We start from the raw sequence: 56,469 nt of genomic DNA on the forward strand, positions 1-56,469 counted from the left end.
AAAGCCGTTCGCGAGCTGACAGGCCTGGGCCTGAAAGAAGCGAAGGAAATGGTTGACGGCGCTCCTTCTACAATTAAGGAAGGCGCTAGCAAAGCCGAAGCCGAAGAAGCCAAGAAAAAGCTTGAGGATGCAGGCGCCTCTGTTGAGCTTAAGTAGTAGTCGGTTTCTGATCGGCGCCATGCATTAGCATGGTTAGGCTGGTGGCTTGTGAGCCACCGGCCTTTTTCTGTTGTATATGCTATAGAGTCTGAAAGTGGTTTTTGGTCGATTTTGAGCCATTCGGCCGTAATCAGGCTCACGTTCAAGACGGCGCGATATGCCGAGCAAATTCGGCCCCGAAGCAGAACAATGGTTGCTTCTTGATATCAGGTATCAGATTTAACGCTGGGGAATGCAGATGAGTTACTCCTACACTGAAAAAAAGCGGATCCGCAAAGACTTTAGTAAGTTGCCGTCCGTGATGGAAGTCCCCTATTTGCTGTCTATTCAGCTGGACTCGTTCCGAGACTTCCTTCAAAGCGAATCTGCTGCTGAAGATCGTCGGGAAACCGGTCTTCATGCGGCCTTCAAATCCGTATTCCCGATTGCCAGTTACTCTGGTAATGCCGCGCTTGAATACGTGAGTTACCGTATAGGTGAGCCGGTTTTTGACGTCAAAGAATGTCAGCTTCGGGGCGTCACCTATGCTGCGCCTTTGCGCGTAAAAGTTCGCCTGATTATTTATGACCGTGAATCGTCCAACAAGGCGATCAAGGACATCAAGGAACAGGAAGTCTACATGGGCGAAATGCCCCTGATGACTGAAAACGGTACCTTCGTTATCAATGGTACCGAGCGTGTTATCGTTTCCCAGTTGCATCGTTCACCTGGTGTATTCTTTGATCACGATAAGGGTAAGACCCACTCCTCCGGCAAGCTGTTGTATTCAGCCCGGGTGATTCCTTATCGTGGCTCCTGGTTGGACTTTGAGTTTGACCCGAAAGATGCCGTATTTGTGCGCATCGATCGTCGCCGCAAATTGCCGGCGACCATCCTGCTGCGCTCGTTGGGTTACACCTCCGAGCAAATGCTGGCAATGTTCTTCGAAACTTCGAAGTTCCACATTGGCGCAGAAACGTGCAAGCTCGAACTGGTTCCAAGCCGTCTTCGTGGCGATATCGCAACTTTCGATATCAAGGATAATGACGGTAATGTGATTGCTGAAGAAGGCCGCCGTATTACCGCGCGCCATATTAAGCAGCTTGAAAAAGCCAATATCTCTGTGCTGGAAGTGCCGACCGAATATCTGTATGGCCGAGTTTTGGCCAAAGACATGATCGACACCAAAACCGGGGAAATGCTGGTTGAGTGTAATTCGGAGCTGACCGCAGAGCTGATCACCACCATTCTGGACGCCGGCGTTACGGATATTGAAACGCTGTACACCAACGATCTGGATTGTGGTCCGTTCATGTCGGACACTTTGCGCAACGATCCTAGCCGCACACCGCTGGAAGCATTGGTAGAGATTTACCGGATGATGCGCCCCGGAGAGCCGCCCACGAAAGAGTCGGCGGAAAATCTGTTCAATAATTTGTTCTTCTCTGAAGAGCGTTACGACCTGTCTGCAGTCGGTCGTATGAAGTTGAACCGTCGTTTGCGCCGCGATGAAAGCACCGGTGAGAGCATTCTGACCCACGCCGATATTATCGACGTGCTGAAGACGCTGATTGACATCCGTAACGGTCAAGGCCAAGTAGACGACATCGATAACCTAGGCAACCGCCGTGTGCGTTGTGTCGGCGAGATGGCCGAAAATCAGTTCCGCGTTGGTTTGGTACGTGTAGAGCGCGCCGTGCGTGAGCGTCTGAGCCTGGCAGAAAGTGAAGGCCTGATGCCTCAGGATCTGATAAATGCCAAGCCAGTAGCGGCGGCGGTGAAGGAGTTCTTTGGCTCCAGCCAGCTGTCCCAGTTTATGGATCAGAACAACCCGCTGTCAGAAGTGACTCACAAGCGCCGCATTTCTGCGCTTGGGCCAGGCGGTCTGACCCGTGAGCGCGCAGGCTTTGAGGTTCGCGACGTACACCCGACCCATTACGGCCGCGTGTGTCCGATCGAGACACCGGAAGGCCCAAACATCGGCCTGATCAATTCTTTGGCGACTTTTGCCCGTGCCAACTCGTACGGCTTTTTAGAAAGCCCGTACCGGAAAGTATCCGATGGCTTGGTCACCGACGAACTGGTGTATCTGTCTGCTATTGAAGAAAGCAACTACGTTATCGCCCAGGCTAGTGCAGAGATGGACGACGGCAATCGTCTGGTTGAGGAGTTGGTGACCGTTCGTCACCAAAACGAAACCACGGTTATGCCACCGGAAGCGGTTAACTTTATGGACGTGTCACCGCGTCAGGTTGTTTCCGTAGCCGCGTCGCTGATTCCGTTCCTCGAACACGATGATGCTAACCGCGCTCTGATGGGTGCGAACATGCAGCGCCAAGCCGTACCTACGTTACGTGCACAGGTGCCTTTAGTGGGCACCGGTGTTGAACGTATCGTGGCTCAGGATTCTGGCGTGTGCGTAACTGCTCGTCGTGGCGGCGAAATTGAAAGCGTAGACGCCGCACGAATCGTAGTGCGGGTAAACAACGAAGAGACCGAAGCTGGTGACGCTGGTGTGGATATCTATAACCTCACCAAATACACCCGCTCGAACCAGAACACCTGTATTAACCAGCGCTCGATTGTGCGCCAGGGCGATGTCATTGCTCGTGGTGACATACTTGCCGACGGTCCATCGGTAGATCTTGGTGAGTTGGCGTTGGGTCAGAACATGCGTATCGCGTTCATGCCCTGGAACGGTTACAACTTTGAGGATTCCATCCTTATCTCTGAAAAAGTGGTGCAGGAAGATCGCCTGACCACGATCCATATTCAGGAACTGACCTGTGTGGCAAGGGATACCAAGTTGGGTAGCGAAGAAATTACGGCTGACATCCCGAACGTGGGTGAGAGCGCGCTGTCCAAGCTGGATGAGTCCGGTATTGTCTATATTGGCGCGGAAGTTAGCGCCGGAGATATTCTGGTCGGTAAGGTAACACCGAAAGGTGAAACCCAGTTGACGCCGGAGGAAAAGCTCCTAAGAGCTATCTTCGGTGAGAAGGCGTCCGATGTAAAAGACACCTCCTCCCGCGTGCCGACAGGCACCCGTGGTACGATTATCGATGTTCAGGTATTCACCCGTGACGGCATCGAAAAGGACCAGCGAGCGCAAGTGATTGAAAAGCAGCAGCTGGACAAGTACCGCAAAGATTTGAAGGACGAGTATCGCATTGTTGAAGGTGCCACCTACGAGCGCTTACTGAACGCCCTTGAGGGCCAGGAAGTGATCAGCAGCCCAGGCCTGAAAAAAGGTAGCAAGCTGGAAGCAGATTATCTGTTGAATCTGCCGCGTCCGGAATGGTTCAAATTACGCATGAAAGGCGACGATTTGAATGAGTTGCTGGAGAAATCCGAGCAGGGCCTGGAAGAGCGCAAGAAAGATCACGAAGCGCGTTTTGACGACAAGAAAGGTAAGTTGCAGCAGGGCGATGATCTGGCGCCAGGCGTTCAGAAAATCGTCAAGGTGTACCTGGCTATCAAGCGCAGCATCCAGCCAGGTGACAAGATGGCGGGTCGTCACGGTAACAAGGGTGTAATTTCGGCGGTCAAGCCGATTGAAGATATGCCGTACGACGAGTTCGGCAACACTGTTGATATCGTTCTGAACCCTCTGGGTGTGCCTTCGCGTATGAACGTAGGGCAGGTTCTGGAAACCCACTTGGGTGCCGCAGCCAAAGGTCTAGGCGAGCGTATCAGTCGTATGCTGGACGAGCAGCGCAAGGTTGCTGAGCTTCGTAAACTGCTGGATGAGATTTACAACCATTCAGCCGAAGTAACACAGGTAGATCTGGATTCCTTGAACGATCGGGAAATCCTCGACTTGTGTAACAACCTTCGCGGTGGTGTGCCAATGGCTACGCCGGTGTTTGACGGCGCTCAAGAAGCTGAAGTCAAACACATGCTTGAGCTGGCCGGCCTTAGCACAACCGGTCAGACCCGCTTGTTCGATGGTCGTACCGGTGATGCCTTCGATCGTCCGATCACAGTAGGGTATATGTATATCCTCAAGTTGAACCACTTGATCGATGATAAAATGCACGCTCGTTCCACTGGTTCGTACAGTCTGGTTACCCAGCAGCCGCTGGGTGGTAAGGCACAGTTCGGTGGTCAGCGCTTTGGCGAGATGGAAGTGTGGGCTCTGGAAGCCTACGGTGCAGCGTATACACTGCAGGAAATGCTTACCGTCAAGTCTGATGATGTAAACGGTCGGACCAGAATGTACAAGAACATTGTTGATGGCGATCATCGTATGGAACCGGGCATGCCCGAATCCTTCAACGTTCTTGTCAAAGAAATTCGCTCGTTGGGTATCGACATCGAGCTGGAATCCGATTGAGCCGAATTGTTTTTGGCAGCGTGAGCGGGCACCAGCGGTGCCCGCCCGAGATTAACGCCATCCGGAGCTTTTACTGATGAAAGATTTATTGAATCTTCTGAAGAGCCAGAATCAGAGCAAGGAATTTGATGCCATCCGTATTGGTCTGGCATCACCTGACATGATCCGTTCCTGGTCCTTTGGTGAAGTGAAAAAGCCTGAAACGATCAACTACCGTACGTTCAAGCCAGAGCGTGACGGTTTGTTCTGTGCCAAGATTTTTGGCCCGATCAAAGACTATGAGTGCCTGTGCGGAAAGTACAAGCGCTTGAAGCACCGCGGTGTTATTTGCGAAAAGTGTGGCGTGGAAGTGGCTCTGGCCAGTGTCCGCCGCGATCGCATGGGTCACATTGAGCTGGCCAGCCCGGTAGCTCACATCTGGTTTCTTAAGTCGCTGCCGTCACGCATTGGTTTGATGCTGGACATGACTTTGCGCGATATAGAGCGGGTGTTGTATTTCGAATCCTTCATTGTGATCGAGCCAGGCATGACCACGCTGGAGCGCGGTCAGTTACTGAACGACGAGCAGTATTTCGAAGCTCTGGAAGAGTTTGGTGATGAATTCGACGCTCGCATGGGCGCCGAGGCGATCAAAGAACTTCTGCAAGCCATTGACTTGCAAGAAGAAGTTGATCGTCTGCGTGAAGAAATTCCGCAGACCAACTCGGAAACCAAGATCAAGAAATTCAGCAAGCGTCTGAAAATTCTTGAGGCGTTTCTGTTCTCCGGCAACAAGCCGGGCGACATGGTGATGACCGTTCTGCCGGTTCTTCCGCCAGATCTGCGCCCCTTGGTACCGTTGGATGGTGGTCGCTTTGCGACCTCTGACCTGAACGATCTGTACCGTCGGGTGATCAACCGTAACAATCGTCTGAAACGCCTGTTGGAGCTGAACGCTCCCGACATTATTGTGCGTAACGAAAAACGCATGTTGCAGGAAGCGGTTGACGCGTTGCTGGACAACGGACGCCGTGGTCGGGCCATTACTGGCACTAACAAGCGTCCACTGAAATCTCTTGCCGATATGATCAAAGGCAAGCAAGGTCGTTTCCGTCAGAACTTGCTGGGTAAGCGAGTCGACTACTCGGGCCGTTCGGTCATCGTAGTCGGCCCGTACCTGCGCCTGCACCAGTGCGGTTTGCCGAAGAAGATGGCGCTGGAGTTGTTTAAGCCGTTTATCTTTTCCAAACTTGAGCATCGCGGCCTGGCCACCACCATCAAAGCGGCCAAGAAAATGGTCGAGCGCGAAGAGGGTGTGGTTTGGGATATTCTGGACGAAGTCATCCGGGAACACCCGATCATGCTGAACCGTGCGCCTACGCTGCACCGTTTAGGTATTCAGGCGTTCGAACCGGTACTGATTGAAGGTAAGGCTATCCAGCTGCATCCGCTGGTGTGTGCTGCCTACAACGCCGACTTCGACGGGGACCAGATGGCGGTACACGTACCGTTGACTATCGAGGCCCAGCTGGAAGCGCGGGCGTTGATGATGTCCACCAATAACGTGCTGTCACCGGCAAACGGCGAGCCTATCATTGTGCCGTCGCAAGACGTGGTACTGGGTTTGTACTACATGACCCGCGAGCGCAAAAATGCGCTGGGACAGGGCATGGTGTTTGCCGATGTTAAAGAAGTACACCGCGCTTACGGTGCTGGCAAAGTACACTTGCAAGCCACAGTTAAAGTCCGGGTAAGGGAAGTGGCGATCGCCGAAGACGGCAGCCGTAGCGAGAGTTATAACATCGTGGAAACCACGGTGGGTCGCGCGCTGTTGTTTGACATTGTGCCTGACGGCCTGTCTTACAGCTTGATCAACAAGCCGATGGTCAAAAAAGCAATCTCTAACCTGATCAACATCTGCTACCGCGATGCGGGTCTGAAAGAAACGGTTATTTTTGCTGACCAGCTGATGTACACCGGTTATCAGTACGCCACCGTATCTGGCATTTCGATTGGCTTTAATGACTTCGAAATTCCGCCAGAGAAGTACCAACTGGTCGATGCTGCGACACAGGAAGTAAAAGATATTGAAAACCAGTACGCGTCCGGTCTGCTGACTCAGGGCGAAAAGTACAACAAGGTTATCGACATCTGGTCACGCGCCAACGACAAGGTCTCTAAGGCCATGATGGAGCGCTTGGCCAAAGAAGCGGTTATGGGGCCTGATGGCAATCCGTTGATGGATGAGAACGGTGAGCCGGTTATGCAGGAGTCTTTCAACTCCGTGTACATGATGGCCGATTCCGGCGCCCGGGGTTCCGCGGCGCAGATTCGTCAGCTTGCAGGCATGCGTGGTTTGATGGCCAAGCCAGATGGCTCGATCATCGAAACGCCGATAACCGCTAACTTCCGTGAAGGTCTTAACGTACTGCAGTACTTTATTTCCACCCACGGTGCTCGTAAGGGCTTGGCAGATACCGCTCTGAAGACCGCAAACTCCGGTTATCTGACCCGTCGCCTGGTGGATGTGTCTCAGGATCTGGTGGTTACCGAAGTAGATTGTGGAACCACCGAAGGTCTGTTGATGATACCGCACATCGAAGGCGGTGACGTTGTTGTGCCTTTGGGTGCGCGGGTACTGGGCCGGGTAACGGCACGTGATGCGTTTACTCCGACCGACAAAGACAACGCCATTATCATGGCCGGTACTTTGTTGGACGAAAAAGCCATCGAGGCGATTGAAGGCGCTGGTGTCGACGAAGTATGGGTGCGCTCTGCGATTACCTGTAATACCCGACACGGTATCTGCTCCAAGTGCTACGGACGTGATCTGGCTCGTGGCCATCAGGTTAACGTGGGTGAAGCTGTTGGCGTTATTGCAGCCCAGTCTATTGGTGAGCCGGGTACCCAGCTGACCATGCGTACGTTCCACATTGGTGGTGCGGCAAGCCGGGCTTCTGCGGTAGACAATATTCAGGTCAAGCACGGTGGTACTGTTCGCCTGCACAACTTGAAGTCGTTGGAAAAGAGCAACGGTTCGCTGGTGGTTATCTCTCGCTCCTCGGCGTTGGCGATTGCCGACGAACAGGGCCGTGAGCGCGAGTGGTACAAACTGCCTTACGGTGCCGTGCTGTCGGTGAAAACCGGCGACGTGATTGAAGCTGGCGTAGTCGTGGCGAAATGGGATCCACACACTCACCCGATCATCGCCGAGGCCGAAGGTACGGCCAAGTTCGTCAACATGGACCAGGGTATTACCGTGCGCACCCAGACTGACGATCTTACCGGCCTGTCGACGATGGAAGTTATCGACCCGAAAGAGCGCCCGGCCGCTGGTAAGGACATTCGTCCCGCTATCCAGATGTTGGATGAGGCCGGCAACGATGTTGATCTGCCGACCGGAGGCGCGGCGATTTTCTTCCTGCCTGCCAATGCGTTGGTGACGATGGCGAACAGTGCGCGCATCGAGCTGGGTGACGTGGTTGCACGTATTCCTCAGGAAAGCTCGAAGACCCGTGACATCACCGGTGGTCTGCCGCGGGTTGCCGATCTGTTTGAGGCTCGTCGCCCGAAAGAGTCGTCGATTCTTGCGGAAGTCAGCGGTACCGTGTCTTTTGGCAAAGAAACCAAAGGCAAGAAGCGCCTGGTAATCACTCCGCGTGACGCCGATGTTTATGAAGTGCTGATTCCTAAGCATCGTCAGATGAACGTGTTTGAAGGCGAAACGGTCGAAAAAGGCGAGGTAATCTCGGACGGTCCGTCGAACCCGCACGATATTCTGCGTTTGTTGGGTGTGGTTGAGTTGGCAAGGTACATTACCAACGAAATCCAAGACGTTTACCGTCTGCAGGGCGTGGTCATCAACGACAAGCACATTGAAGTTATTGTGCGTCAGATGCTGCGCAAAGTTGAAATCACCGATCCGGGCGACACCCAGATGATTTCCGGCGATTCTGTCGAAATCAACCGGGTACTGGAAGCCAACGAAGCGGCGAATGTCGCTGACAAAGAGCCGGCACGGTTCGAACGTCTGTTGTTGGGTATTACCAAAGCGTCGCTGGCAACCGAATCGTTTATTTCTGCGGCTTCGTTCCAGGAAACCACACGGGTGCTCACTGAAGGTGCGGTCACTGGCAAGCGTGACTACCTGCGTGGCCTGAAAGAAAACGTGGTGGTTGGTCGACTGATACCTGCGGGTACCGGTCTGGCGTATCACGCGGCACGTCGTCGCAAGCGCGAACTGGAACAGCAGGGCGTGACTGCGGCCGATGTTGAAGAAGCACTGAGCGCCGAACTCAACCGCGAAGGATGAGTCAAACGGCGGCCACCTAGGGGTAGTTACTCACACCTGGGTGGTTAAAAAGAGAACAGTCATCTTGACTGTCCGGGGGCGCGGGCTTAAACTTGCGTCCCCTAATTTTACCCCCTTCATTGGGGGTAGGTTTCATTTATACGGTTTTTGGAGTTTGCTTACATGGCAACGATTAATCAGTTGGTGCGTAGGCCTCGTAAACGCAAGGCGGCCAAGAGCGATGTTCCTGCTCTTCAGGCATGTCCTCAGCGCCGTGGTGTGTGCACTCGTGTATACACCACAACGCCAAAGAAGCCGAACTCAGCACTGCGTAAAGTGTGTCGTGTTCGTCTTACTAATGGCTTCGAGGTTTCCTCTTACATTGGTGGTGAAGGTCACAACCTTCAGGAGCACAGTGTTGTGCTAATCCGGGGTGGTCGAGTAAAAGATCTTCCAGGTGTGCGTTATCACACTGTTCGCGGAACACTGGACACCCAGGGTGTACAGAACCGTAAGCAGGGTCGCTCCAAGTACGGTACAAAACGACCCAAATCCTGATCTTAGATCGGGTGTCTTTTATCGTTGCTTGTTAGAACGATGAGAGTAAGGCTGAGTAGCTGATGCTATCTCAGGGGTTCCTGAAGACCTTTTGACATTAAGGGCTTATCGATGCCTAGAAGAAGAATTGCAGCAAAGCGGGATATCATCCCAGATCCCAAGTTCGGCAGTGCACGTCTTGCCAAATTCATCAACCACGTGATGGAAAGCGGTAAAAAAGGCGTAGCAGAGCGTATTGTTTATGGCGCGCTTACGATTGTTGCCGAAAAATCCAAAGAAGAGCCGATCGACATGTTCGAAAAGGCCCTGGAGAACATTCAGCCGATGGTAGAGGTTAAGTCCCGTCGTGTGGGTGGTGCTACCTACCAGGTGCCGGTTGAAGTACGGCCTTCCCGTCAGCACGCGCTGGCTATGCGTTGGCTCGTTGACTTTTCACGAAAGCGCGGTGAGAAATCCATGGCGCAGCGCCTGGCCGGGGAAATCCTCGACGCTGTAGAAAGTAAGGGTGCCGCCGTCAAGAAGCGGGAAGATGTTCATCGCATGGCAGAAGCCAACAAGGCGTTTTCTCACTTCCGTTTCTAAACAGCCGAGGTTTATACAGTGGCACGTAAGACTCCGATTAAGCGATATCGAAACATTGGTATTGTTGCGCACGTTGATGCGGGCAAAACCACAACTACCGAGCGGGTTCTGTTCTACACAGGTGTCTCGCACAAAATCGGTGAAGTCCATGACGGTGCGGCGACCATGGATTGGATGGAGCAGGAGCAGGAGCGTGGTATTACTATCACGTCTGCTGCAACAACCTGTTTCTGGCAGGGTATGGACAAGCAGTATCCTGAGCATCGCATCAATATTATCGACACCCCGGGACACGTTGACTTTACCATCGAGGTAGAGCGTTCATTGCGTGTACTTGACGGCGCTGTTGTTGTGTTCTGTGGTTCTTCCGGTGTTGAGCCGCAGTCCGAGACTGTGTGGCGTCAGGCCAATAAGTATGAAGTGCCGCGCATGGTGTTCGTCAACAAGATGGATCGGGCTGGTGCTAACTTCCTGCGCGTCGTTGGTCAGATCGAAAAGCGTCTGGGTGCAAAATGTATTCCGGTTCAGTTGCCAATTGGCGCGGAAGAAGATTTTGCAGGTGTAATCGACCTGATTCGTAATAAGGCGATCTACTGGAATCCGGACGATGCTGGCGTAACGTACGAGCAGCGCGATGTTCCTGCCGAGATGGCGGACGAAGTGGCCCAGTATCGCGAAAAAATGATGGAAGCGGCTGCAGAAGCGGACGACGAGCTAACCATGCGCTACCTCGACGAAGGCGAGCTCAACGTCGAAGATATTAAGAAAGGTCTTCGGATGCGCACCTTGGCAAACGAGATCGTGGTTGCGACCTGTGGTTCTGCGTTCAAAAACAAGGGCGTTCAAGCAGTGTTGGATGCTGTTGTTGAATTCTTGCCGGCGCCGAATGAAGTTAAGGCGATTCGTGGTGAAGTCGACGAAAACGGGGCCGAAGAGACCCGTAAAGCTGATGACGCTGCACCGTTTGCCGCTCTGGCATTCAAGATTGCAACAGATCCCTTTGTTGGCACTTTGACGTTCTTCCGGGTTTACTCTGGCACGCTTCAGTCTGGCAACGCCGTTTACAACTCTGTGAAGGGCAAAAGAGAGCGTGTCGGTCGTATGGTTCAGATGCATGCGAAGGATCGCCAAGAAATCAAGGAAGTTCTTGCAGGCGATATTGCTGCTGCAATTGGTCTGAAGAACGTTACCACTGGCGATACGTTGTGCGACGAAAACCACAAGATTATTCTTGAGCGTATGGAGTTTCCGGATCCGGTTATTTCGGTAGCGGTTGAACCAAAGACGAAAGCCGATCAGGAGAAGATGGGCGTTGCACTTGGTAAGCTAGCCCAAGAAGATCCGTCCTTCCAGGTCCGTACCGACGAAGAGTCTGGTCAGACGATCATTTCTGGTATGGGTGAGCTTCACCTGGATATCATCGTTGATCGCATGCGTCGCGAGTTCAGTGTTGAGGCAAACATCGGTAAGCCCCAGGTGGCCTATCGCGAGTGCATCCGTAAGTCGGTGGATGTAGAAGGCAAGTTTGTGCGCCAGTCAGGCGGTCGCGGTCAGTACGGTCACGTTAAAGTCAAGATTGAGCCGCTGCCCCTGGACATAGAAGACGCCGAAAACTTCATTTTCGTCAACGAAATCGTTGGTGGTACTGTACCCAAGGAATACATCCCGGCGGTTCAGCAGGGTATCATTGAGCAGATGAAGAACGGCTGTCTGGCCGGTTACCCGCTGCTGGGTATCAAGGCAACCTTGTACGACGGTTCCTTCCACGATGTGGACTCCAACGAAATGGCGTTCAAAATCGCGGGTTCCATGGCGATGAAGAAAGGCGCACTGGAGGCGAGTCCGGCTTTGCTGGAGCCGTTGATGAAGGTTGAGGTGGTAACACCTGAAGATTACATGGGTGATGTGGTAGGTGACCTGAACCGTCGTCGTGGCCTGATTCAGGGCATGGAAGACGGTGTGAGTGGCAAGATTGTGCGTTGCGAAGTTCCGTTGTCGGAAATGTTCGGTTATGCCACAGATCTGCGCTCCGCTACTCAGGGTCGTGCGTCCTATGCGATGGAATTTTCGCGGTACGCTGAAGCGCCAAATAACATTGCTGAAGCAATTATCAAAAAGGGTTGATACCCAAGACTTGAGTAACAGGAAGAGGTGTAACTGTGTCTAAATCTAAATTCGAACGTAAGAAGCCACACTTGAACGTGGGCACCATTGGTCACGTTGACCATGGTAAGACCACCCTGACAGCTGCCCTGACTCGTGTATGCCACGATGTATGGGGAACGGGCACCGCAAGTGCCTTTGACCAGATCGACAATGCTCCTGAAGAGCGTGCGCGTGGTATTACCATTGCGACGTCTCACGTTGAGTACGATTCCCCGAACCGTCACTACGCACACGTAGATTGCCCGGGCCACGCTGACTATGTGAAAAACATGATCACCGGTGCGGCGCAGATGGACGGTGCTATCCTGGTTTGTTCCGCTGCTGACGGCCCTATGCCGCAGACCCGCGAGCACATCCTGCTGTCACGTCAGGTAGGCGTTCCTTACATCGTCGTGTTCCTGAACAAAGCGGACATGGTTGACGATGAAGAGCTGCTTGAGCTGGTAGAAATGGAAGTTCGAGATCTGCTGGAAATGTACGACTTCCCGGCTGACGACACTCCGATCATCACCGGTTCTGCGTTGATGGCTCTGGAAGGTCGTGATGACAACGAAATGGGCACTACCGCTGTTCGTAAGCTGGTAGAAGCGCTGGATTCGTACATCCCTGAGCCTGAGCGTGCGATTAATCTGCCGTTCCTGATGCCTATTGAAGACGTATTCTCTATCTCTGGCCGTGGTACAGTTGTAACCGGTCGTATAGAGCGCGGTATTGTCAAGATTGGTGAAGAAGTAGAAATCGTTGGTCTCAAAGACACGGTCAAAACGGTTTGCACCGGCGTTGAAATGTTCCGTAAGCTGCTGGACGAAGGTCGTGCAGGCGAGAACGTTGGTGTACTGTTGCGCGGCACCAAGCGTGATGACGTTGAGCGTGGTCAGGTTCTGTGTAAGCCAGGCAGCATGAAGCCGCACACCAAGTTTGAGTGCGAAGTGTATGTACTGAGCAAAAACGAAGGCGGCCGTCATACGCCGTTCTTCAAGGGCTATCGCCCACAGTTCTACTTCCGTACAACCGACGTAACCGGTGCTTGTGAATTGCCAGAAGGCGTAGAAATGGTTATGCCAGGTGATAACGTGAAGATGGAAGTGACTTTGATTGCTCCGATCGCCATGGAAGATGGTCTGCGCTTCGCGATTCGCGAAGGCGGGCGTACTGTAGGCGCCGGTGTTGTCGCCAAGATTCTCGAGTAATCTACTCGTAGGGTCTGAAAAAGGGGCTGATTTGATCAGCCCCTTTTTCTATTTTAGTTGCAATGTATGCGTCGGCCGAGTCAGTCAGCATTGCTGTTGACAGGGTTGCTTATTATGCATACAATGCGGCTCCTTTTTTGAAGGTCAGCGAAAGGTTCGCTGCTACGAGTGGAGTTTGGTGCAACATGCAAAGCCAAAAGATTCGGATTCGGTTGAAGGCGTTCGATTACCGCCTGATCGACCAGTCTACGCAAGAGATTGTCGACACCGCTAAGCGGACCGGCGCTCAGGTGCGCGGACCTATTCCTTTGCCTACGCGCAAAGAAAAGTTCACGATTCTGGTTTCACCGCACGTCAACAAAGACGCGCGCGACCAGTATGAAATTCGTACCCATAAGCGTTTGCTCGACATTGTTGAGCCGACGGAAAAGACAGTAGATGCTTTGATGAAACTAGACCTGGCAGCAGGTGTAGACGTTCAGATCAGCCTCGGTTAATACCGTCTGGTATTAACCTGTGTAACTGTCATAAGGCCATAGAGGGTGCAAGCCCCGTACACTTAGAGGTGAAACATGGCAATTGGTATTGTCGGTCGCAAGGCCGGTATGACCCGTATATTTACGGAAGACGGGCAAGCGTTGCCCGTAACGGTGATCGAGGTTGATTCTAACCGCATCACCCAACTCAAAACTCTTGAAAACGACGGCTACCGTGCAGTTCAGATAACGGTAGGTTCGCGTCGTTCCTCTCGTGTTAACAAGAGTGCAGCAGGTCATTTCGCAAAAGCCGGTGTTGAAGCGGGCCGTAGCGTATGGGAATTTCGTTTGGCAGACGGCGAAGGTGAAGACCTCGTTGCCGGCGGCGAAATTACTGCGTCAGTCTTTGAAGACGGTCAGGCTGTTGATGCCACAGGTACATCCAAAGGTAAAGGTTTCCAGGGCGGCGTAAAGCGCTGGAACTTTGCCATGCAGGATGCGACCCACGGTAACTCACTGTCTCACCGTGCTCCGGGTTCTATTGGTCAAAACCAGACTCCGGGTAAAGTATTCAAAGGCAAAAAGATGGCGGGCCAGATGGGTAATGCTCAGGTTACTGTGCAAAACCTGAAAATTGTCCGTGTCGACGCTGAGCGCAATCTTCTGCTGGTTAGTGGTGCCGTCCCCGGCGCGACTGGTGGCGATGTTGTCATCAAGCCTGCTGTTAAAGCCTGAGGAGCGGTTCGATGGAATTGACAATTACAGGTAGCGGTCAGGGAATCACGGTTTCCGAGGCTACTTTCGCAAAAGATTTTAATGAAGCATTGGTTCACCAAGTGGTTGTAGCCTATATGGCTGCCGGCCGTCAGGGTACCAAAGCTCAGAAAACCCGTTCAGAAGTCAGGGGTGGTGGTAAGAAGCCTTGGCGTCAGAAGGGTACTGGTCGTGCTCGTGCTGGTACTATCCGCAGCCCAATTTGGCGCTCCGGTGGTGTTACCTTTGCAGCGAAGCCTCGCAGCTACGAGCAAAAGGTAAACCGTAAAATGTACCGCGCTGCAATGCGCTCCATTTTGTCCGAGCTGGTCCGTCAGGAACGCCTGATTGTGGTTGACGATTTTTCAATCGACACCCCCAAGACCAAGGCCTTTACTGCCAAGTTGGCTGACATGGGTTTAAGTAATGTGCTGATCCTGTCGGAAAACCTTGATCAGAACCTGCACTTGGCCTCACGCAACGTGCCTCACGTCGATGTGCGTGATGTTGCTGGTCTGGATCCGGTTAGCCTGGTTGCTCACGAGAAAATCGTAGTGACTGTTCCCGCTCTGAAGAAAATCGAGGAGATGCTGGGATGAATCAGGAACGTATCTATAAGGTTCTTTTAGGGCCTCACGTATCGGAGAAAGCATCTCGTGTGGCCGAACACGGTCAGGTAGTGTTTCGGGTCGCCCCGGACGCCACCAAGCCCGAGATTAAGAAAGCCGTTGAACAATTGTTCAACGTCACCGTCGAAGGTGTTCAGGTTCTGAATCGTAAGGGCAAGCTTAAACGCACAGCTCGCGGGTTCGGCAAACGTAATGACATTCGTAAGGCTTATGTAAAGCTGGCTGAAGGTCAGGACATCGATTTTCTGGATGTGGAATAAGGTAAAGGGGTCGTAATATGCCGATCGTCAAAACCAAGCCAACATCTCCCGGACGCCGTCACGTTGTAAAGCTGTACAACCCGGATTTACACAAAGGGCGTCCTTACGAACCGTTGGTCGAATCGCAAAGCAAGTCGGGTGGCCGTAATAATAACGGCCGTATCACTAGCCGTCACATTGGTGGTGGCCATAAACAGCACTACCGCATAATAGACTTCAAGCGGATTAAAGATGGTATTCTTGCGACAATCGAGCGCATTGAATACGATCCTAACCGCTCGGCGCACATCGCGCTGATCAAGTACGCCGATGGCGAGCGCCGTTACATTATCGCTCCCAAGGGTATGCAGATCGGTGAGCCTGTGCGTTCAGGAATCGACGCGCCTATTAAGGTAGGAAGTACATTGCCGCTGCGGAATATCCCGGTTGGTTCTGTAATCCATTGCGTTGAGCTCAAGCCTGGTAAAGGTGCACAGTTGGCTCGCTCTGCGGGCGCATCCGTACAGCTGGTTGCTCGGGAAGGCGCTTACGCGACTATCCGCCTGCGCTCAGGTGAAATGCGAAAGGTGCTTGTAGATTGCCGTGCTACGTTGGGCGAAGTGTCCAACAGCGAACACAGTCTTAAGCGGCTTGGTAAAGCGGGTGCATCACGTTGGCGCGGAAAGCGTCCAACGGTACGTGGTGTGGCTATGAACCCAGTTGACCACCCACACGGTGGTGGTGAAGGGCGTACCTCTGGCGGGCGTCACCCAGTTACTCCATGGGGTGTTCCGACCAAAGGGCATAAGACTCGTAAGAACAAGCGTACTGATAATATGATAGTACGTCGTCGTTCAGCCAAGTAAACGACCACATAGAGGTAAATGCTGTGCCACGTTCTTTAAAGAAAGGTCCTTTTATAGACCTGCATCTGTTGAAGAAGGTCGAGGCAGCTCTGGAAGTGAACGACAAGCGACCAATTAAGACCTGGTCGCGTCGTTCCACGATTTTCCCAGAGTTCGTAGGCTTGACCATCGCAGTCCACAACGGCAAGCAACACGTGCCGGTTTATGTTACCGAAGATATGGTCGGTCATAAACTAGGTGAGTTCGCAGCAACGCGTACTTACCGTGGCCATTCGGCCGACAAGAAAGCTAAACGCTGATTGTGAGGGGAAATGAAATGGAAGTAGCAGCCAAGTATAAGGGCGCTCGCCTCTCAGCTCAGAAAGCTCGTCTTGTTGCCGATCAGGTTCGCGGCAAGGCTGTTGAGGACGCTCTGAATATTCTGACTTTCAGCCCTAAGAAAGCAGCTGGGATTATCAAGAAAGCTCTTGAGTCCGCAATTGCTAACGCTGAGCATAACGAAGGTCTGGACGTAGATGATCTGCGGGTCTCCACTGTTATGGTGGATGAGGGCCCAACGCTCAAGCGAATTAAAGCTCGAGCCAAGGGGCGCGCTGACAGAATCATGAAGCGCACCTGTCATATCACCGTCAAGGTCGCCGACAAGTAGGAGATGCTCAGATGGGTCATAAAGTAAATCCGATCGGCTTTCGCCTGGGTGTGATCAAAGAGCACAACTCAGTATGGTATGCCGATAAAAAGGACTACGCGAAAAACCTGTTGAACGACATTCAGGTTCGTGAATTCCTCGACAAGCGTCTGGTAAAGGCGTCTATCAGTAAGATTGTGATCGAGCGCCCTGCTCAGAACGCCCGTATCACGATCCATACCGCCCGCCCGGGTATTGTTATCGGGAAGAAGGGTGAAGATGTTGACCGTCTTCGTCGTGAAGTTAGCGACATGATGGGTGTGCCTGTGCACATCAACATCGAAGAAGTCCGCAAGCCGGACCTGGATGCCCGTTTGGTAGCGCAAAACGTTGCTGGTCAGTTGGAGCGTCGTGTGATGTTCCGTCGTGCTATGAAGCGCGCGGTACAGAACGCCATGCGCCAAGGCGCCAAGGGCATCAAGATTCAGGTTGGCGGTCGTCTCGGGGGAGCTGAAATTGCCCGTTCCGAGTGGTATCGCGAAGGTCGTGTTCCGCTGCATACATTGCGTGCAGATATTGATTACGGAACCTACGAAGCGCATACCACTTACGGCGTAATCGGCGTCAAGGTATGGATCTTCAAAGGTGAGATTCTTGGTGGTATGGAACAAGTCCGTGCTGACAAGAAAGCCTCTGGGAAGAAAGGTTCTAAGTAAAGGGGCACTCTTATGCTGCAACCAAAACGCACCAAATTTCGCAAGGTAATGAAGGGTCGTAACACCGGCCTTGCTCACCGCGCTAACAAGGTGAGCTTCGGTGAATACGGATTGAAGGCGGTGACTCGCGGGCGTATAACTGCTCGCCAGATTGAAGCCGCACGTCGTACCATGACCCGTAAGATCAAACGGGGTGGTAAGATTTGGATTCGCGTCTTCCCGGACAAGCCAATTACTGGCAAGCCTCTGGAAGTTCGTATGGGTAAAGGTAAAGGTTCTGTCGAGTACTGGGTGGCTGAAGTTCAGCCAGGCCGTATGCTCTATGAGATGGAAGGTGTGACTGAAGAAATCGCACGCGAAGCTTTCACTCTGGCGGCTGCGAAGCTGCCGGTACAGACCACCTTCGTAACGAGGACGGTGATGTGATGAAAGCAACAGAGCTGCGTGCAAAATCAGCCGAGGAGCTGAACAAAGAGCTGATCGGTCTCCTGAAGGAGCAGTTTAACCTGCGCATGCGTAAGGCGACAGGCCAGCTGAATCAGTCTCATCTTCTCCCTGGGGTGAAGCGTGATATTGCTCGCGTGAAAACAGTATTGAACGAAAAGGCAGGACAGTGACATGACCGAAACTACCCAAACTGCCAGAACTTTGAGCGGCAAGGTCGTGAGCAACAAGATGGAGAAGTCCATCGTGGTGTTGGTCGAGCGTCAGGTAAAGCACCCTCTGTACGGTAAGTACATGAAACGTTCAACCAAGATCCATGCTCACGATGAGAGCAACCAGTGCAATATCGGTGACACTGTGATCATTAAGGAAACCCGCCCGGTCTCTAAGACCAAAAGCTGGGCCTTAGTGGAAGTCACTGATCATGCATCCAAGGTGTAAATCGCCCGGAGAACAACCATGATTCAGACTCAAACAATGCTTGAAGTCGCGGATAACAGCGGTGCGCGTCAGGTGATGTGCATCAAGGTCCTGGGCGGTTCACACAGGCGTTATGCTGCAATCGGGGACATTATCAAGGTAACCGTTAAGGAAGCCATCCCCCGCGGTAAAGTAAAAAAAGGCCAGGTACTGAAGGCTGTCGTAGTGCGCACTCGTAAGGGTGTGCGTCGTCCTGATGGATCTCTGATCCGTTTTGATGGCAACGCGGCCGTACTTCTGAACGCCCAGGACGCACCCATAGGTACCCGTATCTTCGGACCGGTTACTCGTGAGCTGCGAAATGAGAAGTTCATGAAGATTATCTCACTGGCACCCGAAGTACTTTAAAGGACCAGAGGCCGGACATGAAAAAGATCAAACGAGATGACGAAGTAATCGTCACTACGGGGAAAGATAAAGGCAAACGTGGTAAAGTCCTGAAAGTTCAGGACGATGGTAAGGTAATTGTTTCTGGCATCAACATGATGAAGAAGCACACTAAACCAAACCCGGCGCTGAGCACCCCTGGTGGCATCGTCCAAAAAGAAGCGCCTATCCAGGCTTCTAACGTGGCTATTTTTAATCCGCAGACCGGCAAAGCCGATCGTGTTGGCTTCCAGATCAAGGAAGACGGCGCAAAACAGCGGATCTTCAAAGCGACGAAAGAAGCTGTCGATAACCAGTAAGCGGTGGTGGTTACGATGCTGAACATGAAAGAGCAGTACAGTAAGGAAGTGATACCCGCCCTGCAGCAGGAGTTCGGTTACAAGAACATCATGCAGGTGCCGCGTATTGAGAAAATCACCCTGAACATGGGTGTTGGTGAAGCTATCGGTGACAAAAAGCTGATTGATAACGCAGTCGCTGATCTTGAGCGCCTTGCGGGTCAGAAAGTGGTTGTGACCAAGGCACGCAAATCGGTTGCGGGTTTTAAAGTCCGTGAAGGTTGGCCAATTGGTTGCAAGGTTACTCTGCGTGGCGAGCGTATGTGGGAATTCTTTGATCGTCTGGTGCACATTGCGGTTCCCCGCATTCGTGACTTCCGCGGTCTGAACCCAAAATCGTTCGACGGCCGTGGTAACTACAGCATGGGTGTGCGTGAGCAGATCATCTTCCCTGAGATTGAATACGACAGGGTTGACAAGATTCGTGGTCTGGATATTACCATTACCACCTCTGCCGGTACCGACGATGAAGGTCGTGAATTGTTGAAAGCGTTTGGCTTTCCGTTCAAGAAATAAGGAACGAGAGTAATGGCAAAGGTTTCCATGAAAAACCGTGAACTCAAGCGCGAGCTAACCGTTGCGAAATATGCAGCGAAGCGCGCTGAGATCAAGGCAACTATCAAGAACCCCAATACCAGCGATGATGACCGCTGGAATGCACAGATGAAGCTGCAACAGCTTCCTCGCGATGCATCTCCTTCGCGTCTTCGTAATCGTTGCCAGATAACGGGTCGCCCACACGGCGTCTTGCGTAAGTTCGAACTTTCACGGATTAAACTCCGAGAGTACGGCATGCGCGGAGACGTTCCGGGTCTGACCAAAGCAAGCTGGTAAGATAGGCTTCTCGACTGCGGTCGAGAGCCTGTTGGTAAGCGGTGCGGCACGCCGCTGCACAACTAAAAAGATCAGGAGTCTCATACCAATGAGCATGCAAGACACGCTTGCGGATATGTTCACACGTATCCGTAATGCCCAGATGGCATCGAAAACAGACGTTAAGATGCCGTCCTCGAAGATGAAAATCTCCGTGGCACAAGTCCTGAAGGACGAAGGTTACGTTGCAGATTTTGTGGTTACGGCTGATATCAAGCCTGAGCTGACGATTACTCTGAAGTACTTTGGTGGCAAGCCGGTTATTGAATCTATCGACCGTGTTAGTCGTCCGAGTTTGCGCCAGTATAAAGGCGCTGCGAAGCTACCGAAAGTATCCGGTGGTTTGGGAGTCGCGATTGTCTCTACGTCCCAGGGCGTAATGACAGATCGTGCCGCACGTGCTGCCGGCGTAGGTGGCGAAGTCATCTGCACCGTATTCTAGGAGAATCACATGTCCAGGGTTGCCAATAATCCTGTCGTGCTGCCTCCCGGTGTTGAAGTGGAGCTGAACGGTCAGGAAATCAACGTAAAGGGCTCCAAAGGAGCGCTTCAGTTTTCAATCCACCAAGCGGTTGAAGTAAAGCAGGAAGAAAATCTCTTACGCTTTGCAGCCCGTGATGGTGTTAAACAGTCCCGCGCTCTTGCTGGTACAACCCGCGCTTTGGTCAATAATATGGTGACCGGCGTTACCGCAGGCTTCGAGCGTAAGCTTCAGCTGATCGGTGTGGGTTACCGGGCTCAGGCGCAAGGTACGAAGCTCAATCTAACGCTGGGTTTTTCTCACCCCGTTGCGTACGAGCTGCCCGAGGGGATTACCGTTGAAACTCCGTCAAATACGGAAGTGATCATTCGCGGTATCGACAAGCAACAGGTTGGCCACGTCGCCGCTGAAATCCGCGCCTTCCGTCCGCCCGAGCCTTATAAAGGCAAAGGTGTACGTTATGCGGATGAGCAGGTAAGACGCAAAGAAGCCAAGAAGAAATAAGGCGGGACTATGAGCGCGAATAACGAAAGATTGCGTCGCGCACGTAAAGTGCGCATGAAAATTCGTGAGCTGGGTACAAACCGTCTGTGCGTTCACCGCACACCGCGTCATATGTACGCCCAGGTTACGACAGCAGATGGCAGCCAAGTGCTGGCCACTGCCTCCACGTTGGATAAGGAACTGCGCCAGGGTGCAACCGGTAACGTGGATGCCGCCAAAAAAGTCGGTCAGCTGATTGCTGAACGTGCCAAGGCGGCGGGTGTTGAGCAGGTTGCTTTTGACCGCTCCGGTTACCGTTATCACGGCCGCGTACAGGCTCTGGCCGACGCAGCCCGTGAAGCTGGCTTGCAATTCTAAGAGGTGGAGAAGATGAGCGTGAACGAACAGAAGGCGCCTGAGCTCCAGGAAAAGCTGGTTCAGGTAAACCGCGTTGCCAAAGTGGTAAAAGGCGGGCGTATATTTGCCTTTACCGCATTGACTGTAGTGGGTGATGGTAAAGGGCGTGTTGGTTTTGGTCGTGGTAAGGCACGTGAAGTGCCGGTTGCTATACAGAAGGCCATGGAAGCTGCGCGCAAAAATATGGTAGACGTACCGTTGGACGGTACTACTTTGCAGTACCCGGTTCGGGCACAGCACGGTGGTTCGCGGGTGTTTATGATGCCTGCGTCCGATGGTACCGGCATTATTGCTGGTGGCGCCATGCGCGCTGTGTTGGAAGTGGCTGGTGTCCATAACGTGCTGTCTAAGTGCTATGGTTCTACCAACCCGGTGAACGTGGTACGTTCCACCATCAAGGGTCTTCAGGCAATGCAAGCGCCAGAAGATATTGCAGCCAAGCGCGGTAAATCCGTCGAAGACATTCTGGGTTGAAGTCATGGCGAACGCAAAAACGATCACAGTTACACTGATCCGCAGCCCAATCGGCTGCCAGCCCAAGCACAAGCTTTGTGTGAAGGGCCTGGGTCTTCGTAAAATTGGCCAATCCGTGGTTTTGGAAGATACTCCTTCCATTCGCGGTATGGCTAACCGGGTAGACTACCTGGTTCGGGTTGAGGAGAACTAAGATGCGTCTAAACGAACTAGCTCCAGAACCCGGTTCACGCCCCAACGCAAGGCGCGTTGGTCGTGGTATCGGTTGTGGTTTCGGCAAAACTTGTGGCCGTGGCCATAAGGGTCTGAAAGCCCGTTCCGGCGGCAGCGTTGCCCCTGGTTTTGAGGGCGGTCAGCAGCCGTTGGCACGTCGTTTGCCGAAGTTTGGCTTCACGTCCCGTCAGCAGCGTTACGTTGCTGAAATTCGCCTGAATGAACTGGCGAAGGTAGAAGGCGATGTTGTCGATCTTGACGCTCTAAAAAAAGCAGACATCATTCGCGACGAAATTCGCGATGCAAAGGTCATGTTGTCCGGTGAAATTGACCGTGCAGTGACTGTGCAGGGTTTGCGAGTGACCAAAGGCGCACGCGCGGCGATTATCGCCGCGGGCGGCAAAGTAGAAGACTAACGCGAGTCGAGGACTAAATGGCCAAGACAGCATCATTGCCTGCGGGCGCGGGTAAAGGACTAGCAGAGCTGCGTTCGCGGCTCTGGTTTGTCTTTCTGGCACTGCTTGTGTACCGAATCGGTGCCCACATTCCGGTGCCTGGAATAAACCCCGACCGCTTGGCTGCACTGTTTGAGCAGAATCAGGGTACAATCCTGAGTATGTTCAATATGTTTTCCGGTGGTGCACTTGAGCGCATGAGTATCTTCGCGCTGGGTATCATGCCGTATATATCGGCTTCTATTATTATGCAGCTCATGACAGCGGTCAATCCGACGCTGGAGCAGCTGAAAAAAGAAGGTGAGGCGGGTCGTCGTAAGATCAGTCAATATACGCGCTACGGTACCGTAATCCTGGCCCTGCTTCAGGGTGCTGGTATTTCTGTCGGTTTGGCGTCGCAGGGCGTCACCTTCAATGACACTCTCAGCTTCCACTTTGTGGCAGTTGTATCGTTTGTTAGTGGTGCAGTCTTCATGATGTGGCTGGGCGAGCAGATCACCGAGCGGGGTGTCGGTAACGGCATCTCACTGTTGATTTTCGCCGGTATCGTTGCCGGGTTACCCGGTGCGATCGGCCAGACTCTGGAGCAGGCCCGTAACGGTGAGATGAGCATGTTGTTGGTGCTTGGTATCGGTGTTCTGGCAATTGCCGTCATCGGTTTTGTGGTGTTCATGGAGCGCGGTCAGCGCCGATTGACGATTAACTACGCCAAGAGACAGCAGGGTGGCCGGGTATTTGCCCAGCAGTCTAGCCATTTGCCCTTGAAAGTGAATATGGCCGGTGTTATTCCGCCCATCTTTGCATCGTCCATTCTGTTGTTCCCGGCATCGCTGGGTCAGTGGTTTGGTCAGGGCGAAGGCATGGAGTGGCTGAGCGATATTTCCCAGGCACTTGCGCCCAGTCAGCCCTTGTATATTATTCTGTTCGCGGCAGCAGTGGTATTTTTCTGCTTCTTCTATACGGCTCTGATGTACAATCCACGGGAAGTCGCGGATAACCTCAAACGCTCAGGTGCTTTTATTCCGGGCATTCGTCCGGGTGAGCAAACAGCCAAGTACATTGATGGCGTTCTCACCCGTTTGACATTGTTTGGAGCAATGTACATTGCAGCAGTATCCCTGTTCCCTCAGTTCCTGATGGTGGCCGGGAATGTACCCTTCTATTTGGGCGGTACGTCTCTGCTGATTGTTGTAGTCGTAGTGATGGACTTTATGGCTCAGGTTCAGTCGCATCTGATGTCTCACCAGTATGAATCGCTGATGAAGAAGTCCAATCTCAAGGGCTATGGTCGGAACGGGTAAATCCGTTCCCCTTGAAAACTGGAGTCGACAATGAAAGTACGCGCTTCGGTAAAGAAAATTTGCCGTAACTGCAAAGTAATTCGTCGCAATGGCGCCGTAAGGGTCATTTGCTCGGAGCCTCGCCACAAGCAACGTCAGGGTTAATTCCTTCGGGAAAAATCCTTGCTTGTAAAAGGTGTGCGATAATTGCGCTTGACTCGAAGCTGGGTCAGGCGTTATTATTTTGCGCCCTTTTAGTGGCGGATAATTCACACAGCATAGCTTTGAACGCGGAGTAATTTGGATGGCACGTATAGCCGGTGTCAATATACCCGATCACAAACATGTTGTTGTATCGCTCACCTATATTTTTGGTGTAGGCAAAACAACAGCTCAAAAGCTTTGCGATGCAACCGGCGTTAAGCCGGACGTCAAAGTCAAAGACTTGACTGACGAACAGCTGGAATCACTTCGTACTGATGTGATTAAAGGCTCCGTCGAAGGCGATTTGCGTCGTGAAGTACAGATGAACATCAAGCGTTTGAAGGATCTCGGATGTCACCGTGGTCTGCGTCACCGTCATGGGCTTCCAGTCCGCGGCCAGCGCACCAAGACCAACGCCCGCACCCGTAAAGGTCCGCGCAAACCTATTCGTAAGTAACAGGTAGGCAAACATGGCAAAGCCAGGTACACGTACCCGTAAAAAGGTGAAAAAAACGGTTGTTGATGGCGTCGCGCACATTCACGCTTCCTTCAATAACACTATCGTGACCATTTCGGACCGCCAGGGCAACGTATTGTCCTGGGCCACTGCTGGTGGTTCTGGTTTCCGCGGTTCACGTAAGAGTACACCTTTTGCTGCGCAGGTAGCAGCTGAAAGAGCCGGTAATGCGGCTGCTGAATACGGCCTTAAAAACCTGGATGTTGAAGTCAAGGGCCCCGGCCCTGGTCGTGAATCTGCAGTTCGTGCGCTTAACTCGTGCGGCTACAAGATCAACAACATCACAGATGTGACGCCGATTCCCCACAACGGATGTCGCCCGCCTAAAAAGCGCCGCGTCTAACACAGGAGACAGTAATTATGGCTCGTTACATAGGCCCGAAGTGCAAACTGTCTCGTCGTGAAGGGACAGATCTTTTTCTGAAAAGCGGTGTTCGCGCTCTCGACACTAAGTGCAACCTTGAAACCCCCCCGGGTATGCACGGTGCGCGTCGCGGTCGTTTGTCGGAATACGGCGTTCAGCTGCGGGAAAAACAGAAAGTTCGTCGTATTTACGGCGTACTGGAAAAGCAGTTCCGCAACTATTATAAAGAGGCGGCTCGCCTGAAAGGCGTAACGGGTGAAAACCTGTTGCAACTTTTGGAAGCGCGTCTTGATAACGTTGCTTACCGCATGGGTTTTGGTTCAACCCGCGCGGAGTGCCGCCAGCTCGTTTCTCACAAGGCAATTCTGGTCAACGACAAGGTTGTGAATATTCCTTCCTACCAGGTTAAGCCGGGTGATGTTGTGAGCGTGCGTGAAAAAGCCAAAAACCAGTTGCGCGTTAAAGGCGCTCTGGACTTGGCCTCCGGTCGCGCAGCGGTGAGCTGGGTAGATGTCGACGCCACTAAGATGTCCGGCGTTTACAGTTCAGTGCCAACACGGATTGAATTGCCGGCCGACATCAACGAGAACCTCATCGTCGAGCTTTACTCTAAGTAAAGCCCAGTTAGCAACGATAGCAGATAGGGGCGTCTATGCAGCGTTCAGTACATGAGTTATTGACACCTCGTACCATTGACGTGAAGGAATCCGGTTCCACGCGTGCCAAAGTGACCTTGGAGCCTCTTGAAAGAGGTTTCGGTCATACTCTGGGCAGTGCGTTACGCCGTATTCTCTTGTCTTCGATGCCGGGCTGCGCTGTTACTGAAGCGCAGATTGACGGTGTGTTGCACGAGTACAGCGCCATTGAAGGTGTCCAGGAAGACGTCATAGAGATTCTTTTGAATCTTAAGGGCGTCGCTGTAAAAATGCACGGCCGTGACGATGCCGAGCTTATGCTCAGCAAGAAGGGTCCGGGTGTTGTTACAGCCGGAGATATAAAGTTGGATCATGATGTCGAGATCGCCAATCCAGAACACATTATCTGTCACCTGAGCGAAAATGGTGAAGTTAACATGCGTCTGAGCATTGCCCGCGGTCGTGGCTATGAGCCTGCTGATCAGCGCGGTCTGGATGAGGACGAAACTCGTGCCATCGGACGTCTGCAGCTGGATGCTACGTTCAGCCCGGTTCGACGCGTTGCTTATTCTGTGGAAAGTGCACGGGTAGAGCAGCGTACCGACCTCGACAAGCTGGTTATTGATCTGGAGACTAATGGTACTATCGATCCGGAAGAAGCAATTCGCCGGGCCGCCACTATTCTCCAGCAGCAATTGGCCGTGTTTGTTGATTTTGATCATGAAAAAGAGCCAGAGCGCGTGGAGGAAGAGGAAGAAATTGATCCGATTCTGCTGCGCCCGGTTGATGATCTAGAGCTGACAGTACGTTCCGCCAACTGCTTGAAGGCTGAGAACATCTACTACATCGGCGATTTGATTCAGCGCACAGAAGTTGAGCTGTTGAAGACGCCTAACCTGGGTAAAAAGTCGCTGACAGAGATCAAGGACGTACTAGCGTCCCGTGGTTTGTCTCTGGGAATGCGTCTTGATAACTGGCCGCCGGCAAGCCTTCGTGGTGATGACCGGGTTCTGGGCGGTTAATCGCCGATTAGTTAAGCTAAGGAATCAGAGCAATGCGTCATCGTAAGAGTGGTCGTAAGTTCAACAGGACCAGTGCGCATCGCAAGGCCATGTTTCGTAACATGTCTGCGTCACTGGTTGAGCATGAGTTGATCAAAACAACGTTGCCGAAGGCTAAAGAGCTTCGTCGGGTAGCGGAACCTTTGATTACTCTGGCAAAAATAGATTCGGTCGCGAATCGTCGTCTGGCGTTTGCACGTCTGCGTGACGATGCAGCGGTTGCCAAGCTGTTTACTCAGCTGGGTCCCCGTTACAACGAGCGTCCGGGTGGATATCTTCGTATCCTGAAGTGCGGTTTCCGCCCAGGCGACAATGCCCCTATGGCATATGTTGAGCTGATCGGTCGTCCGCTGGATATTGAAGCGGAAGAAGTTGACGAGTAATAGGTTGTTATAAACCTTTATTTGTCTGAAGAAAGCCGGGTACCTTTGGGTAGCCGGTTTTTTTTCGTCTGCGGGAAAGTGGCTGGTTTGTTCAGACTGCTCAATAGGGATGGGGCCGAGTGGAGTGTCGGGCTAAAACGAAAAAAGGGGACGGATTTCAAATCCGTCCCCGATCTCGTGTCATCCAAGGGACAGGTTTCAAATCTGCCCCTATCTGCTACCTACGATCGTTGGGCCTCTTTTTGCTTTTCTAGCAAGGGTTTTAGGTAGCGACCAGTGTGGCTGGCTTTGTTTTCTGCTACTTGCTCTGGCGTCCCTTCCGCGACGATCAGGCCGCCGCCGGAACCGCCTTCGGGGCCCAGGTCAATTATCCAATCTGCAGTTTTAATGACGTCCAGATTGTGTTCTATGACCACGATGGTGTTGCCGTGGTCGCGTAGGCGCTGCAACACGGTTAACAACTGCTGGATGTCATAGAAGTGTAGGCCGGTGGTGGGTTCGTCCAGAATGTACAGGGTTTGGCCGGTGTCGCGCTTGGACAGCTCTTTGGCGAGTTTCACCCGTTGGGCTTCACCGCCGGATAGCGTAACAGCACTTTGGCCCAGACGGATGTACGACAAGCCCACGTCCACTAAAGTCTGAAGTTTTCTAGCCAGGAAGGGCACGGCATCAAAGAATTCGCGGCCTTCTTCGACCGTCATAGACAGCACTTCATGGATGTTTTTGCCTTTATAGCGCACTTCCAGAGTCTCGCGGTTGTAGCGTTTGCTTTTGCAGACGTCGCAGGGCACGTAAATGTCGGGCAGGAAGTGCATTTCTACTTTGATGACGCCGTCGCCCTGGCAGGCTTCGCAGCGTCCACCCTTGACGTTGAAGGAGAAACGGCCAGGTTTGTAACCTCTTGAACGTGCTTCCTGGGTGCCGGAAAACAGTTCGCGGATAGGGGTGAACAGCCCTGTGTAGGTGGCAGGGTTGGATCTGGGTGTGCGGCCGATCGGGCTTTGGTCGATGTCGATGACTTTGTCGAGCAGGTCTAACCCTTCAATGCTGGTGTAAGGGCCGTGGCTTAGGGTTGTGGCTTTGTTCAATGCCGTGGCCGCTATCGGGTACAGGGTGCCGTTGATCAACGTGGATTTGCCAGAGCCGGACACACCAGTAATACAGGTCATTACGCCTAGGGGGATGGCTAGGTCAACGTTGGTCAGGTTATTGCCGCTGGCACCGGTCAGTTTCAGGTATTCGCCCGACCCGGGATTGCGCTTCTCGGGTATGGCGATGCACTTGGTGCCATTAAGGTATTGGCCCGTCAGCGAATTGGGGTTTGCGAGTATGTCTGCCGGTTTGCCTTGGGCGATGATTTGCCCGCCGTGTACACCGGCGCCCGGGCCTATGTCGATTACGTGGTCTGCCGCCAGTATGGCGTCTTCGTCGTGCTCGACTACAATCACGGTGTTACCCAAGTCGCGCAGGTGGTAAAGAGTTTCCAGCAGGCGGTCGTTGTCGCGTTGGTGCAGGCCAATGGACGGTTCGTCCAGTATGTACATAACGCCCACCAGGCCGGCGCCAATTTGGCTCGCCAAGCGTATACGCTGGGCTTCGCCGCCGGAGAGTGTATCGGCGCTGCGCTCAAGGGACAGATATTCCAGCCCCACGTTCACCAGGAACTGCAGGCGTTGGCGGACTTCTTTCAGAACTTTTTCGGCAATTTCGCCTCTGGCGCCCGATAGTGTCAGTTGGCTGACGTACCGATGCGCCTCGCCAATTGGCAGGTGAGCGATGGCGGGAAGGTTTCTATTGTCGATAAACACGTTGCGTGCTGAACGGCGTAAGCGCGTTCCGCCGCAGTCTTTGCACGGCTGGGTGCTAAGGTTGCGGGCCAGTTCTTCCCTGACACTTTGGGAATCGGTTTCACGGTAACGCCGTTCCAGGTTGGGTAATATGCCCTCGAACGAATGCAGACGTTCCATGATGTGGCCGCGGCTGTTTACGTAGCGAAAGCTAATGTCCTCGCCACCGGAGCCATGCAGCATCACCTGTTGCACCGGCTCGGGCAAATCGCACCAGGGAGTGTCCAAATCAACATTGTAGTGTTCGGCCACGCTGCTAAGAAGCTGAAAGTAATACACCGCGCGGCGGTCCCAGCCCTTGATGGCGCCGGAGGCAAGATTGGCCTCTGGATGTTGGATGATTTTGTCGGAGTCGAAAAATTGCTTTACGCCAAGTCCGTCGCAGGTAGGGCAGGCGCCTGCCGGGTTGTTGAACGAGAACAGTCGCGGCTCTAGCTCGCTGATGGCATAACCACACTGGTTACAGGCATAGCGAGCTGACAGTGTGGTGTCTTCGCCGCTGCCATCCATGGCGGCTACTAGCGCTATGCCGTCTGCCAGGGCCAGAGCGGTTTCGAAGCTCTCGGCCAGGCGTTGTTCCAGGCCGGGTTTGACCTTGAAGCGGTCGACCACCACATCAATATGGTGTTTACGCTTTTTGTCCAGAGCCGGGACGTCATCAATGTCGTAAACAGTGCCATCTATCCGCAGGCGTATAAAGCCTTGGCTGCGCATGGTTTCAACCACTTGCAGGTGCTCGCCCTTGCGGTCACGAATCACTGGGGCCAGAATCATTAACCGCGAATCTTCTTCCATCGCTAAAATCTGATCCACCATTTGGCTCACGGTTTGCGCTTCCAGCGGTTGGCCGTGGTCGGGGCAGCGGGGTTCGCCGGCGCGAGCAAATAACAGACGCAGATAATCGTAGATTTCAGTAATTGTACCGACAGTAGAGCGCGGGTTATGGGATGTGGACTTTTGCTCGATAGAAATGGCCGGCGAAAGCCCTTCAATATGGTCCACGTCGGGTTTTTCCATCATTGACAGAAACTGGCGGGCATAGGTCGACAGCGATTCCACATAGCGCCGCTGGCCTTCGGCGTAAAGAGTGTCGAACGCCAGTGATGACTTGCCAGAGCCTGACAAACCGGTAATCACAATCAGTTTGTCCCGGGGTATATCCAGGTCGATGTTCTTCAAATTGTGGGTGCGGGCACCCTTGATCTGGATATGGTCCATATAACCTCGCGAGGAAAAAGTGATGAGTATACCGCGTTCTGCGGCTACCTTGTGAGCGCTGCGGCTGTGTAATACGGCTTCGCGCCGGCCGTGGCGGTTCTGTTACACTACTGCGCTTGATTTTAGTCTCTGCTAACGTCTGAGGAACTGTTCCATGAACGCCCTTGAAAAACGCTCGGTTTCTGCTTTGGCGTCGGTGTACGCCATTCGTATGCTCGGGCTGTTCATGGTTATGCCGGTGTTTGTGCTGCTTGGCGGAGAGCTTGAAGGCGCAACACCCGCGCTGCTGGGCTTTGCCATCGGCGCCTATGGGCTAAGCCAAGCACTGCTGCAAATTCCGTTTGGCTTGCTGTCTGACCGGGTCGGGCGCAAGCGCATGATCTACCTTGGCTTGATCCTATTTGCGGCGGGCAGTCTGCTGGCCGGCTCAGCTGAGTCAATATACGTTGTGATTCTGGGTCGGATTCTTCAGGGTGCCGGTGCCATTGCCAGCGTACTAATGGCTTTGCTGAGTGACCTGACCCGCGAAGAGCAACGCACCAAGGCTATGGCCACGGTGGGTATCTCCATCGGTATTTCGTTTTCCGTGTCTCTCGTTCTCGGGCCGCTCGTGGGCGCGCGATGGGGCCTGTCGGGCATTTTTTACCTGACCGCCGCACTGGCATTGATTGCGCTCTTGGTTGTTTGGCGCTTGGTGCCTACTCCCCACCAAAGAAAAGTCAGTGCAGAGCAACAACCGGCCCGGGCTATGGTGGGCCGGGTGTTGAAAGACCAACGCCTGTTGCGACTGGATTTTGGTATTTTCTCCCTGCACCTGGTGCTTACCGCGCTGTTCCTGGTTTTCCCCTCTTTGCTGCAAGATCGCCTGGGCCTACCCAGCGGCTCACACTGGTGGTTTTACCTGAGCGTGATGCTGACGTCGTTTGTTGCCATGGTGCCGTTCATTATTCTTGGCGAGAAAAAGCGCAAAATGAAGCCGGTGCTGTGCGGCGCCGTGGCCTTGCTGGCGCTGTCTTGCGCGGCCCTGTCGGGAGTGGGCGAAAGCCTGCTGGCCGCCTGGTTTATGCTGTTTTTCTTTTTTATGGCGTTCAATTTACTGGAAGCCAGTTTGCCGTCGCTGCTTAGTAAAGAGGCGCCAGCGGCCAGCAAGGGTACGGCGATGGGGGTGTATTCTACCTCTCAGTTTATGGGTGCGTTTCTGGGCGGGGCCTTGGGCGGCTACCTGCTACAACAGATCGGCGTAACCGGCGTGCTGGGATTAATGGTGGCTGTACTGGTGGTGTGGCTGCTGGTGGCGCTGACCATGCCGGCACCAGGGTATACCAGTGGTTTTGTGGTAAAGTTAGAGCCAGATGCAACGCTCAGCTATAGCGATGCAGACAGTTTTCTGCGCGCCCTGCCGGGCGTAAAAGATGTGGTTATAATGGAAGAAGCAGCGACTGCCTATCTGAAGATAGACCGGCAGTTTTTTGATGAGGCCTTGCTTGCCGACACGGAATTTGTGCAGCAAACTGAAAGGCCGTGAAATTCTGGCGGCGCGCAAGGAGCGCGAGCCGCCACGACACTTTATTCAGGAGCAGAACATGGCACGAGGCATCAATAAAGTCATTCTAATTGGCAACCTGGGGCAAGACCCAGACACCCGTTATACCCCCAACGGCAACGCCGTGGTTAATCTGAGTATAGCCACCGACGAAAGCTATAAAGACCGTCAAACCGGTCAAATGGTGCCAAAAACCGAATGGCACAAAATTGTCATGTTCGGCAAAGTGGCGGAAGTAGCGGGCCAGTACCTGCGCAAAGGTTCGAAGATTTATGTTGAAGGCAAACTGCAAACCCGCAAATGGCAGAACAAGGACGGCCAAGACGTTTACACCACCGAAGTGGTTGTGGATATCAGCGGCCAGATGCAGATGTTGGACAGCCGCAATAGTGACGGCGGCGGCATGAACCAGGGCCAAGGGCAGGGCCAACAAGGTCAAGGCCAGCCGCAAAATCGCCCGCAGCAGGCGCCGGCGCGTCCACAGAATGCCAATCAGCCTCCGCAAGACGATGGCGGCTATAATCAGGGCTCCCAGAACGAAAATTACAATCAGCAACCGGTCAACGCTCCGTCATCGCCGCAGAAAAACACCATGCCAGATCCGGTGGATGATTTTGATGATGATATTCCATTTTAGGCGATAGGTGATGAAAGTGTAACGTTTGGCGTTACATTCAGTTCTAAGACCCCGCTTTTGCGGGGTTTTTTGCAGTCCACGGGGTTGCCCGCGCTACAAAAAGAGTCAGCGTTACTTGCCGAAGCTTCTAGTGCCCCGTTAGGCGGATTTAGGAGCGAATAAATGAGTGCGAATTCTCAGTCTGCAGTCACTCCCCGCGGGCATGCCATCACTGAATACACAATCGATGCGCTACAGCGCAGCGTTTTGTTTTGCGGAGTGTTGCGCCAACGCAGTCAAGAGTATTACCGGCACAAAGCGATAACGATACCGCACGTGCTGGGGTTTGATCTTGAAATAATTCTGGATGCGCGAAACTTTCAGCGCCCCGCTAATTTCTGGCTTGCCCGCATCGAGCCTTCCGCCGGTGTAACGATTGACCCGCTCAAACGGCCGTTTGTCGTGTTCGATCCCCGCGCAGGCCAAGGGCCTGGAATCGGCGGTTTTAAGGCCGACAGCGAGCTGGGCGTGGCCATAAAGGTCGGGCATACCTGCTATTTCGTGGGCTTCACACCAGACCCGCTGCCACACCAGACTATCGACGACGTTATGCACGCCCACGGGCATTTTCTGGAGGCGGTTATTGCCCGTCACGCCGAAGCAGAGGGTAAACCCTGCATTATCGGGAACTGCCAGGCGGGCTGGGCGGTGATGATGCTGGCGGCAGTTGGCTGACAGCACTAACCAGTGACATGGGTGGTGGAAAATTCGATGGCGGCCATCTGGTCAGTGGTTTTGATAACCTTGACCCTGCCAATACCCTTTGGAGCAAGTACCATCACCTCTGGGCTAATATTGACACCGAGGCGCCAAGATTCCTCGAGTTCGAAAAATGGTGGGGTGGCCATGTGGATTTATCCGCCGAGGAAATGCAGTGGATTGTCGACGAGCTGTTTATTGGCAATCGGATGGCAACGGCAGAACTGGTCAGCGGTGATGGCACCAGGATTGATCTGCGTAATATCCGTTCGCCGATTCTGTGCTTCTGTTCCGAGGGCGACAACATCACTCCGCCATCCCAGGCGCTGGGCTGGATTTGTGATTTATACAGTTCGGACGAAGACATTTTCGCAGCCGGCCAGACCATCGTCTACGCGATTCACGAAAGCGTTGGTCATCTTGGAATCTTTGTTTCCGGCAGCGTTGCCCGCAAGCAGCATCAGGAGTTTTCATCAAATATCGATCTTATCGATATTCTGCCCCCGGGGCTCTATGAAGCGGTTATGACGGCCAAAGGCCGACGATACGATGAACCCGCAATGGGTTGAGGGTGATTGGCTGGTGCGCTTCGAACCGCGTTCGTTGGCAGACGTGGCAGCGGTTGTTCAGCCAAACCTGGACGACGAGCGACGCTTCGCAACGGTCAAACGGGTGTCAGATATTAACCTGGGGTTTTACCGCATACTGCTGCAGCCCTTGGTGCGTGCCCAGGCCAGATTAGTCGCTGCTGTGAGCGCCCAGTCCAATGCAGATGTGATGGAGTGGCTGCGTAGGTTAACTCCAGCCGAGTTGCCTTATCACGTGTTCTCTGAGCTTAACCCGCTGATGACAACGCTTGCGGACCTGGCCGAGCGGGTAAGGAAGGCGCGAAAGCCCGTGTCTGATGATAACTGGTTTGTTAAGCAGCAGGAAAACTATTCCGGTTCCGTGGTAGCGGCACTTGACGGCTTCCGTGACTTTCGTGATGGCGCCATCGAACGCTGTTTTATGACGTTCTACGGTTCCCCTGTTGTTCAGGCGATGGCGGGTCTGAAAACCACGGGTGCATTGGTTAAGGTGGAGTGCACGAAGCCGTGGTTCGCAGCCTTGTGTGTATCTCAATGGGTGGAGGTGGGGTTGATGAGCGGGCCTTTAACGCCCTGTGTGAGATGCGTGCCGAACATAGCACGCTCTCGCTTGGCTCGTTTAAGAAAACCGTGCGCGAGCAGTTTTTTGCCCTGCGACTTGACCAGCAGGCCGCGCTCGATGCCATCCCCACAATGCTGTTTGCTGAAATTCAGTCCAAAGACCAGGTGCTGAGTGTGATTCACCGGGTGGCATCCGCCGCTGGCAAGCTGACTGCCGAGCAGGACAGGCGACTTGCGGTGGTTGAGGGGCTGTTTGCAGACTGAGCAAGACAGGGACAGATTTCGAATCTGTCCCCAAGACTCGTCATTGGAGCTTTCTTAGTCCGGTGAATCCGCCGAGTTCAGCTCCAGTTCATTGATTTTACGGGTTAGAGTGTTGCGGCCCCAGCCCAGTAACAAGGAGGCGTCACGGCGGCGGCCCGCGGTGTGGTGCAGGGCTGCATTGATCATGATTTTTTCAAATTCTGGCAGCGCGCCGGTCAGCAGATCACTGCGGCCGCGCTTGAACTCCTGTTCCGCCCAGAGGCTGAGGGCCTCCTGCCAGGTTTTGCCGGTGGCGCTGCTGGCCGCTTGTTGGCGCAGCTCTGGCGGCAGGTCGTCGACGTGAACTTCACGGCCGCTGGCCATCACCGTTAACCAGCGACAGGTGTTTTCCAGCTGGCGCACATTGCCGGGCCAGGGCAGGGTAGACAAGTAAGCCTCGGCGTCTGGGCGTAGCAGCTTGGCGTCTACATTCAGCTCTTTTGCCGCACGTTTGAGAAAATAGCTTAGCAGTTGCGGTATGTCTTCGCGGCGCTCGGTCAGCCGAGGCAAGTGTATGCGTATCACGTTCAAGCGGTGGAACAGGTCTTCGCGAAAGCTGCCGGCCTGCACCAGGGTTTCCAGGTTTTGATGAGTGGCGGCAATAATGCGCACATCCACCTTGACCGCTGTGGTGCCACCCACCCGGTAGAATTCACCGTCGGCCAATACTCGCAGCAGGCGGGTCTGGCTGTCTGCGGGCATGTCACCAATTTCGTCCAGAAACAGGGTGCCGCCGTCGGCTTGCTCGAAGCGTCCCTGGCGCGTAGCTGCAGCGCCAGTGAACGCGCCTTTCTCGTGGCCGAACAGCTCTGACTCCACCAAGTCTTTTGGAATCGCGGCCATATTCAACGCAATAAACGGCTGCCCGGTGCGCGGGCTGTGATTGTGCAGGGCTTGTGCCACCAGCTCTTTGCCGGTGCCGCTTTCGCCGTTAATCAGCACGGTAATATTAGAGTGCGACAGCCGGCCTATGGCGCGAAACACCTCTTGCATGGCCGGCGCTTCGCCAATAATTTCGGCGCTGTCTGCGGCCTTGTCATGAACGCTGTCGGTTTTTGCGCGACGTTCGCGGCTGTGGCCGGCGGCGCGCCGAACCAGAGCCACGGCGTCGTCCAGGTCAAACGGTTTTGGCAGGTAATCAAACGCGCCGGTCTGGTAGCTGCTTACGGCGCTTTCCAGGTCAGAATGGGCGGTCATGATAATCACCGGAAGGCCGGGATGGCTCTCGGTAATGCGCGCCAACAGGCTCAAGCCGTCTATGCCCGGCATGCGAATGTCGCTGATGATGACGTCGGGCTGCTCGTGCTCGAGCTGGCGCATGATGTTGTCACCGTTGTCGAAGCTGCGGGTGCGCAGCCCGGCCTGGGTCAGCGCTCGGTCCAGTACCCAGCGGATGCTGCGATCGTCATCAATAATCCAGGCCACTGTAGACGTACTCATGTGCACTCCTCGACGGGCAGATAAATAACAAAGTTGGTGTGTCCGGGTTCGCTGTTACATTCCACCAGTCCATGGTGGCGGCCAATAATGCTCTGGGTAATAGCCAGCCCCAGGCCATTACCGCTGGCGCGCCCGCTGATCATCGGATAAAAAATATTCTGTTGCAGCTGTGGGCTGATGCCCGGGCCGTTGTCTATGACGTCTATCCGGCAGACTAAACGGTGACGGACCGGGCCTATGGTGAACTGGCGCAGGGTACGGGTGCGGAAGGTTATGGTGGCCGGCTCGCTGGTGTTGCTCGAAGAGTTGTCACGGTTGTGATGGCTATTACGGCTGTCAAAGTTGCCGGGGCCGTCAGGGCTTTCCAGGCAAGCTTCCATCGCGTTGCGGGCAATGTTCAAAAATGCCTGAATCAGCTGTTCGCGGTCAGCACAGAACTCCGGCAGGCTGGGGTCGAAATCCCGTTTGAATGTCAGTTTGCCGTGGCTTTCGGCTTCTACTAGCGCGCGCACCCGCTCCAGAACCTCGTGGATGTTGGTGCGAATGAGCCTGGGCGCTTTGTTGGGTCCCAGCATGCGGTCAACCAGGCTACGTAGCCTATCGGCTTCGTCGATGATCACCTGGGTGTATTCGCGCAGTTCGGCGCTCTGCAACTCGCGGTCTAGCAATTGCGCGGCGCCGCGTATACCGCCCAGAGGATTTTTGATTTCGTGCGCCATACCGCGCACCAGCACCCGATTGGTTTCCTGCTGCGACAGGATGTCTTCTTCACGATTAATGCGCAGTAACTGGTCGCGGCGCCAGATTTCCAGCAGCAAATCACCTTCCGGGTTAATCGGCGTTACCGTGTAATCCACGATCATGCGCGCACCGTTCATCAACATGTACTCAGCTTCATGCTGGCTGAAAGACCGCCCGTGGTCGGCTGCTGCTTTCAGCCGGCGTTCGGTATCGCCGGCAACCAGCACAATACCGCTGAAAGCCATGCCATGGCTGCGAGTTGCGCTTACTGCCAGCAAATTTTCGGCAGCTGGGTTCATATAGTGAATTAGCAGATTACGGTCCATCACCAACAGAGCGGTGCTCAGACTGTCAACAATGTGTGGGTAACCGGTCACCGAGTTTGAAGCGTTAGCCATAACAAGCGGGTTCGCTGTATTTGAGTGGGTCTGGTTTTGGCAGACGGCCTTGGTCTAAGATAAGCAAGAACCGGGCCAGGCCAAGAGCCATCAGCGCTAATCACATCCGGGCGAACGCTCAGTTTAGGCGGGAAGGGCGGTGGATGGTGAAGGTAATACCAGTGCCCGAACCAACCTGAACACCACGGCGGTTCACGATGTTGACTCCGGCTTGATGGGTGCCACGGTCAATCGTCTGCACCAAAATAGTGCCTGAGGTGCTTTGGCCAACGGGCTGGCCGTCCAGAGTTACTTCGTACTTGTGCCCATCGCGCAGTTGCGGGCTGCTGACTACGCTGAATTCTACGTCGCCATTGCCGCTGTGGAACGCCTCGTTATTGCGCGGATAAACAATCCTCACCAGCTCATAAAGGGAGCTTGGCGGCTGTTCCTGCTGCTGCGGCTGATCAAACTGTTCTAAATCCTGCATTTTCGGCAGCGTAATGGTGGTTACCGGTCTTACCTGTATGGCTTCGGCACCAGAGGAGGGCTCATCAGAAAAAGTCACATTGCCTTGGGCGTCTACCTGGCGATACACCTCGGCCTGTGCCGCTCCGTTGATCAGTAACAGGGTTGCAGCAGCAATCACAATAACCGGTTTCATACGCTTTCCTCGGAACTGTATATATGCTCGATTATCAGCGCCCGAGCGTTTTATTTCAACGCCGCTGGATGGTCATGCAGGCATAAAAAAACCACAGACACAAAAAAACCAGAGAAGCTGATGGGCAGCCGCTCCGGTCTTTTGTGCCATCGCCCGGGCGTTGAGTTACCCCGAGTGCTGGCGATGTATCACCTGTGTGGTGTCACCTGTTTAGCAAGAATAGTAGAGTTCGAACTCAACCGGGTGAGTGGTCATGTTCATGCGCTCTACGTCAGCGCGCTTAAGGTCAATATAAGCGCGAATCATGTCTTCGGTAAACACGCCGCCACGGGTCAAAAACTCGTGATCGGCTTCCAGGCACTGCAGCGCTTCTTGCAGGGTCTCGGCCACTTTCGGGATGTCCAGTGCTTCTTCTTTTGGCAAATCGTAAAGATCTTTGTCCATGGCATCGCCAGGATGAATCTTGTTCTGGATACCGTCCAGGCCAGCCATCATCAGTGCTGAAAATGCCAGGTAAGGGTTCGCTGCCGGGTCTGGGAAGCGAACTTCAACGCGGCGTGCCTTCGGGCTGTTAACGTAGGGAATACGGATAGAAGCTGAGCGGTTGCGGGCAGAATAGGCCAGCATAACCGGGGCTTCATAGTGCGGTACCAAACGCTTGTAGCTGTTGGTGGCGGGGTTGGTGAAAGCATTTATCGCTTTGGCGTGCTTGATAATACCGCCAATATAGAACAATGCCATTTCGCTCAGACCCGCATAGCTGTCGCCGGCAAACAGGTTTTTGCCATCTTTGCTCATCGACATGTGTACGTGCATGCCCGAGCCGTTATCACCTACCACAGGCTTAGGCATAAACGTCGCGGTTTTTCCGTAGGCGTGGGCTACGTTGTGCACGCAATATTTCAGAATTTGAACTTCATCGGCTTTGCGGGTCAAGGTAGCAGCGCCAACGCCAATTTCGCACTGGCCAGCAGTGCCAACTTCATGGTGATGCACTTCAATTTCCAGGCCCATAGAGGCCATGGCGCCGCACATGGCACCACGCAGGTCGTGCAGGCTGTCGACCGGAGGCACCGGGAAGTAGCCACCTTTCACGCGCGGGCGATGGCCAGTGTTATTGCCATCAAAATCTTTGCCGGACGACCAGGCAGCCTCTTCAGAATGAATCTCGTACATCGAGCCCTGCATGTCGGTTTTCCACTTCACCGAATCAAACACAAAGAACTCGGGCTCGGGGCCAAACAAAGCGCTGTCGGCGATGCCTGTAGACTTCAGGTATTCTTCGGTGCGGCGCGCTACTGAGCGAGGGTCGCGCTCGTAGCCTTGCATCGTGGTGGGTTCCACAATGTCGCAGCTGATGTTAATGGTAGATTCTTCGGTAAAGGGATCAGCTACTGCGCTGGTGTCATCCGGCATCAGAATCATGTCCGATTCATTAATGGTTTTCCAGCCAGAAATCGAAGAACCATCGAACATTTTGCCGTCGATGAAAAAGTCTTCAGAGGCTTCGGTGGCCGGTATGGTTACGTGATGTTCTTTGCCATGGGGATCGGTAAAACGTAAGTCAATCCATTTCGCATCGTGCTGGGTGATCAAATCAATGGTTTTGGACATCTGCATGCTCCGTTGGGGGGTTGTGGAAGCCCATCTGTTCCAGGATTTGCGCAGCTTAGCAAATGCCTGTGTGGGTTACCTTCCTTTTAACCGGTTTTAGTCGCCTTGTCACGAGTGTAGTTTCGGCCTTTACACAATGCTAAGCAAACAGCTTGCCAGTTTCAATGTGGCCAAGCCTGTGGGTCTGAACTCTACAAAATTGCGGGTTAGCGCGCGGGGTGTAAGCGCTGACTAAGGTCTACAAATGGCCACCTTTGCACCAGATTTGTGCAGCTTTCGGTTTTTCGCCTGATAATGGTGCGCAAATTGTTTAAGAAATAAACATTCACGCGCATATTATCGAAACCGACTTTTCGCTATAATGCGCGACCCTCATTGCTCTGGCGATTACTTTGTGCCGGAGCCTGGCCACGCCCAGTGCCAGCGAATGGGTTCATTTTATAGATTTGAGACGGTCCAGCCTTCTTAAAGCCCTCTCAGGTCATTGTAAGCACGCCGCAGGACTAAAGTTGTGATTGAGAACCTTCGTAATATCGCCATTATTGCCCACGTTGACCATGGTAAAACCACGCTGGTCGACAAACTGCTGCGCCTCTCTGGCACCCTTGACCGTAAAGAGCTCGAAAGCGAGCGCGTCATGGATTCCAATGATCAGGAAAAAGAACGTGGCATCACCATTTTGGCCAAAAACACCGCGCTGAAATGGAACGGCTACGACATCAACATCGTAGACACGCCGGGGCACGCCGATTTTGGCGGTGAAGTGGAGCGCGTAATGAGCATGGTGGATTGTGTGCTGCTGGTGGTTGATTCCATCGACGGCCCGATGCCACAAACTCGCTTTGTAACCCAGAAAGCCTTTGCTGCAGGTTTGCGTCCGATTGTCATCGTTAACAAAATTGACCGCCCGGGCGCCCGCCCAGACTGGGTTGTAGAGCAGGTATTTGACCTGTTTGACAGCCTGGGTGCTACCGACGAACAGCTGGACTTCCCAATTGTTTACGCCAGTGCGCTTAACGGCATTTCCGGTTTGGAGCATGAAAATCTGGTCGACAACATGGATCCGGTATTCCAGGCCATCGTTGACCACGTGCCGGCACCTAATGTTGATCGGGAAGGCCCCTTCCAGATGCAGATCTCGCAGCTGGACTACAGCAGCTTTCTGGGCGTTATCGGTATTGGTCGTATTGCCCGCGGCAAGATAAAAACCAACACACAGGTGATTGCCGTCGGCGCCGACGGCAAAAAACGCCAGGGCCGTATTTTGAAAATTATGGGCCACTCCGGCCTGCATCGGGTTGAAGTGGACGAAGCCCAGGCCGGCGATATTATTTGTATCAGCGGTTTGGACCAGATTCACATCTCCGACACTCTGTGCGACCTCAATAATGTAGAGGCTTTGCCGCCGCTGACGGTTGACGAGCCCACCGTATCCATGACGTTCCAGGTCAACGATTCGCCCTTCTGCGGTAGAGAAGGCAAGTTCGTGACCAGCCGTAACATCAAAGACCGCCTTGAAAAAGAGCTGCTGCACAACGTAGCCCTGCGGGTTGAAGACGGCGACACCATGGACAAGTTCAAGGTGTCTGGCCGTGGCGAGCTGCACCTGTCGGTGTTGATTGAAAACATGCGTCGTGAAAACTTCGAGCTGGCCGTAGGTCGCCCGGAAGTGGTCATCAAGGTTGTGGATGGCGTAAAGCAAGAGCCCTATGAAAATGTCATCGTTGACATTGAAGAGCAACACCAGGGCCCTTTGATGGAGCAGTTTGGATTGCGCAGGGGCGAGCTCACCAACATGGTTCCCGATGGTAAAGGCCGCATGCGCCTGGAATACACCATTCCGGCCCGTGGTTTGATTGGCTTCCGGAACTCGTTCCTGACGATGACATCCGGCACCGGTATCCTGACCTCAACCTTCAGCCATTACGGCCCGATCAAGGCCGGTGATGTCACCAGTCGCCAGAACGGCGTGTTGGTTTCCATGGCCACAGGCACAGCGCTGACGTACTCGCTGGAAACCCTGCAAAGCCGCGGCAAGCTGTTCCTTGACCCAGGTCAGGCTGTTTACGAAGGCCAGTTGTGTGGTATTCACAGCCGCGACAACGATCTGGTGATCAACCCGACCAAGGGTAAGAAGCTGGATAACATGCGCGCGTCTGGCAAAGACGAAGTGATTCCTTTGGTCCCGCCCATCAAGCACACCCTGGAGCAGGCGCTGGAGTTTATTGACGACGACGAGCTGGTGGAAGTAACGCCCAAGTCGATCCGTTTGCGCAAGAAGCACCTGACTGAAAACGATCGTAAGCGCGCCGGCAAGAAGTAACGCTGGCAGCGTAGTAAAAAACCGGTCGCTGGAAACAGCGGCCGGTTTTTTTGTGCGCCGTTCATCAATCGCGCCCCCGCTTCGCGGTAACTTCGCTACACTACCGCAATCATTCCTATAACTGCGGAGCTGCCATGCGCACCTTGTTTCCCGATATAAAGCCTTACGCCACACACCGGCTGGTGGTTGAAGAGCCCCATCAACTTTACGTTGAAGAAAGTGGTAATCCTGAGGGTATACCGGTGTTGTTTATACACGGCGGCCCCGGTGCAGGTTGCGAGGATTACCACCGGCGTTTTTTTGATGCCGAACGGTTTCGCATTATTCTGATGGACCAGCGCGGCGCAGGGCGCTCAACGCCGCTGGCGGAGCTTGCAAACAACAGTACCGACCGTTTGATAGCGGATATAGAAACCCTGCGTGAGTTTTTGGGTATTGACCAGTGGCTGCTGTTCGGTGGCAGCTGGGGCTCCACCTTAAGTCTGGTGTACGCGCAGGCCCATCCGCAGCGGGTAACGGGCATGGTGTTGCGGGGCATTTTTCTGTGCCGCCCTGAGGATATTCACTGGTTTTACCAGAACGGCGCCAGCCGGGTATTCCCTGACTACTGGGAAGATTACCTGGCGCAGATTCCAGAACACGAGCGTGGCGATATGGTGCCGGCCTACTACAAACGCCTGACCAGTCGCAATGAGCTGGAGCAGATTCAGGCGGCAAAGGCCTGGTCTATTTGGGAAGGGCGCTGCGCCACCTTGCACCCCAATCCAGACGTGGTCGAACACTTTGGTCACCCCCGCGTGGCGATCGCCTTGGCGCGCATCGAATGTCACTACTTTATGAATCAGTCGTTTCTTGAACCCGATCAAATCGTGCGCGATGCCCACAAACTGGCCAACATCCCTGCGGTCATTGTTCACGGCCGTTACGACATGGTGTGCCCACTGGACAACGCGCTGGCTCTTAGCCGCGCCTGGCCACAAGCGGATTTGCAGATTATTCGCGATGCCGGCCATAGCGCGTCAGAACCCGCCATTGTCGACGCCCTGATGCGTGCAGTGGAAAATGTAGCCGCAAAAGTCGAGCGGGCGAGCTAACAAAAAATCCGACGAGAAAGATGACAACGTCAGGTGCCGGTCCCCGTAGGGTTGCCATCCTGAGCCAGCATGGATAAACTCTTGCCGGTTCGTAATAAACTGTCGACTCCCACCTACGGGGATTTCGAATGAAAGCACTGCTCCAGCGTGTGACAGAAGCCAAGGTCACCGTCAACGGCAATACCATCGCGAGTATTGGCCGCGGTGTTTTATTGTTGCTGGGAATCGAGCAGTCTGACACGCCCCAGCAAGCAAAAGACTTGTGCCAACGAACCATCAATTACCGCATTTTCCCTGATCAGCAAGGCCGCATGAATCTGAGTCTGAAAAGTCTCGGCGGCGGTCTGCTGGTTGTTCCCCAATTTACGTTGGCCGCCGACACCAGCACTGGCGCGCGCGCCAGCTTCTCCAGGGCAGCTGCACCGGACACCGCCCATGAGCTTTACTGCCAGTTTGTGGTAGAAGCTTTCAGTGCTCTGGGCAAAGACAAAGTGGAACAGGGTAAATTTGGCGCGGATATGCAGGTGGGGCTTATAAACGATGGCCCTGTCACATTTTTACTGCAGTCGAAGGCTGCATGAATGGCCGAAAAATTGTAAAGATGGATTTTCTGATTATTAAATATACAAAGAAATCGCTAAAAAAGCCGATAAATACACATTAAGAATTTGCAAAAGTTCTGTTGGTGTATTAAAAAGGTCAGGTAATGCGATGCATGAAATATGCTTGCTAACCCATTGAGAGTCAAACCAGACAATAAGAAATGAGTAGAGAGTTACAACGTCAGTCAGAGTGTGTCACGAAAGTGACATAGAGTTTATGGATGATTTAGCTCACTCAAACTGATAAGCGGTACCTAAATCGGGATTCATCTCGACGTTAAAACCTGAATAAAACCCTAAAAGGAAGACGTAAAAATGAAAAAAACACTGATTGCATCAGCTATCGCTGCCATTTCCTTCTCAGGCACTGCGCTGGCAATGGAAAGCGCTTCTGAGCTGGCTGCAAGGATGGATTCCATGCCGTCTGTATACGGCAACATTCAGTATGCTATTACCAACACAAGCATCGATAACGCCGGCTCCGAAATTGACCAATTCGACAACGGCACAACACTGGGTGTCAAACACGAACACTTGATCGCTCCTGGCCTGACCGGTTTTTTCAAGCTTGAGCTGGAAGGCATCAATGCTGATGATAAGGCCAACAGTAAAGGTATCGATAAGCTGGATGAAGCCTACATCGGTGTGAAAAGCGACAGCTTTGGTCAACTATGGGTAGGCACGGACGATTCCACCTACGAGCGCGCCATTGTAAAAATTGCTAACTTCCACGAAATCGGAACCGGCCTTGACGGCAGCTACTCAACTGGTGAAGGTGACCAGATTCAGTACTCGTCGCCATCTTTTGGCGGTCTGACACTGGGCGCTTCGCTACAAATTAATGGTGATAGCACAGTTGGCGGAAAATCCTATCCGTACCAGTTGGCTGCGATCTATACGGTAGACGCCTTAGAGCTGGCATTTGCTATGGACTCTAACGATGGGTCTACTGGGTATTCAGAGAGTGTTCTTGAAACTAATAAAAATAACGAAAATACCTACGGCTTACGCGCCACCTACAGCATGGGTGACCTGAGCGTTACTGGTGAGTATCAAACCCGTAAAGACGTATCCAATGAATTCGGAGTTATTGGTGTTTACGCACTGGGCGCTAACCAGTTCTCTTTGGCCTACCAGGTTGTTGAAGATGACACTGTTGGCACGAAAAACGGTGACCAAGAAGACGTAATTGCCCTGCAAGCGCTGCATAACCTTTCCGACAACATGTACGTTTACACGGAAGCTTTCTTCTACTCAAACGACGCAGATTATGACGGCGCAGTTGCTGGTTCCGACCAGAAGCAAGTTGCTGCTGTTGGCGCTGTTTACTACTTCTAATTCAGCTAAGTTAATTAGCTAATTTGGTAGTATTGAAAACCGGTGATCTTTGGATCATCGGTTTTTTTTTGCATTTGCGTGAAGTTTGATCAGCAAGCCGGTAACGTATACGGCAACGTTGGAGGTGGTATGCGCTTTATTTCCTGTTGCTCCATGGCCTTGATTTTGGTCGTTTTTTCGTCGATGTGTAACGCTCAAACCAATTCAGAGCCGGCGCTTCAGGCGTTCAATGCGCAATACGCAGAGTTGCTGGATCGTCACACGACCGTGGGTGAAAAGGTCTTTATGCAGGCGCGGATGGTCGATTATTCGGCGTTGTCCGGTGATCCGGCGTGGGCAGCGTTGGTTCAGGCCCTAGCCAAGTTCCCGGTTGCAGGCTTGCACTCGCAAGATCAAAAAAAGGCCTTTTACCTCAACGCCTACAATATTCTTTCAATGAACATGGTTCAGCAGCATTGGCCATTACAGACGTTGCGGTCGTTAGGTTCTATGTTGAATCCGGTCTGGGCCCACGATGCCGGTGTCGTGGGTGGCGAAACTGTCACACTGCGAGCTTTGGAAAACGATGTTTTGAGGGCGATGGGCGACCCCCGGGTGCATATGGCGATTAATTGCGCCTCTATGAGCTGCCCGGATCTGCGCCATGAACCTTATGTCTCCAGTCGTCTTGACAAGCAACTGGATGACCAAAGCGTTCAGTTTTTGAAACAAGAGAACAAAGGTATTATTTTTAATAAGAAAGATGACGTACTTCATCTGTCCAGTATTTTCGATTGGTTTGAAAGCGATTTTGAACCCTACGGCGGTGTCGAAGCGTTTGTTCGTCATTATCGGCCAGAGCTCGCTAAGGACCTGACACTTGTGCCCGACATTCCTTATGACTGGCGTGTCAACGGAACGCTGAACGGGCGCAACCTCAGCCGTTTGCGGGCTGACATGTAATCAGGGCCCAATGACAAGTACCTGCCTCAGTTTTGGCATGCATTCACCGAATGGGACAAGCGCATTGATGGCACAAGAGCTGGAAATTAAACTGACCCTGCATCCGCAACAGATTCCGCTGGCATTGGCTTGGCTGCTAGAACAGGCGAAAGCTAGCAAGGGCGCGTGCAAACGCCTGGTGAATACTTACTACGACACCCCCGACAATCAGTTGAATGGTCAGCGCATTGCTCTGCGGTTACGGCAGGCTGGCGGCCGAACCCTACAAACCCTGAAAACCCAAGGTGAATTTGTCAACGGTGCTCATAATCGCAATGAATGGGAATGGGAAGTTCCTGGTCCCCATCTGCAACTGGGCTTGCTGGCAAACACACCGCTTGCGGATAACGTGAATCTGGCGCGGCTGGCGCCGGTGTTTGAAACCAACTTTGAGCGCCAGGTGATTATGCTGGCGGACGATAACGCCGTTATTGAAGTGGCGGTGGATACCGGGGAGATAATCGCTAACGGGCGAAGTCGCGATCTCTGCGAAGTTGAATTCGAACTAAAATCCGGCAACCCTGACAACCTGTTGATCTGGGCGCAAAAGCTGGCGCAACACTGCCCGGTGTTTTTGAATCTGGTGAGTAAAGCCGAGCAGGGTTATTTTCTGGCGGACGCACCAATGGCTCATGCACGTGCTGTTGAGAATGCCGGCGAAAGTGCTGGTGAGAGTGCTGGTGAGAGTGCCGGTGAAGCGACAGCCTCTTTGAACACGCTGCTCCAGCGTTTGAGTCAGAGCTGGCTAAAGCAGCAATCTGTAAACATGAGAAGCCTGAACCTGAGCGCACTGGCGCACCTAGCCGCAGGCTGTGCCGCGAGCCAGGCCTGGTCAGAGCTTGTTGAACAACTGCAAGGCGGAACAAAGGTCAGCGATTTGTTACAGCAGCCTTGGTTAGGCCAAATGCAGTTGGCCATGCTGCGGCACATAGCAGGCCAGTAGGGCGCCAATAAAAAATGGAACGGGAAGTTGAGGGTCGCTCAGGAATCGGTGCTGTTACTTTCCTGGCTGTTATGCCACGTTTTCAGAAACGTCCGGTAGCGCTCAAGAGCTTCTTTCACCACCTCCAGGCCCGGGGTTTCGATGGAACGTACCAACACAATCAGGCCTTTGCCTTTGATCGGTTGTTTGACGGGTGGCTGGCAAATCACCTCGCCATCGTCGTCTATATAGGCCAGGGCGGTGCCTATGCCGTGGCGAATCAAAGCGCTGACGATGTCGGCCCAATTCAGGTCTTCTAACAGAAAATCGTAGCGGTGGGGGTGGTCATGTTCATAGTTGAACATGTCTTCCAGCACTTTCTCCGAGCCGGGTGCCACCACCGCGCGCACCATAATTTCCGGGTAGGTGCGCACTGGCCGAATTACCGCACGTATGCCCAGCGCTTTCAATCGCCCACGATTTCTATCGGCCACACACTCTGCGGTGGTTTGGTAGCCCAGGTTGAGTTCACTCAGGCGGTGGACAATGTCGAACGTTATGCTGTCGGAATTGTCGTCGGTTTCCTCGGTGGCCAATACCACAATGTGCCGAGCGCTGCCGGCATGAACCGCCTGCAATGCAGACGGGTCAGACCCGGTGCCGTGAAAGTGCACCAGGCCCATATCGGTCAACTCGGGTGGCAAACCGTCGGGAAACTGGCGGGTGAGCAGCATAATAGGAACGTTTTCATAGCCGGGGTTGGAACGTATTTGCGACGCAAAGCGCATAAAATACGGCTCGCCGCCGTGCTGCGGTGTGTTGATGATAACGATGTGCTCTTTCATTTTGTAAACCCAAAGTCCGCGGAGAATACGTTCCCGGCGATAAAACCGGTATTCGATGAAGTCGCTGATAATCAGCGTGAGCACCGTAATGGCACCTATAAACAGCACGATAATCGTGCTTAAGCGGCCAATCAGGGTTTGCGGCGCGTAATCGCCGTAGCCTACGGTCGACACGGTGGTCATGGTAATCCATATCGATTCGAACAGGGTCAGGTCTTCCACCGTCCAAATCACCATAACCTGGAAAATTAACAGCCCAATCAACATCGCAAAAAGTGTTTTCATGCGCTTGCGAATCAACCCGCCCATAGGCAAGTGCGATTGAGCGTAGGATTGAGCGTAAGATTGAGAGTGCTCGGCGTTCAGTGGGCGACGATTGCGTAGCATCCGGGCGCTGGTGTCCTGTGGGTCTGATTCGTTATACAGTACCTTTAATAGCGCACTAAACCAAAAATATTACAGAGAAACAGAGGTTTGCTTTATGTCTCAGCCCTGGAGCGCACTGCCGCAGGTTTTGGCTGCCGACGTTGCCGGGCGCTGGCCGGGTATTTTCGCGGGCGGCGTGCCTTCCTGGCTCACAGAGTCTGGCGCCGTTACTCACGAGCTACTGGCGGCTGCCATTGCCAACAGTCCTTTTTTGGGCCAAACCCTGGAACGGCAACCCGATGCGGTGCGTGAATTAATGGCTTCGCGCTGCCTCAGTAAGCCCACCACCGCCGGTTATCTGCAACAGCGCTGGCTGGAATATCTGGCACACGTTAGTGACGAGCCGGGCCTGCATCAGGCTTTGCGATGTTTCCGCCGGGAAACCCAGTTTCGCATCATCTGGCGCGATCTACTGCGCCACGCCGAACTGGCCGAAACCATGGCTGCCACCAGCGCTTTTGCCGATATCTGCATAGATGGCGCACTTGGCTGGCTTTATGACAGCGCCTGCCAACAGTTCGGTACACCCTGGGGCATTAGCCCGGTCAGCGGCGAAGAGGCACCGCAAAAAATGGTGGTGCTGGGCATGGGCAAACTGGGCGGGCGCGAACTGAACGTGTCTTCCGATATAGACCTGATATTTGCCTTTCCCAGCAAGGGTGAAACCCGCAACGGGCGACGGGCGTTAGACAACCAGCAGTTTTTTGTTCGCCTTGGCCAGCGATTGATTCAGGCGTTAGACCAGATAACCGCTGACGGTTTTGTATTCCGGGTAGACATGCGCTTGCGGCCCTATGGCCAGAGTGGCGCCCTGGCCCTGAGCTTTGCCGCGCTGGAAACCTATTATCAAGACCAGGGTCGCGACTGGGAACGCTACGCTATGGTCAAGGCCCGGGTAGTCGCCGGCGACCAAGAAGCCGGCGTGGTGCTGATGGAAAGCTTGCGGCCGTTCGTGTATCGCCGCTACGTGGATTTCGGCGCTTTTGAATCTTTGCGCAGTATGAAAGCCATGATTGGCCGCGAGGTGCGCCGCAAAGGACTGGAAAACAACATTAAGTTAGGCAGTGGTGGCATCCGCGAAATCGAGTTTGTGGTGCAGGCGTTCCAGCTAATTCGCGGTGGCCGGGACCGGGAACTGCAGCAGCGCGAATTACTGCGAGTGCTGAACGAATTTCTGGAGCTGGAACTGCTGCCGCCGCAGGTGATAAACGAGCTGCGGGCGGCCTACGTATTCCTGCGCAATCTGGAGCACGCGCTACAGGGCATGGAAGACCAGCAAACCCAGCTATTGCCGGATACCGACCTGGCCCGTGCCCGGGTGGCGCATATTATGGGTTATAACAGCTGGCCGCTGTGCCAGCAGCAGCTGGACGAGCACCGGGCGCAGGTGGCTACGCACTTCAGTGATATTATCACCAGTGACGACGACGACAGCCCGCAAAACAACCTTGATGAAGGCTGGCAAGAGCTGTGGTTTTGCGAGATGGACGAGCCGACCGCCTTGGCCTGGCTGGTTGAAAAGGGTTTTGAAACGCCAGAAGAAACCCTGGCCGCATTAACCAGCCTGCGCTCTAGCCGCACCATAAAATCACTGCAGACCCAGGGCCGAAAACGCCTGCAACAGTTTATGCCCATGCTGCTGGCCACCCTGACCGAAGTCGAAAATCCGTCCCATACTTTTGGCCGGGTGCAGCCTGTAATAGAAGCCATATTACGCCGTACCGCTTATATAGTGCTGTTATTGGAGAACCCCGGGGCCTGTTCCCAACTGGTGTCCCTGTGCAGTGAAAGCCCCTGGATAGCGCGCGAGCTGGCCGATACACCGCTGCTACTGGACGAACTTTTAAACGCTGGAAGCTTGTATTACCCACCGGCCAAAGCCGAACTGCAGGATGACTTGAACCAACAGATGCTGCGCATTTCTTATGACGATCTGGAAGACCAGATGGAGTCTTTGCGGCATTTCCGCAAAGCCCACACCTTGCGGGTGGCGGCTGCTGAAATGAAAGGTACCCTGGCGCTGATGAACGTCAGTGATTATCTGACCTGGATTGCCGAGGTGGTGCTGGAACACGTAGTGGATGTTGCTTTTGCCAATTTGGTCAGCCGCCACGGCTATCCGCGGCGAGCCGATGGTTCAGTATGCGACTCGGATTTTGCGGTGATTGGGTATGGCAAACTAGGCGGTATCGAGCTGGGTTACAGTTCCGATCTGGACTTGGTGTTTGTCTATAGCGCCGACCCCCAACAAAGCACCGATGGCGACAAGCCTATTGACAACGCGGTGTTTTACACCCGCCTGGGTCAGCGCATTGTGCATATTCTGAGTACCCAGACACCCTCTGGCCAGCTTTACGATGTCGACATGCGGTTGCGTCCGTCTGGCAGCTCAGGCCTGTTGGTAATCACCTTGCAGGCCTTTGAAAAATATCAGCACACTGACGCCTGGACCTGGGAACACCAGGCTCTGGCTCGCGCCCGCGGCATAGCCGGGTGCCCGCGCACTCTGGAAGGTTTTGAACAGATCCGCAAGAGTACCCTGTGCCAGCACCGCGACCGTCTGGCGCTGCGCAGCGAAGTAGTGGCAATGCGCGAAAAAATGCGCGCCAGCCTGGCCACCCCCGCCAGCCGCCGAGCCGAGACGTTCCACGCCAAACAGGACCCGGGTGGCATTGTGGATATCGAGTTTCTGGTGCAATACCTGATGCTGGCCTGGAGCGAGGAATACCCCACATTAACCCGCTGGCCAGACAACATTCGCCAAATGGAAGAATTAGGTGAGGCCGGCGTATTGCCCGCAAGCGACGTTAAAACACTGCGTGAGGCCTACATTGCGCTGCGCTCCGCCATTCATCGCCGCACGCTGCAAGATTTGAACAGCCATTTGTCTGGCGATGTTTTTATCGCCGAGCGGGATTTTATCCGTTCCATCTGGCAGCGAGTCATGATTGAATAACGGCCAAAACTTTCTTCAGTGATCCTGATAGAATACCGAACTCATAAAATTGTTTTTCTGGAGCAACCTAGTATGTCGATGGCTGATCGCGATGGTGTTATTTGGCTGGATGGAGAGATGGTGCCCTGGCGCGAAGCCAAGGTGCATGTACTAACCCACACCCTGCATTATGGTCTGGGCTGTTTTGAAGGCGTGCGAGCTTACAACACCGATGAAGGCGCCGCTATTTTCCGCATGAAAGATCACACCGATCGGCTATTCCGTTCAGCTCACATTCTGAATATGAAAATGCCTTTCAGCAAAGACGAAATCAACGCCGCCCAGTTGTCTTCGGTACGGGACAACAATCTGGACGAAGCCTACCTGCGTCCAATGGTATTTTATGGCTCCGAAGGCATGGGCCTGCGCGCCGACAACCTGAAAGTGCACGTAATGGTCGCGGCCTGGAATTGGCCATCGTACATGTCGCCAGAAGCCAAAGAGCTCGGCATCAAGGTGCGTACGTCTTCCTACACTCGCCACCATGTGAACATCACCATGTGTAAGGCCAAAGCTAACGGCAACTACATTAACTCCATGCTGGCACTGCAAGAAGCCGTTTCCAGCGGATGTGAAGAAGCCCTGCTGCTAGACAACGAAGGTTACGTGTCTGAAGGCTCCGGCGAAAACGTGTTTCTTCTGCGTAACGGCGTGCTGCACACCCCGGAACTGACGTCCTGCCTGGAAGGCATTACCCGCCAGACCATTCTGGATTTCGCCAAAGAACTGAACATTGAAGTGAAAGAACGCCGCATCACCCGCGACGAAGTCTACGTGGCCGACGAAGCCTTCTTCACCGGCACCGCCGCCGAAGTTCTGCCCATCCGCGAGCTAGACGGCCGCATCATTGGCGCCGGCAAGCGTGGCCCGCTGACCGAAAAGCTGCAGGCTATGTATTTTGATGCGGTGAAGGGTAAGTCGGCCAAGCATATGGACTGGTTGTCAGTCGTTAAGAGCTGAAAACCTAAAGAGCAAGCCGCTGTGCGTTGTGCACTGTGGCTTGCTCTTCTAATGATTGATTTTGCAGGTGTAGCAAATGGCAGATGTCATAAAAGTTCTGGTTTCCTTTGGCGAAGTTCTCGACAAAATCACGATTCTTGAAATCAAGTCGGAACGTATCAAAGATGACGCGAAGCTTAAAAACGTCAAGCTGGAACTGAACGAGTTAAACGCAACATGGACCGATGCAGTCAGCGACCAGAGCGCCATCGCGCAACTTCGGCAGCAACTCAAGGCGGTCAATGAAGAACTTTGGGTGATTGAAGACGACATTCGCGACCAGGAGGCCGACCAGAATTTTGGTGCCCGCTTTATTGAATTGGCTCGGGCGGTTTATGTCACCAACGATAAGCGCGCGTCTTTGAAAAAAGACATCAACCTAGCGCTGGGATCGCGCTTTGTTGAAGAAAAGTCCTATCAGGATTACACCGCTCGCAAGTAACTGCTTCTCTCCAAAGTGACGCCCGGAGTCAGGCCCCGCGTTCTGGCTCCGGCCGCTTTGCCTGTGTCCACTTGTCCAGCATATCAGTGGCGTCTGTCACTTCAATCAACTCCATGGCGCCTTCACACTCTGCTTTTGTGCCCCATTGTGCCTTGCTCGTAGTTGTGTGTGCAAACGTTTGCAGCGCCTGTTCGTAACGATTAACGCACCAGAGTAATGAGTTATACGGCCCTGATCGCAGCGGGTTGCTGGCGGCATACAGGCCTAATACATCGGTGCCCATTGCGCTGGCGATATGCGCCGGGCCGGTATCCGGTGCGACAACAATATCTGCGCGGCTCAGCATTGCGGTAAGTTGCTTCAAGGTGTCCATGCCACAGATATTAATTGGCGTTTCCCGCATGGCTTGAACAATGGCCGCACAATAAGCAATCTCGAAAGGTGCGGGGCTGCCCACCAGCGTGACCTGCATGCCGCGCTGGCGAATCGCATAATCTGCTAACTGTGCGTAGCGCTCGGCCGGCCAGTTTCGCAGTTTGTGACTGGCGCAGGGGCTGATCACCATATTGGCGCGATCATTGGCAAGGTGGGTATTGGCAAAGGCGTAATCGCTTTCGGTCAGTGGAATCGTCCAGCGCGGCGGTGCTGGTTTTAATCCTAAGGGTTCCAAAAAACTGGCTAGGCAGTCGCGCACGTGCTGGCGCTGTGCCGGCGCGATACGGCGGTTGATGAACAAGCCGTGCAGGTCTTTGCTGCGTGCCTTGTCATACCCCACTCGGATCGGTGCAGAAATGCACGCTGCGGCAAGATTGGCGCGCAGGGCAACTTGCATGTGTAACAAGGCATCAAACTTGCGGCCCTTCAGTTGTTTATACAGGCCTGCATAGGCGCTGCGTCCGGTTTTTTTGTCGAAAACAATGAACTCTACGCCGGGTAAATCGCCAATCAGTCTGGATTCTATTTTGCCAATGACCCAGGTGATGCTGACGCCCGGAATCTGTTCCTGCAGGCTGAGCACAACCGGGATCACATGAGTGATATCGCCAATGGCGGAAAGCCGGAGAATGCAGATTGATTTCATCGAATGAATATCCGTTGATGCCCTACAAAACAGTTGGTGGAGCTTTGCGGCGGTTCGTTGATAAACTAAATGTTATTCTATCTTACTTGCCAGCCAAGGTCGCGACGGCCTTAAGGCTGGGTAAAGAGCTGTTGGCAACTGCGGGGTTTCATGGCTGAAGTTGAAGTGTTCAAGCGGGAAATGCAGCGTGTATTACTGACTCATCCCAAACTGACTCACGGAGTGACATTTGACTGGTTTGACCCTGCACACTGGGGCAATTGCGCCCGGCTTGTGGACAGCGGAGGACGAGGTGGCGCCTGGTTTCTTGACGCCAATGGCGGCGACTATGTTTTGCGAGAATACCGGCGTGGTGGTTTGGTATCACGGCTATCCCGCTGTACTTATGCCTTTGCCGGCGAAGATCGGGTGCGATCCATAATGGAGTTTCGCATGCTGATGCGGTTATCGGCACTGGGCTTTCCAGTGCCAAGACCAATCGCCGCCTATTATCGGAAATTGCCAGTTCTGCGTTATCAGGCGGCGATCATCGTCGAGCGTATCGCAGACACAGCTCCGTTGGCGGACTTGATTGATACCCGTTTGGATGCCGACTGGCGCCGGTTGGGGCAGCTTGTACGGCGCTTCCATGATGCCGGTGTGCGACACGCAGACCTGAATTGCTTTAACGTACTGGTGCGTGGTGACGAGTTCTTCCTGATTGATTTTGACAAGGGGTGTATCATGCCGCCCAATAGCTCGCACGGCTGGAAAAATAGCAATCTCAAACGCTTTGCCCGCTCCATTAAAAAAATCGCCGGTGAGCAGGTATTGAATAAGGTCTGGAGTACATTTGAGCATGGCTATAACGGGAGTGTTACCGCGTGACTGACGAACAAAAACAACCGAAAGCGCTGCCGGCCGTTTTGTGTTTGACCGATGCCTGCGACCGTCCTGAAACCGAGCTATTTATCGGACTCAAGCGTGCCGGTTTTGATGTGGATGTGATGTGTAATCCCGAGGGCCGAAATTATCAGCGTCTGGTTGATGAAGAAATGGTCGCTCAGCCGATGGCTTTAAAAAGCCGCTTCGATAAAAACGGCATAGCCGCTATTCAGAAACAGTTAAACACCAAAAACTACAACATCATTCATGCCTACAACCCCCGTGCGCTAGCCTGTGGACTGCGAGCATCGAGGGGCACCGATATTAAAGTGGTGGCCTACCGGGGCATCATTGGCAACGTCAGTTTTTTAAATCCCGAGTCCTGGATTACTTTCCTGCATCCCCGGGTCAGCAAAATTGTGTGCGTGGCCGATGCCATCAAAGACTTTTTTTCCAGCCTGAAATTTCTATGGCTGCGAGTGCCTGCCAGCAAGCTGATCCGTATTTACAAAGGGCATGACCTGAGCTGGTACCAGGCCGAGCCGGCGGACCTGACAAAGTTTGGCGTTCCTGCCGGAGCTTTCGTGGTGTGCAGCACCGGGCGAAACAACCCGCGAAAAGGTTACGATATTCTGATCGACGCCGTCAGTAAGCTGCCGGCGGATGTACAGGTACACCTCGTACTGGTGGGTGATGCCATCGACAACGCCGAGTTGCAGGCCCAAGTCAGCCAGTCAGCGCACCCGGACCGTATTCATTTTACGGGCTATCGTAATGATGCCCCGGCCATTGCCGCTGCCAGCGATGTGTTTGTGTTGCCATCCACCGAGCGCGAAGGGCTGCCAAGAGCGGTAATTGAAGCTATGGCCTACGGTGTCGCGCCCATTGTCACCAATGTTGGTGGCATGCCCGAGTTAGTGGAAAAGGGTGTTAGCGGACTTGTGGTTCCGCCAAAAGATGCTGCGGCCCTCGGCGCAGCCATAGAGCAGCTCTACCGCAACCCGGAGTTAACAAAACAGTTTGGGCAAGCCGCTCAGGCGCGTATCGAAAACCATTTTCATACCTCGCAAACCGTGCGTGAAACATCGGAGCTATACCGCTCCCTGGTAGGCAGCCACTGAATGCGCCGATATCTGTTTTTTGTTAATCAGCCTTATTCCTACTCTATTATGCGCCCGCTGCAGGATGAAATACGCCGCCGTGGCGACGAGGCCGCCTGGTTTGTGGCTGGCTGTTCGGCCCAACCGTTGCGCCCAGATGAGCTTCATTTGCAAACTGTCGCAGACGTGATGGCTTACCAGGCCATAGCAACGTTTGTGCCGGGTGACTGGGTACCCTATTTCTTCCCTGGTATCAAAGTTGAGGTGTTCCACGGCATGGCGCGCAACAAGCGTGGTCACAGCAGTGAAGGCGAAAGTGACCATTACCGCATAAGGGGCTGGTTTGATCTGTATTGCACGCACGCAGTCAGCGATACCGCAAAATTTCAGGCACTGGCGCAGCAGCACCAGCATTTTGCCGTAGCCCATACCGGCTGGCCAAAACTAGACCCTTTGATGTCAAAGCCTGTCGCAGGCCGGCGTAAACGCGCTTATGGCGAGCTACCAGTGGTGTTTTTCGCCTCTACGTTCAGCCGTTCGGTAACCGCAGCGCCGGCGTTGGTGGATAAAATTGCCGAGCTGGCTGCAAGTGGTCGCTGGCAGTTCATAGTGACGCTGCATCCGAAAATGGACACTGCAGTGGTGCAGCAGTACCGCAGTCTGGCCGGAGAAAACCTGAGGTTTGTAGAAAGTGAAGAAGATCTGCTGCCGATTCTGGCTCAGGCGGATGTAATGCTGTGTGACACCTCATCCATCATGTTTGAATTTATGTTTTTGGATCGTCCGGTTGTTACTTTCAGAACAAAGATGCCGGGGCCTTATCTGATCGATGTCGATGCCGTTGAAGAGCTGGAACCTGCGCTGGTCAAAGCCATGGATTACCCCGATGCGCTGATGAGCGCTGCGCGCAGCCTCTGTGACGATTTACACAGTTTCCGTGATGGCGCCTCAAGCGCGCGGGTGCTGGATGCGGTGGACGATTTTATAACTAATAAAAAACCCGGAATGAACAGTAAGCCTTTTAATTTCATTAGAAAAATTAAGGTTAGGCGGCGTTTGCGCCGGGAGCTGAGAAAACGGCTATAACATTACTATACTTGCGGTTCTGATCTTGTGTCTTGATTGTTGCGGTTACGGGGTTTAGTTAAACA

57 protein-coding genes and 2 pseudogenes (1 of these 59 running past the window's edge) are annotated in these 56,469 nt (G+C 53.6%); 52 read left to right on the top strand and 7 right to left on the bottom strand.

What is annotated here, in order from left to right:
• The 35 genes from rplL to rplQ all read left to right on the top strand — a co-directional run.
• A protein-coding gene (gene rplL / locus MRBBS_RS02830) for a 50S ribosomal protein L7/L12 (RefSeq protein WP_014869917.1) crosses the window boundary here: on the top strand, positions 1 to 156 show its end. Its footprint begins 216 nt before the window's first position; the window shows 156 of its 372 coding nt (coding positions 217-372); its start codon lies beyond the left edge, outside the window; it ends in the stop codon at positions 154 to 156.
• A gap of 241 nt (positions 157 to 397) precedes the next feature.
• Positions 398 to 4,474 carry a DNA-directed RNA polymerase subunit beta gene (gene rpoB / locus MRBBS_RS02835; RefSeq protein WP_014869918.1) on the top strand — a complete coding sequence of 1,359 codons (4,077 nt, stop codon included), beginning with the start codon at positions 398 to 400 and terminating at the stop codon, positions 4,472 to 4,474.
• Between the two features lie 76 nt (positions 4,475 to 4,550).
• Positions 4,551 to 8,765: a DNA-directed RNA polymerase subunit beta' gene (gene rpoC, locus MRBBS_RS02840; protein ID WP_014869919.1), complete on the top strand. Its 4,215-nt coding sequence runs from the start codon at positions 4,551 to 4,553 to the stop codon at positions 8,763 to 8,765.
• A gap of 162 nt (positions 8,766 to 8,927) precedes the next feature.
• A complete protein-coding gene (gene rpsL, locus MRBBS_RS18805; protein ID WP_083846984.1) occupies positions 8,928 to 9,302 on the top strand; it encodes a 30S ribosomal protein S12 in 375 nt (124 codons plus the stop codon).
• 111 nt (positions 9,303 to 9,413) lie between these two features.
• Positions 9,414 to 9,884 carry a 30S ribosomal protein S7 gene (rpsG, locus tag MRBBS_RS02845; RefSeq protein WP_014869920.1) on the top strand — a complete coding sequence of 157 codons (471 nt, stop codon included), beginning with the start codon at positions 9,414 to 9,416 and terminating at the stop codon, positions 9,882 to 9,884.
• 18 nt (positions 9,885 to 9,902) lie between these two features.
• Positions 9,903 to 12,008: an elongation factor G gene (gene fusA / locus MRBBS_RS02850; RefSeq protein WP_014869921.1), complete on the top strand. Its 2,106-nt coding sequence runs from the start codon at positions 9,903 to 9,905 to the stop codon at positions 12,006 to 12,008.
• A gap of 35 nt (positions 12,009 to 12,043) precedes the next feature.
• Complete coding sequence (tuf, locus tag MRBBS_RS02855; RefSeq protein WP_014869911.1) at positions 12,044 to 13,240, top strand: elongation factor Tu; 1,197 nt, start codon at positions 12,044 to 12,046, stop codon at positions 13,238 to 13,240.
• A gap of 185 nt (positions 13,241 to 13,425) precedes the next feature.
• The gene (rpsJ, locus tag MRBBS_RS02860; protein WP_007350503.1) at positions 13,426 to 13,737 is read left to right on the top strand and encodes a 30S ribosomal protein S10; all 312 of its coding nucleotides are present in this window, start codon (positions 13,426 to 13,428) and stop codon (positions 13,735 to 13,737) included.
• A gap of 75 nt (positions 13,738 to 13,812) precedes the next feature.
• Positions 13,813 to 14,451, top strand: coding sequence for a 50S ribosomal protein L3 (gene rplC, locus MRBBS_RS02865; protein WP_007350502.1), 639 nt, complete (start codon positions 13,813 to 13,815; stop codon positions 14,449 to 14,451).
• An 11-nt stretch (positions 14,452 to 14,462) separates the two neighbouring features.
• Entirely contained in the window at positions 14,463 to 15,068 is a 606-nt protein-coding gene (gene rplD, locus MRBBS_RS02870) for a 50S ribosomal protein L4 (protein ID WP_007350501.1), read from the top strand.
• The gene (rplW, locus tag MRBBS_RS02875; protein WP_007350500.1) at positions 15,065 to 15,358 is read left to right on the top strand and encodes a 50S ribosomal protein L23; all 294 of its coding nucleotides are present in this window, start codon (positions 15,065 to 15,067) and stop codon (positions 15,356 to 15,358) included. Before rplD ends, rplW begins: the two co-directional genes overlap by 4 nt.
• Positions 15,359 to 15,375: 17 nt before the next feature.
• Entirely contained in the window at positions 15,376 to 16,203 is an 828-nt protein-coding gene (rplB, locus tag MRBBS_RS02880; protein WP_014869922.1) for a 50S ribosomal protein L2, read from the top strand.
• A gap of 23 nt (positions 16,204 to 16,226) precedes the next feature.
• Positions 16,227 to 16,502, top strand: coding sequence for a 30S ribosomal protein S19 (gene rpsS / locus MRBBS_RS02885; RefSeq protein WP_007350498.1), 276 nt, complete (start codon positions 16,227 to 16,229; stop codon positions 16,500 to 16,502).
• 17 nt (positions 16,503 to 16,519) lie between these two features.
• Complete coding sequence (gene rplV, locus MRBBS_RS02890; RefSeq protein WP_014869923.1) at positions 16,520 to 16,852, top strand: 50S ribosomal protein L22; 333 nt, start codon at positions 16,520 to 16,522, stop codon at positions 16,850 to 16,852.
• Between the two features lie 11 nt (positions 16,853 to 16,863).
• Positions 16,864 to 17,547, top strand: coding sequence for a 30S ribosomal protein S3 (rpsC, locus tag MRBBS_RS02895; RefSeq protein WP_014869924.1), 684 nt, complete (start codon positions 16,864 to 16,866; stop codon positions 17,545 to 17,547).
• 12 nt (positions 17,548 to 17,559) lie between these two features.
• The gene (gene rplP, locus MRBBS_RS02900) at positions 17,560 to 17,973 is read left to right on the top strand and encodes a 50S ribosomal protein L16 (protein WP_014869925.1); all 414 of its coding nucleotides are present in this window, start codon (positions 17,560 to 17,562) and stop codon (positions 17,971 to 17,973) included.
• Positions 17,973 to 18,164, top strand: a complete 192-nt coding sequence (rpmC, locus tag MRBBS_RS02905; RefSeq protein WP_007350494.1) for a 50S ribosomal protein L29 — start codon at positions 17,973 to 17,975, stop codon at positions 18,162 to 18,164. The genes rplP and rpmC overlap by 1 nt, the downstream gene beginning before the upstream one ends.
• Position 18,165: 1 nt before the next feature.
• Complete coding sequence (gene rpsQ / locus MRBBS_RS02910) at positions 18,166 to 18,432, top strand: 30S ribosomal protein S17 (protein ID WP_014869926.1); 267 nt, start codon at positions 18,166 to 18,168, stop codon at positions 18,430 to 18,432.
• An 18-nt stretch (positions 18,433 to 18,450) separates the two neighbouring features.
• Positions 18,451 to 18,819: a 50S ribosomal protein L14 gene (rplN, locus tag MRBBS_RS02915; protein WP_007350492.1), complete on the top strand. Its 369-nt coding sequence runs from the start codon at positions 18,451 to 18,453 to the stop codon at positions 18,817 to 18,819.
• Between the two features lie 17 nt (positions 18,820 to 18,836).
• Complete coding sequence (rplX, locus tag MRBBS_RS02920; protein ID WP_014869927.1) at positions 18,837 to 19,157, top strand: 50S ribosomal protein L24; 321 nt, start codon at positions 18,837 to 18,839, stop codon at positions 19,155 to 19,157.
• 15 nt (positions 19,158 to 19,172) lie between these two features.
• Positions 19,173 to 19,712, top strand: a complete 540-nt coding sequence (rplE, locus tag MRBBS_RS02925; RefSeq protein WP_014869928.1) for a 50S ribosomal protein L5 — start codon at positions 19,173 to 19,175, stop codon at positions 19,710 to 19,712.
• 12 nt (positions 19,713 to 19,724) lie between these two features.
• Positions 19,725 to 20,030, top strand: coding sequence for a 30S ribosomal protein S14 (gene rpsN / locus MRBBS_RS02930; RefSeq protein WP_014869929.1), 306 nt, complete (start codon positions 19,725 to 19,727; stop codon positions 20,028 to 20,030).
• Positions 20,031 to 20,118: 88 nt separating this feature from the next.
• The gene (gene rpsH / locus MRBBS_RS02935; protein WP_014869930.1) at positions 20,119 to 20,511 is read left to right on the top strand and encodes a 30S ribosomal protein S8; all 393 of its coding nucleotides are present in this window, start codon (positions 20,119 to 20,121) and stop codon (positions 20,509 to 20,511) included.
• A 9-nt stretch (positions 20,512 to 20,520) separates the two neighbouring features.
• A complete protein-coding gene (rplF, locus tag MRBBS_RS02940) occupies positions 20,521 to 21,054 on the top strand; it encodes a 50S ribosomal protein L6 (protein WP_014869931.1) in 534 nt (177 codons plus the stop codon).
• 9 nt (positions 21,055 to 21,063) lie between these two features.
• Positions 21,064 to 21,411: a 50S ribosomal protein L18 gene (gene rplR, locus MRBBS_RS02945; RefSeq protein WP_007350486.1), complete on the top strand. Its 348-nt coding sequence runs from the start codon at positions 21,064 to 21,066 to the stop codon at positions 21,409 to 21,411.
• Positions 21,412 to 21,423: 12 nt separating this feature from the next.
• The gene (rpsE, locus tag MRBBS_RS02950; RefSeq protein ID WP_007350485.1) at positions 21,424 to 21,924 is read left to right on the top strand and encodes a 30S ribosomal protein S5; all 501 of its coding nucleotides are present in this window, start codon (positions 21,424 to 21,426) and stop codon (positions 21,922 to 21,924) included.
• A gap of 4 nt (positions 21,925 to 21,928) precedes the next feature.
• Positions 21,929 to 22,117, top strand: a complete 189-nt coding sequence (gene rpmD, locus MRBBS_RS02955) for a 50S ribosomal protein L30 (protein ID WP_007350484.1) — start codon at positions 21,929 to 21,931, stop codon at positions 22,115 to 22,117.
• A gap of 1 nt (position 22,118) precedes the next feature.
• Positions 22,119 to 22,553: a 50S ribosomal protein L15 gene (gene rplO, locus MRBBS_RS02960; RefSeq protein WP_014869933.1), complete on the top strand. Its 435-nt coding sequence runs from the start codon at positions 22,119 to 22,121 to the stop codon at positions 22,551 to 22,553.
• 17 nt (positions 22,554 to 22,570) lie between these two features.
• Entirely contained in the window at positions 22,571 to 23,893 is a 1,323-nt protein-coding gene (secY, locus tag MRBBS_RS02965) for a preprotein translocase subunit SecY (protein WP_014869934.1), read from the top strand.
• A 30-nt stretch (positions 23,894 to 23,923) separates the two neighbouring features.
• Positions 23,924 to 24,037, top strand: coding sequence for a 50S ribosomal protein L36 (gene rpmJ, locus MRBBS_RS18810; RefSeq protein WP_007350481.1), 114 nt, complete (start codon positions 23,924 to 23,926; stop codon positions 24,035 to 24,037).
• Between the two features lie 139 nt (positions 24,038 to 24,176).
• Positions 24,177 to 24,533 (top strand): 30S ribosomal protein S13, encoded by a 357-nt coding sequence (rpsM, locus tag MRBBS_RS02970; protein ID WP_007350480.1) that lies wholly within the window; start codon positions 24,177 to 24,179, stop codon positions 24,531 to 24,533.
• A gap of 13 nt (positions 24,534 to 24,546) precedes the next feature.
• The gene (gene rpsK, locus MRBBS_RS02975; protein ID WP_007350479.1) at positions 24,547 to 24,936 is read left to right on the top strand and encodes a 30S ribosomal protein S11; all 390 of its coding nucleotides are present in this window, start codon (positions 24,547 to 24,549) and stop codon (positions 24,934 to 24,936) included.
• A 17-nt stretch (positions 24,937 to 24,953) separates the two neighbouring features.
• The gene (gene rpsD, locus MRBBS_RS02980; protein WP_007350478.1) at positions 24,954 to 25,574 is read left to right on the top strand and encodes a 30S ribosomal protein S4; all 621 of its coding nucleotides are present in this window, start codon (positions 24,954 to 24,956) and stop codon (positions 25,572 to 25,574) included.
• A 35-nt stretch (positions 25,575 to 25,609) separates the two neighbouring features.
• Positions 25,610 to 26,614 (top strand): DNA-directed RNA polymerase subunit alpha, encoded by a 1,005-nt coding sequence (locus MRBBS_RS02985; protein ID WP_041635047.1) that lies wholly within the window; start codon positions 25,610 to 25,612, stop codon positions 26,612 to 26,614.
• Positions 26,615 to 26,646: 32 nt separating this feature from the next.
• Complete coding sequence (gene rplQ, locus MRBBS_RS02990; protein ID WP_041635048.1) at positions 26,647 to 27,036, top strand: 50S ribosomal protein L17; 390 nt, start codon at positions 26,647 to 26,649, stop codon at positions 27,034 to 27,036.
• Positions 27,037 to 27,257: 221 nt separating this feature from the next.
• Here the strand turns inward: rplQ and uvrA are convergent, their stop codons facing one another.
• Positions 27,258 to 30,101, bottom strand: coding sequence for an excinuclease ABC subunit UvrA (gene uvrA, locus MRBBS_RS02995; RefSeq protein ID WP_014869938.1), 2,844 nt, complete (start codon positions 30,099 to 30,101; stop codon positions 27,258 to 27,260).
• A 154-nt stretch (positions 30,102 to 30,255) separates the two neighbouring features.
• On the opposite strand from uvrA, the gene MRBBS_RS03000 reads away from it, so the two are divergent.
• The 5 genes and pseudogenes from MRBBS_RS03000 to MRBBS_RS19860 all read left to right on the top strand — a co-directional run bounded on the left by MRBBS_RS03000 (position 30,256) and on the right by MRBBS_RS19860 (position 34,431).
• Positions 30,256 to 31,626 carry an MFS transporter gene (locus MRBBS_RS03000; RefSeq protein ID WP_014869939.1) on the top strand — a complete coding sequence of 457 codons (1,371 nt, stop codon included), beginning with the start codon at positions 30,256 to 30,258 and terminating at the stop codon, positions 31,624 to 31,626.
• Positions 31,627 to 31,684: 58 nt separating this feature from the next.
• Positions 31,685 to 32,281 (top strand): single-stranded DNA-binding protein, encoded by a 597-nt coding sequence (ssb, locus tag MRBBS_RS03005; protein ID WP_041635449.1) that lies wholly within the window; start codon positions 31,685 to 31,687, stop codon positions 32,279 to 32,281.
• 162 nt (positions 32,282 to 32,443) lie between these two features.
• Positions 32,444 to 33,588: pseudogene (locus MRBBS_RS20200) on the top strand (DUF3141 domain-containing protein).
• Positions 33,569 to 34,021: pseudogene (locus tag MRBBS_RS20390) on the top strand (DUF3141 domain-containing protein); the annotation flags it as partial. The pseudogenes MRBBS_RS20200 and MRBBS_RS20390, both read left to right, overlap by 20 nt.
• A gap of 92 nt (positions 34,022 to 34,113) precedes the next feature.
• A complete protein-coding gene (locus MRBBS_RS19860) occupies positions 34,114 to 34,431 on the top strand; it encodes a hypothetical protein (protein ID WP_227497700.1) in 318 nt (105 codons plus the stop codon).
• 54 nt (positions 34,432 to 34,485) lie between these two features.
• Here the strand turns inward: MRBBS_RS19860 and ntrC are convergent, their stop codons facing one another.
• From ntrC to glnA, 4 genes are all read right to left on the bottom strand, one after another.
• Entirely contained in the window at positions 34,486 to 35,910 is a 1,425-nt protein-coding gene (gene ntrC / locus MRBBS_RS03015; RefSeq protein ID WP_014869942.1) for a nitrogen regulation protein NR(I), read from the bottom strand.
• A complete protein-coding gene (gene glnL / locus MRBBS_RS03020; protein ID WP_014869943.1) occupies positions 35,907 to 37,049 on the bottom strand; it encodes a nitrogen regulation protein NR(II) in 1,143 nt (380 codons plus the stop codon). Before glnL ends, ntrC begins: the two co-directional genes overlap by 4 nt.
• Before the next feature lie 118 nt (positions 37,050 to 37,167).
• Positions 37,168 to 37,692, bottom strand: coding sequence for a DUF4124 domain-containing protein (locus MRBBS_RS03025; RefSeq protein ID WP_014869944.1), 525 nt, complete (start codon positions 37,690 to 37,692; stop codon positions 37,168 to 37,170).
• 210 nt (positions 37,693 to 37,902) lie between these two features.
• Positions 37,903 to 39,306 (bottom strand): glutamate--ammonia ligase, encoded by a 1,404-nt coding sequence (gene glnA, locus MRBBS_RS03030; RefSeq protein ID WP_014869945.1) that lies wholly within the window; start codon positions 39,304 to 39,306, stop codon positions 37,903 to 37,905.
• Positions 39,307 to 39,817: 511 nt separating this feature from the next.
• On the opposite strand from glnA, the gene typA reads away from it, so the two are divergent.
• The 6 genes from typA to MRBBS_RS03060 all read left to right on the top strand — a co-directional run bounded on the left by typA (position 39,818) and on the right by MRBBS_RS03060 (position 46,587).
• Positions 39,818 to 41,629 (top strand): translational GTPase TypA, encoded by a 1,812-nt coding sequence (gene typA, locus MRBBS_RS03035; protein ID WP_014869946.1) that lies wholly within the window; start codon positions 39,818 to 39,820, stop codon positions 41,627 to 41,629.
• A gap of 134 nt (positions 41,630 to 41,763) precedes the next feature.
• Positions 41,764 to 42,723: a prolyl aminopeptidase gene (gene pip / locus MRBBS_RS03040; protein WP_014869947.1), complete on the top strand. Its 960-nt coding sequence runs from the start codon at positions 41,764 to 41,766 to the stop codon at positions 42,721 to 42,723.
• Between the two features lie 128 nt (positions 42,724 to 42,851).
• Positions 42,852 to 43,304, top strand: a complete 453-nt coding sequence (gene dtd / locus MRBBS_RS03045; protein ID WP_014869948.1) for a D-aminoacyl-tRNA deacylase — start codon at positions 42,852 to 42,854, stop codon at positions 43,302 to 43,304.
• A gap of 336 nt (positions 43,305 to 43,640) precedes the next feature.
• Positions 43,641 to 44,663, top strand: a complete 1,023-nt coding sequence (locus tag MRBBS_RS03050; protein ID WP_014869949.1) for a porin — start codon at positions 43,641 to 43,643, stop codon at positions 44,661 to 44,663.
• A gap of 129 nt (positions 44,664 to 44,792) precedes the next feature.
• Entirely contained in the window at positions 44,793 to 45,605 is an 813-nt protein-coding gene (locus tag MRBBS_RS03055; RefSeq protein ID WP_227497567.1) for a DUF547 domain-containing protein, read from the top strand.
• Positions 45,606 to 45,672: 67 nt separating this feature from the next.
• Positions 45,673 to 46,587, top strand: coding sequence for a CYTH domain-containing protein (locus tag MRBBS_RS03060; RefSeq protein WP_014869951.1), 915 nt, complete (start codon positions 45,673 to 45,675; stop codon positions 46,585 to 46,587).
• 38 nt (positions 46,588 to 46,625) lie between these two features.
• Here the strand turns inward: MRBBS_RS03060 and MRBBS_RS03065 are convergent, their stop codons facing one another.
• Positions 46,626 to 47,798, bottom strand: coding sequence for a potassium channel family protein (locus tag MRBBS_RS03065; protein ID WP_014869952.1), 1,173 nt, complete (start codon positions 47,796 to 47,798; stop codon positions 46,626 to 46,628).
• 94 nt (positions 47,799 to 47,892) lie between these two features.
• Between MRBBS_RS03065 and glnE the strand changes: the two genes are divergently transcribed.
• The 3 genes from glnE (at position 47,893) to MRBBS_RS03080 (ending at position 52,273) form a co-directional block, all read left to right on the top strand.
• A complete protein-coding gene (glnE, locus tag MRBBS_RS03070) occupies positions 47,893 to 50,793 on the top strand; it encodes a bifunctional [glutamate--ammonia ligase]-adenylyl-L-tyrosine phosphorylase/[glutamate--ammonia-ligase] adenylyltransferase (protein ID WP_014869953.1) in 2,901 nt (966 codons plus the stop codon).
• Positions 50,794 to 50,865: 72 nt separating this feature from the next.
• Entirely contained in the window at positions 50,866 to 51,792 is a 927-nt protein-coding gene (locus MRBBS_RS03075; protein ID WP_014869954.1) for a branched-chain amino acid transaminase, read from the top strand.
• Between the two features lie 76 nt (positions 51,793 to 51,868).
• Positions 51,869 to 52,273, top strand: a complete 405-nt coding sequence (locus MRBBS_RS03080) for a DUF6165 family protein (protein WP_014869955.1) — start codon at positions 51,869 to 51,871, stop codon at positions 52,271 to 52,273.
• A gap of 28 nt (positions 52,274 to 52,301) precedes the next feature.
• Here the strand turns inward: MRBBS_RS03080 and MRBBS_RS03085 are convergent, their stop codons facing one another.
• Positions 52,302 to 53,354, bottom strand: a complete 1,053-nt coding sequence (locus MRBBS_RS03085; RefSeq protein ID WP_014869956.1) for a glycosyltransferase family 9 protein — start codon at positions 53,352 to 53,354, stop codon at positions 52,302 to 52,304.
• 150 nt (positions 53,355 to 53,504) lie between these two features.
• On the opposite strand from MRBBS_RS03085, the gene MRBBS_RS03090 reads away from it, so the two are divergent.
• Genes MRBBS_RS03090 through MRBBS_RS03100 form a run of 3 tightly spaced genes read left to right on the top strand, consistent with a single transcriptional unit; the run spans position 53,505 to position 56,404 of the window.
• Positions 53,505 to 54,221, top strand: a complete 717-nt coding sequence (locus MRBBS_RS03090; RefSeq protein ID WP_014869957.1) for a 3-deoxy-D-manno-octulosonic acid kinase — start codon at positions 53,505 to 53,507, stop codon at positions 54,219 to 54,221.
• Positions 54,218 to 55,339 (top strand): glycosyltransferase family 4 protein, encoded by a 1,122-nt coding sequence (locus MRBBS_RS03095; protein ID WP_014869958.1) that lies wholly within the window; start codon positions 54,218 to 54,220, stop codon positions 55,337 to 55,339. Before MRBBS_RS03090 ends, MRBBS_RS03095 begins: the two co-directional genes overlap by 4 nt.
• Positions 55,340 to 56,404: a CDP-glycerol--glycerophosphate glycerophosphotransferase gene (locus MRBBS_RS03100; RefSeq protein ID WP_014869959.1), complete on the top strand. Its 1,065-nt coding sequence runs from the start codon at positions 55,340 to 55,342 to the stop codon at positions 56,402 to 56,404.
• Positions 56,405 to 56,469 lie beyond the last annotated feature (65 nt).

It is taken from the genome of Marinobacter sp. BSs20148, assembly GCF_000283275.1.
GTDB lineage: Bacteria > Pseudomonadota > Gammaproteobacteria > Pseudomonadales > Oleiphilaceae > Marinobacter > Marinobacter psychrophilus.

Bases quoted from the DNA above. Each gene is read 5' to 3' on its own strand.
- dtd (WP_014869948.1), top strand. From the start codon at position 42,852: ATGAAAGCACTGCTCCAGCGTGTGACAGAAGCCAAGGTCACCGTCAAC.
- rpsE (WP_007350485.1), top strand. From the start codon at position 21,424: ATGAGCGTGAACGAACAGAAGGCGCCTGAGCTCCAGGAAAAGCTGGTT.
- rplF (WP_014869931.1), top strand. From the start codon at position 20,521: ATGTCCAGGGTTGCCAATAATCCTGTCGTGCTGCCTCCCGGTGTTGAA.
- rplD (WP_007350501.1), top strand. From the start codon at position 14,463: ATGGAATTGACAATTACAGGTAGCGGTCAGGGAATCACGGTTTCCGAG.
- glnA (WP_014869945.1), bottom strand. From the start codon at position 39,306: ATGTCCAAAACCATTGATTTGATCACCCAGCACGATGCGAAATGGATT.
- rpsJ (WP_007350503.1), top strand. From the start codon at position 13,426: ATGCAAAGCCAAAAGATTCGGATTCGGTTGAAGGCGTTCGATTACCGC.
- rpoC (WP_014869919.1), top strand. From the start codon at position 4,551: ATGAAAGATTTATTGAATCTTCTGAAGAGCCAGAATCAGAGCAAGGAA.
- MRBBS_RS03060 (WP_014869951.1), top strand. From the start codon at position 45,673: ATGGCACAAGAGCTGGAAATTAAACTGACCCTGCATCCGCAACAGATT.
- MRBBS_RS03075 (WP_014869954.1), top strand. From the start codon at position 50,866: ATGTCGATGGCTGATCGCGATGGTGTTATTTGGCTGGATGGAGAGATG.
- pip (WP_014869947.1), top strand. From the start codon at position 41,764: ATGCGCACCTTGTTTCCCGATATAAAGCCTTACGCCACACACCGGCTG.
- rplO (WP_014869933.1), top strand. From the start codon at position 22,119: ATGCGTCTAAACGAACTAGCTCCAGAACCCGGTTCACGCCCCAACGCA.
- ssb (WP_041635449.1), top strand. From the start codon at position 31,685: ATGGCACGAGGCATCAATAAAGTCATTCTAATTGGCAACCTGGGGCAA.
- rplP (WP_014869925.1), top strand. From the start codon at position 17,560: ATGCTGCAACCAAAACGCACCAAATTTCGCAAGGTAATGAAGGGTCGT.
- rplN (WP_007350492.1), top strand. From the start codon at position 18,451: ATGATTCAGACTCAAACAATGCTTGAAGTCGCGGATAACAGCGGTGCG.
- rplC (WP_007350502.1), top strand. From the start codon at position 13,813: ATGGCAATTGGTATTGTCGGTCGCAAGGCCGGTATGACCCGTATATTT.
- MRBBS_RS03065 (WP_014869952.1), bottom strand. From the start codon at position 47,798: ATGCTACGCAATCGTCGCCCACTGAACGCCGAGCACTCTCAATCTTAC.
- MRBBS_RS03000 (WP_014869939.1), top strand. From the start codon at position 30,256: ATGAACGCCCTTGAAAAACGCTCGGTTTCTGCTTTGGCGTCGGTGTAC.
- rpsG (WP_014869920.1), top strand. From the start codon at position 9,414: ATGCCTAGAAGAAGAATTGCAGCAAAGCGGGATATCATCCCAGATCCC.
- rpsQ (WP_014869926.1), top strand. From the start codon at position 18,166: ATGACCGAAACTACCCAAACTGCCAGAACTTTGAGCGGCAAGGTCGTG.
- rplV (WP_014869923.1), top strand. From the start codon at position 16,520: ATGGAAGTAGCAGCCAAGTATAAGGGCGCTCGCCTCTCAGCTCAGAAA.
- rpsN (WP_014869929.1), top strand. From the start codon at position 19,725: ATGGCAAAGGTTTCCATGAAAAACCGTGAACTCAAGCGCGAGCTAACC.
- uvrA (WP_014869938.1), bottom strand. From the start codon at position 30,101: ATGGACCATATCCAGATCAAGGGTGCCCGCACCCACAATTTGAAGAAC.
- ntrC (WP_014869942.1), bottom strand. From the start codon at position 35,910: ATGAGTACGTCTACAGTGGCCTGGATTATTGATGACGATCGCAGCATC.
- glnL (WP_014869943.1), bottom strand. From the start codon at position 37,049: ATGGCTAACGCTTCAAACTCGGTGACCGGTTACCCACACATTGTTGAC.
- secY (WP_014869934.1), top strand. From the start codon at position 22,571: ATGGCCAAGACAGCATCATTGCCTGCGGGCGCGGGTAAAGGACTAGCA.
- rplW (WP_007350500.1), top strand. From the start codon at position 15,065: ATGAATCAGGAACGTATCTATAAGGTTCTTTTAGGGCCTCACGTATCG.
- MRBBS_RS03100 (WP_014869959.1), top strand. From the start codon at position 55,340: ATGCGCCGATATCTGTTTTTTGTTAATCAGCCTTATTCCTACTCTATT.
- rplX (WP_014869927.1), top strand. From the start codon at position 18,837: ATGAAAAAGATCAAACGAGATGACGAAGTAATCGTCACTACGGGGAAA.
- MRBBS_RS02985 (WP_041635047.1), top strand. From the start codon at position 25,610: ATGCAGCGTTCAGTACATGAGTTATTGACACCTCGTACCATTGACGTG.
- MRBBS_RS03055 (WP_227497567.1), top strand. From the start codon at position 44,793: ATGCGCTTTATTTCCTGTTGCTCCATGGCCTTGATTTTGGTCGTTTTT.
- rplR (WP_007350486.1), top strand. From the start codon at position 21,064: ATGAGCGCGAATAACGAAAGATTGCGTCGCGCACGTAAAGTGCGCATG.
- MRBBS_RS03050 (WP_014869949.1), top strand. From the start codon at position 43,641: ATGAAAAAAACACTGATTGCATCAGCTATCGCTGCCATTTCCTTCTCA.
- rpmC (WP_007350494.1), top strand. From the start codon at position 17,973: ATGAAAGCAACAGAGCTGCGTGCAAAATCAGCCGAGGAGCTGAACAAA.
- rpsL (WP_083846984.1), top strand. From the start codon at position 8,928: ATGGCAACGATTAATCAGTTGGTGCGTAGGCCTCGTAAACGCAAGGCG.
- MRBBS_RS03025 (WP_014869944.1), bottom strand. From the start codon at position 37,692: ATGAAACCGGTTATTGTGATTGCTGCTGCAACCCTGTTACTGATCAAC.
- rpsK (WP_007350479.1), top strand. From the start codon at position 24,547: ATGGCAAAGCCAGGTACACGTACCCGTAAAAAGGTGAAAAAAACGGTT.
- rpsD (WP_007350478.1), top strand. From the start codon at position 24,954: ATGGCTCGTTACATAGGCCCGAAGTGCAAACTGTCTCGTCGTGAAGGG.
- rpmD (WP_007350484.1), top strand. From the start codon at position 21,929: ATGGCGAACGCAAAAACGATCACAGTTACACTGATCCGCAGCCCAATC.
- rplE (WP_014869928.1), top strand. From the start codon at position 19,173: ATGCTGAACATGAAAGAGCAGTACAGTAAGGAAGTGATACCCGCCCTG.
- MRBBS_RS03080 (WP_014869955.1), top strand. From the start codon at position 51,869: ATGGCAGATGTCATAAAAGTTCTGGTTTCCTTTGGCGAAGTTCTCGAC.
- rpoB (WP_014869918.1), top strand. From the start codon at position 398: ATGAGTTACTCCTACACTGAAAAAAAGCGGATCCGCAAAGACTTTAGT.
- MRBBS_RS03085 (WP_014869956.1), bottom strand. From the start codon at position 53,354: ATGAAATCAATCTGCATTCTCCGGCTTTCCGCCATTGGCGATATCACT.
- glnE (WP_014869953.1), top strand. From the start codon at position 47,893: ATGTCTCAGCCCTGGAGCGCACTGCCGCAGGTTTTGGCTGCCGACGTT.
- rpsM (WP_007350480.1), top strand. From the start codon at position 24,177: ATGGCACGTATAGCCGGTGTCAATATACCCGATCACAAACATGTTGTT.
- MRBBS_RS03090 (WP_014869957.1), top strand. From the start codon at position 53,505: ATGGCTGAAGTTGAAGTGTTCAAGCGGGAAATGCAGCGTGTATTACTG.
- rplQ (WP_041635048.1), top strand. From the start codon at position 26,647: ATGCGTCATCGTAAGAGTGGTCGTAAGTTCAACAGGACCAGTGCGCAT.
- rpmJ (WP_007350481.1), top strand. From the start codon at position 23,924: ATGAAAGTACGCGCTTCGGTAAAGAAAATTTGCCGTAACTGCAAAGTA.
- rplB (WP_014869922.1), top strand. From the start codon at position 15,376: ATGCCGATCGTCAAAACCAAGCCAACATCTCCCGGACGCCGTCACGTT.
- rpsH (WP_014869930.1), top strand. From the start codon at position 20,119: ATGAGCATGCAAGACACGCTTGCGGATATGTTCACACGTATCCGTAAT.
- rpsC (WP_014869924.1), top strand. From the start codon at position 16,864: ATGGGTCATAAAGTAAATCCGATCGGCTTTCGCCTGGGTGTGATCAAA.